General features: G+C 41.2%; 45 protein-coding genes, 1 tRNA gene and 1 pseudogene (1 of these 47 running past the window's edge). 18 read left to right on the top strand and 29 right to left on the bottom strand.

Annotated elements, in window-relative coordinates; translation table 11 throughout:
- A protein-coding gene (locus tag RMY31_RS26630; RefSeq protein ID WP_322659814.1) for an amidase crosses the window boundary here: on the bottom strand, positions 1 to 1125 show its 5' portion. It extends 273 nt beyond the left edge of the window; 1125 of the gene's 1398 nt are visible here — the first part of the coding sequence; its start codon is at positions 1123 to 1125; its stop codon lies off the left edge, out of view.
- Positions 1126 to 1352: 227 nt separating this feature from the next.
- Here RMY31_RS26630 and RMY31_RS26625 point away from each other — a divergent pair, with 227 nt between their 5' ends.
- Positions 1353 to 2873, top strand: coding sequence for a hypothetical protein (locus RMY31_RS26625; protein WP_322659816.1), 1521 nt, complete (start codon positions 1353 to 1355; stop codon positions 2871 to 2873).
- 255 nt (positions 2874 to 3128) lie between these two features.
- On the top strand, positions 3129 to 4121 hold the full coding sequence (locus RMY31_RS26620; RefSeq protein ID WP_322659818.1) for a hypothetical protein: 993 nt from the start codon (positions 3129 to 3131) through the stop codon (positions 4119 to 4121).
- Between the two features lie 94 nt (positions 4122 to 4215).
- Here RMY31_RS26620 and map read toward each other — a convergent pair whose 3' ends face one another.
- The 6 genes from map to RMY31_RS26590 form a co-directional block, all read right to left on the bottom strand.
- Positions 4216 to 5043 (bottom strand): type I methionyl aminopeptidase, encoded by an 828-nt coding sequence (gene map / locus RMY31_RS26615; protein ID WP_322659820.1) that lies wholly within the window; start codon positions 5041 to 5043, stop codon positions 4216 to 4218.
- A 201-nt stretch (positions 5044 to 5244) separates the two neighbouring features.
- A complete protein-coding gene (locus RMY31_RS26610) occupies positions 5245 to 5760 on the bottom strand; it encodes a cupredoxin domain-containing protein (RefSeq protein ID WP_322659822.1) in 516 nt (171 codons plus the stop codon).
- A 930-nt stretch (positions 5761 to 6690) separates the two neighbouring features.
- Positions 6691 to 7590: a heterocyst differentiation master regulator HetR gene (gene hetR, locus RMY31_RS26605; RefSeq protein WP_322659824.1), complete on the bottom strand. Its 900-nt coding sequence runs from the start codon at positions 7588 to 7590 to the stop codon at positions 6691 to 6693.
- A gap of 1351 nt (positions 7591 to 8941) precedes the next feature.
- Entirely contained in the window at positions 8942 to 11269 is a 2328-nt protein-coding gene (locus tag RMY31_RS26600; RefSeq protein WP_322659826.1) for an EamA family transporter, read from the bottom strand.
- Between the two features lie 724 nt (positions 11270 to 11993).
- Complete coding sequence (locus RMY31_RS26595) at positions 11994 to 13298, bottom strand: inorganic phosphate transporter (protein ID WP_322659828.1); 1305 nt, start codon at positions 13296 to 13298, stop codon at positions 11994 to 11996.
- A 110-nt stretch (positions 13299 to 13408) separates the two neighbouring features.
- Positions 13409 to 14458 carry a zinc-dependent dehydrogenase gene (locus RMY31_RS26590; RefSeq protein WP_322659830.1) on the bottom strand — a complete coding sequence of 350 codons (1050 nt, stop codon included), beginning with the start codon at positions 14456 to 14458 and terminating at the stop codon, positions 13409 to 13411.
- A 207-nt stretch (positions 14459 to 14665) separates the two neighbouring features.
- Between RMY31_RS26590 and RMY31_RS26585 the strand changes: the two genes are divergently transcribed.
- The 4 genes from RMY31_RS26585 to patX all read left to right on the top strand — a co-directional run bounded on the left by RMY31_RS26585 (position 14666) and on the right by patX (position 19083).
- On the top strand, positions 14666 to 16129 hold the full coding sequence (locus RMY31_RS26585) for a protein kinase domain-containing protein (protein ID WP_322659897.1): 1464 nt from the start codon (positions 14666 to 14668) through the stop codon (positions 16127 to 16129).
- A 124-nt stretch (positions 16130 to 16253) separates the two neighbouring features.
- Positions 16254 to 16883 (top strand): iron reductase, encoded by a 630-nt coding sequence (locus RMY31_RS26580; RefSeq protein WP_409878523.1) that lies wholly within the window; start codon positions 16254 to 16256, stop codon positions 16881 to 16883.
- A 119-nt stretch (positions 16884 to 17002) separates the two neighbouring features.
- Positions 17003 to 18760, top strand: coding sequence for an FAD-dependent oxidoreductase (locus RMY31_RS26575; RefSeq protein WP_322659832.1), 1758 nt, complete (start codon positions 17003 to 17005; stop codon positions 18758 to 18760).
- Positions 18761 to 18861: 101 nt separating this feature from the next.
- Complete coding sequence (gene patX / locus RMY31_RS26570; RefSeq protein WP_322659835.1) at positions 18862 to 19083, top strand: heterocyst-inhibiting protein PatX; 222 nt, start codon at positions 18862 to 18864, stop codon at positions 19081 to 19083.
- 513 nt (positions 19084 to 19596) lie between these two features.
- Here patX and RMY31_RS26565 read toward each other — a convergent pair.
- Positions 19597 to 20496 (bottom strand): ferritin-like domain-containing protein, encoded by a 900-nt coding sequence (locus tag RMY31_RS26565; protein WP_322659836.1) that lies wholly within the window; start codon positions 20494 to 20496, stop codon positions 19597 to 19599.
- A gap of 560 nt (positions 20497 to 21056) precedes the next feature.
- On the opposite strand from RMY31_RS26565, the gene RMY31_RS26560 reads away from it, so the two are divergent.
- Positions 21057 to 21257, top strand: a complete 201-nt coding sequence (locus RMY31_RS26560; RefSeq protein WP_322659839.1) for a hypothetical protein — start codon at positions 21057 to 21059, stop codon at positions 21255 to 21257.
- A 103-nt stretch (positions 21258 to 21360) separates the two neighbouring features.
- Here the strand turns inward: RMY31_RS26560 and glnA are convergent, their stop codons facing one another.
- Positions 21361 to 22776 (bottom strand): type I glutamate--ammonia ligase, encoded by a 1416-nt coding sequence (gene glnA, locus RMY31_RS26555; RefSeq protein ID WP_322659841.1) that lies wholly within the window; start codon positions 22774 to 22776, stop codon positions 21361 to 21363.
- A gap of 359 nt (positions 22777 to 23135) precedes the next feature.
- On the opposite strand from glnA, the gene apcB reads away from it, so the two are divergent.
- Positions 23136 to 23645 carry an allophycocyanin subunit beta gene (apcB, locus tag RMY31_RS26550; protein ID WP_322659843.1) on the top strand — a complete coding sequence of 170 codons (510 nt, stop codon included), beginning with the start codon at positions 23136 to 23138 and terminating at the stop codon, positions 23643 to 23645.
- Positions 23646 to 23935: 290 nt separating this feature from the next.
- Here apcB and RMY31_RS26545 read toward each other — a convergent pair whose 3' ends face one another.
- On the bottom strand, positions 23936 to 25876 hold the full coding sequence (locus RMY31_RS26545; RefSeq protein ID WP_322659845.1) for an FAD-dependent oxidoreductase: 1941 nt from the start codon (positions 25874 to 25876) through the stop codon (positions 23936 to 23938).
- Between the two features lie 748 nt (positions 25877 to 26624).
- On the opposite strand from RMY31_RS26545, the gene RMY31_RS26540 reads away from it, so the two are divergent.
- Together RMY31_RS26540 and RMY31_RS26535 are read left to right on the top strand one after the other, a co-directional pair.
- The gene (locus RMY31_RS26540) at positions 26625 to 28130 is read left to right on the top strand and encodes a BamA/TamA family outer membrane protein (protein WP_322659847.1); all 1506 of its coding nucleotides are present in this window, start codon (positions 26625 to 26627) and stop codon (positions 28128 to 28130) included.
- A 69-nt stretch (positions 28131 to 28199) separates the two neighbouring features.
- Complete coding sequence (locus RMY31_RS26535; protein ID WP_322659849.1) at positions 28200 to 28973, top strand: ABC transporter permease; 774 nt, start codon at positions 28200 to 28202, stop codon at positions 28971 to 28973.
- Between the two features lie 49 nt (positions 28974 to 29022).
- On the opposite strand, the gene RMY31_RS26530 is transcribed toward RMY31_RS26535, so the two are convergent.
- From RMY31_RS26530 to RMY31_RS26510, 5 genes are all read right to left on the bottom strand, one after another.
- Positions 29023 to 29163: a hypothetical protein gene (locus RMY31_RS26530; RefSeq protein WP_409878518.1), complete on the bottom strand. Its 141-nt coding sequence runs from the start codon at positions 29161 to 29163 to the stop codon at positions 29023 to 29025.
- Positions 29164 to 29194: 31 nt separating this feature from the next.
- Positions 29195 to 31591, bottom strand: a complete 2397-nt coding sequence (locus tag RMY31_RS26525; RefSeq protein ID WP_322659851.1) for a single-stranded-DNA-specific exonuclease RecJ — start codon at positions 31589 to 31591, stop codon at positions 29195 to 29197.
- Between the two features lie 78 nt (positions 31592 to 31669).
- Positions 31670 to 32311 carry a GNAT family N-acetyltransferase gene (locus RMY31_RS26520; protein WP_322659853.1) on the bottom strand — a complete coding sequence of 214 codons (642 nt, stop codon included), beginning with the start codon at positions 32309 to 32311 and terminating at the stop codon, positions 31670 to 31672.
- A gap of 271 nt (positions 32312 to 32582) precedes the next feature.
- A complete protein-coding gene (locus tag RMY31_RS26515) occupies positions 32583 to 35372 on the bottom strand; it encodes an NACHT domain-containing protein (RefSeq protein WP_322659855.1) in 2790 nt (929 codons plus the stop codon).
- Positions 35373 to 35605: 233 nt separating this feature from the next.
- Positions 35606 to 36403, bottom strand: coding sequence for a PD-(D/E)XK nuclease family protein (locus RMY31_RS26510; RefSeq protein WP_322659857.1), 798 nt, complete (start codon positions 36401 to 36403; stop codon positions 35606 to 35608).
- Between the two features lie 216 nt (positions 36404 to 36619).
- Here RMY31_RS26510 and RMY31_RS26505 point away from each other — a divergent pair, with 216 nt between their 5' ends.
- Both RMY31_RS26505 and RMY31_RS26500 read left to right on the top strand, forming a co-directional pair.
- Positions 36620 to 38134: an AAA family ATPase gene (locus tag RMY31_RS26505; RefSeq protein WP_322659859.1), complete on the top strand. Its 1515-nt coding sequence runs from the start codon at positions 36620 to 36622 to the stop codon at positions 38132 to 38134.
- 181 nt (positions 38135 to 38315) lie between these two features.
- A complete protein-coding gene (locus RMY31_RS26500) occupies positions 38316 to 38801 on the top strand; it encodes an SH3 domain-containing protein (RefSeq protein ID WP_322659861.1) in 486 nt (161 codons plus the stop codon).
- Between the two features lie 272 nt (positions 38802 to 39073).
- On the opposite strand, the gene RMY31_RS26495 is transcribed toward RMY31_RS26500, so the two are convergent.
- Complete coding sequence (locus tag RMY31_RS26495; RefSeq protein ID WP_409878515.1) at positions 39074 to 39205, bottom strand: hypothetical protein; 132 nt, start codon at positions 39203 to 39205, stop codon at positions 39074 to 39076.
- Between the two features lie 497 nt (positions 39206 to 39702).
- Here RMY31_RS26495 and RMY31_RS26490 point away from each other — a divergent pair, with 497 nt between their 5' ends.
- Positions 39703 to 41214 (top strand): peptidoglycan-binding protein, encoded by a 1512-nt coding sequence (locus RMY31_RS26490; protein WP_322659864.1) that lies wholly within the window; start codon positions 39703 to 39705, stop codon positions 41212 to 41214.
- Positions 41215 to 41495: 281 nt separating this feature from the next.
- Here RMY31_RS26490 and RMY31_RS26485 read toward each other — a convergent pair whose 3' ends face one another.
- Positions 41496 to 43148, bottom strand: coding sequence for a glycosyltransferase family 39 protein (locus RMY31_RS26485; protein ID WP_322659866.1), 1653 nt, complete (start codon positions 43146 to 43148; stop codon positions 41496 to 41498).
- A 525-nt stretch (positions 43149 to 43673) separates the two neighbouring features.
- On the opposite strand from RMY31_RS26485, the gene RMY31_RS26480 reads away from it, so the two are divergent.
- Positions 43674 to 44198, top strand: a complete 525-nt coding sequence (locus RMY31_RS26480; protein ID WP_322659868.1) for a DUF1772 domain-containing protein — start codon at positions 43674 to 43676, stop codon at positions 44196 to 44198.
- Between the two features lie 65 nt (positions 44199 to 44263).
- On the opposite strand, the gene RMY31_RS26475 is transcribed toward RMY31_RS26480, so the two are convergent.
- The 12 genes from RMY31_RS26475 to RMY31_RS26420 all read right to left on the bottom strand — a co-directional run bounded on the left by RMY31_RS26475 (position 44264) and on the right by RMY31_RS26420 (position 54925).
- Entirely contained in the window at positions 44264 to 45040 is a 777-nt protein-coding gene (locus RMY31_RS26475; protein ID WP_322659870.1) for a GNAT family N-acetyltransferase, read from the bottom strand.
- A gap of 491 nt (positions 45041 to 45531) precedes the next feature.
- On the bottom strand, positions 45532 to 46452 hold the full coding sequence (locus RMY31_RS26470; protein WP_322659872.1) for an NAD(+) kinase: 921 nt from the start codon (positions 46450 to 46452) through the stop codon (positions 45532 to 45534).
- Between the two features lie 6 nt (positions 46453 to 46458).
- Entirely contained in the window at positions 46459 to 46764 is a 306-nt protein-coding gene (gene nuoK, locus RMY31_RS26465; RefSeq protein ID WP_006199065.1) for an NADH-quinone oxidoreductase subunit NuoK, read from the bottom strand.
- A 138-nt stretch (positions 46765 to 46902) separates the two neighbouring features.
- Complete coding sequence (locus RMY31_RS26460) at positions 46903 to 47553, bottom strand: NADH-quinone oxidoreductase subunit J (protein WP_322659874.1); 651 nt, start codon at positions 47551 to 47553, stop codon at positions 46903 to 46905.
- A 90-nt stretch (positions 47554 to 47643) separates the two neighbouring features.
- Positions 47644 to 48228: an NAD(P)H-quinone oxidoreductase subunit I gene (ndhI, locus tag RMY31_RS26455; RefSeq protein WP_322659877.1), complete on the bottom strand. Its 585-nt coding sequence runs from the start codon at positions 48226 to 48228 to the stop codon at positions 47644 to 47646.
- A 91-nt stretch (positions 48229 to 48319) separates the two neighbouring features.
- A complete protein-coding gene (gene nuoH, locus RMY31_RS26450) occupies positions 48320 to 49438 on the bottom strand; it encodes an NADH-quinone oxidoreductase subunit NuoH (RefSeq protein ID WP_322659879.1) in 1119 nt (372 codons plus the stop codon).
- Positions 49439 to 49918: 480 nt separating this feature from the next.
- On the bottom strand, positions 49919 to 51055 hold the full coding sequence (locus RMY31_RS26445) for a citrate synthase (protein WP_322659881.1): 1137 nt from the start codon (positions 51053 to 51055) through the stop codon (positions 49919 to 49921).
- 112 nt (positions 51056 to 51167) lie between these two features.
- The gene (gene sixA, locus RMY31_RS26440) at positions 51168 to 51662 is read right to left on the bottom strand and encodes a phosphohistidine phosphatase SixA (protein ID WP_322659899.1); all 495 of its coding nucleotides are present in this window, start codon (positions 51660 to 51662) and stop codon (positions 51168 to 51170) included.
- A 52-nt stretch (positions 51663 to 51714) separates the two neighbouring features.
- Positions 51715 to 51975 carry a hypothetical protein gene (locus tag RMY31_RS26435; RefSeq protein WP_322659883.1) on the bottom strand — a complete coding sequence of 87 codons (261 nt, stop codon included), beginning with the start codon at positions 51973 to 51975 and terminating at the stop codon, positions 51715 to 51717.
- Positions 51972 to 52172 (bottom strand): hypothetical protein, encoded by a 201-nt coding sequence (locus RMY31_RS26430; RefSeq protein ID WP_322659885.1) that lies wholly within the window; start codon positions 52170 to 52172, stop codon positions 51972 to 51974. Before RMY31_RS26430 ends, RMY31_RS26435 begins: the two co-directional genes overlap by 4 nt.
- A 277-nt stretch (positions 52173 to 52449) precedes the next feature.
- Positions 52450 to 53736, bottom strand: a complete 1287-nt coding sequence (locus RMY31_RS26425; RefSeq protein ID WP_322659887.1) for a bifunctional oligoribonuclease/PAP phosphatase NrnA — start codon at positions 53734 to 53736, stop codon at positions 52450 to 52452.
- A gap of 691 nt (positions 53737 to 54427) precedes the next feature.
- Positions 54428 to 54925, bottom strand: a complete 498-nt coding sequence (locus tag RMY31_RS26420) for an HNH endonuclease (protein WP_214436433.1) — start codon at positions 54923 to 54925, stop codon at positions 54428 to 54430.
- Between the two features lie 262 nt (positions 54926 to 55187).
- Here RMY31_RS26420 and RMY31_RS26415 point away from each other — a divergent pair, with 262 nt between their 5' ends.
- From RMY31_RS26415 to RMY31_RS26400, 4 genes and pseudogenes are all read left to right on the top strand, one after another.
- Entirely contained in the window at positions 55188 to 55409 is a 222-nt protein-coding gene (locus tag RMY31_RS26415; protein ID WP_322659891.1) for a hypothetical protein, read from the top strand.
- Positions 55410 to 55552: 143 nt separating this feature from the next.
- Positions 55553 to 56740: an alanine racemase gene (gene alr, locus RMY31_RS26410; RefSeq protein WP_322659892.1), complete on the top strand. Its 1188-nt coding sequence runs from the start codon at positions 55553 to 55555 to the stop codon at positions 56738 to 56740.
- A 77-nt stretch (positions 56741 to 56817) separates the two neighbouring features.
- Positions 56818 to 56899: transfer RNA gene (locus RMY31_RS26405), tRNA-Leu, on the top strand.
- A 345-nt stretch (positions 56900 to 57244) separates the two neighbouring features.
- Positions 57245 to 57301 (top strand): annotated as a pseudogene (locus RMY31_RS26400) (hypothetical protein); the annotation flags it as partial.
- Between the last annotated feature and the right edge of the window lie 370 nt (positions 57302 to 57671).

Raw genomic sequence — 57671 nt, 5'->3', positions numbered from 1 at the left:
AACTGGCAAAATCAGCACATCCACGGTATCGAAAAATGCCACAATTTGCCGTGCAATTATCTGCATTTGGTAAACTGCCTGGATGTACTCAGCAATCGTACCCGTTTTTGCCAACAACCAGCGATTCAACGGCTGCAATGCTTGTGGGGGAAGTCCTGATGCAGCCACCCCAGATTGCCACACGATTTGGAACGGTTCGACTAAGCCGCTAAAATCTGGACATTTTTGTTCAACTATGTGACCGAGTTGTTCTAATAACTGGACTGTTTGCAGGACACCTTGCTGACAGTTGGCATCAGCTTCTCCTAAGGGAGGCATACTGGTGGCAAAGGCAATTCGCAAAGCACCGGGTTTTGTTTGCGTAGCGGCTAGAAATGATGGTTCGGGATCTGGCAACCAGTAAGGATCGCCTGTGACATAGCCAGATATAGCATCTAACAAAGCAGCAGCATCAGCGACGGTACGGGCAATTGGCCCATTGGTAGAAATCCCCGCGAGGCGATCGCCTACTGGTGCTTTACTTACCCTTCCCCGCGATGGTTTGATACCCACTAAACCACAACAAGCCGCAGGCCCGCGAATCGAACCACCACCATCAGAACCTTGGGCGATCGCACACAATCCGGCTGCTACTGATGCTGCTGCACCACCACTGGAACCGCCGGGAGTGTATTCTAAATTCCAGGGATTTCTAGCTGGGGGTAATCCCGTAGGTTCACTGTAAGGACATGAACCCAATTCGGAAGTTGCGGTTTTACCGAGAATAATAAACCCAGCTTGCTTAATCCGCGTTACGACCCCATCATCATAGTCAGGAATATTATTCAGCAATACTAGATTTCCGTAGGTACAACGTACACCTGCCATGGCATTGAGGTCTTTAATAGAAATTGGCACACCAAAAAACGGTGGTAGTTCTGAGGTGATTGTCAGTAATTCTGTTTTAGCTTTGGCATCTGCGATCGCCAAATCTGCCGTCACCGTAAAATAACTTCCCAATTGGCAATTTAACAGATGAATCCGTTCTAAATATATTTCTACCAACTCAAGTGGTGATACTTCACGGCGACGTATTAACTGCGCTAACTCTAATGCTGGGGTAAAAGCTAAATCAATTTCATTCATAAGGTTAGTGATTGGGCAATTTTGTCTTTCTCTACAACTTTCAAACTGGACTTGTTACTTTAGCAAAATTTCCGGGAACCATAAATCTATCGTTCCTGAGATTTGTCAATTAACCAGGATGATTAGCCTCAACAGGAGTGGTTAGGCTTGTACTCCAGCTATAACCTCACTGCTTAGACATTTTAGTTGCTTCGCATTAACTTTCGACAAATCCCCAAGGGATATTTATGGCTGACTTAGAAACGCTTATTAATGAATTGCCAAAACTTTTTCATCGCCTTAACTTAACTATTGGCAATTCTCATGAAATCATGCAACAAATTATTGTCATAAATAATGTTCAAGAGCAGCTACGGAACATTCAAAAATTAATTACTCAAGAACTTAGATTTGCCCAAGTTAAGCATAAGTCAGTTAGTACGCTTCTTCGTCTTGGTACAGTAGCAAGTCTATTAAAATCTAGTGCTTATTTATTAGATACAGCTATTAATAACAGAGTAATATTTATTGCAGAAAAATTTGGTAATCCAGAAACAGAAATAACATTAACAGATTTACAAATAAAGATTGAGTGCTGGATGGAATGGGGTGATTTGCTTCAGGCTATGGCCGCAGATATTTTAAGTGACTCTCAGTTGGTAAAACAACTTAATTCTGATATTAACTATCCTAGCTTGCCAGCTAATTTTCAAGAAATTGAGGAAATTTTAGGAATGAAGTTAGCATTTGGCAATTCTAAAGTTTTACAAAAGCAAGTACCACGAATCAGTAATATTCCAGAAGAAATACTACAAGCACAGCAAAGATTAAATTATATTATTAATACTATTAAGAATAGTCAGAACCTATTAACAATCTTACTAGGAGTCTCATCATTTTGTGGACAATCTGGCTTTACTTTAGAATGGTTAGAGGACGATCACGAGTTAATTATATCTTGTGATGGTAAATTTCAAGAGCTAACAGATATTCTGACTGATTGTGAATTATTTCAAGAAAAAGTTGACTCTTTATTATTACAGGCTAATACTTTAAAAGAAAAAGCAGAACAATGCATAATCAATCTTGAACAGGAACGTAATAAAAAACAAGATAATAAAAATAAAACAGGAGTAGTACCACATGTTTTAGGGGAGAAACCACCCAAATTATTCAAGTTAGGACGTTTAACTTTAGTTATAGTTTCCAGTTTAGCGGTATTAGGTTTTGGTGGTTGGATTGGTAAGGATAAAATTACACATATTCAGCAAAATAGCCTAAGTTTAAATCAAGAAGAAAATGCAGTTGCTAATTTTAAATCTGCTCTCAAGCTTGGTATGGAAGCTTCTGATTTAGTACAAAAACCACCCCATCCTTTAATAGTCTGGCAACAGGCAGAGACTAAATGGCAACAAGCAATAAAGTTATTAGCAACTATTCCTAAAGGGACATCTGTTTTTGAACAGGCACAGAAGAAATTAGCTCGTTATCGTCTTAATTATACTGCTATCAGCGAAAAAGCCTTAAATGAAAAGCAAGCAGTGGCAAACTGGCAGTTAGCCCAAAAACTAGCAACAGAAGCTACTTTTTTTGTACAGAATTCACCTCGTTCAGTACTGGTTTGGCAACAAGCAAGAGACAAATGGCAGCAGGCAATCGATTTGTTAGAAACTATTCCAGAAAATACGTTTATCTCTAAGCAGGCTAAAGAGACGCTTCCTAGTTATAAAACTAACTATGCAGCTATGAGTGCAATAATAAAAGATTAAAAATCGCAAGATATTGTACTGATGATATTCGTTAAAAAAACAGAGAAATAGAAATAGTCAATTTAATTTTTTTATCTTCGCACTACCTATGCAAAAGGTCTAATTTCTTTGATTAAAACCGATAGTTTTTATCCTCAAAAGTGGAAGGATATTAATTGTATAGCGACAAAATATACTTGTTGTTCTTGTTCAAAGCTTAAAAGAATACCGTTTTAATAACCTTGTCCAGTAATATTTAAATATATATGTGCAGTTATGGTAAATAATTTACTTGAAATGGCTAAGCAAGGCAATGCAGATGCGATCGCAAGCCTAATGAATCGTCAACTACAGTCCAAAGGTATAACTGCTAAGGTTACTTTACAAGATAGTTGCATATATGTGTTATTGGAATCAGCAACAATCCCTGACCAAAGAGCAATAGCTCCGTTTGTTGTACAAGGAATGACAAAGCTAGCAATAGAAGTAGCAGATTCGCTTCAAGTTTATGGTAAGCAAATAGGTGAAAAACGCCCTAGTTGGAGTCAAGCTTACTCGTTAAGTAAAGGAGAAAATTTATTAGCAGATAATTTGGCAAATAATACTCAAGACATAAGGACTGAGGACAATTTACCAGGGCAAGCAAATGGTCTTGAAGAAGTTGATCTTACTAGCGGTTTAGATGCCATTGCAAGTCATCTTAATCGTGTTCTAGCAAATGAAAAAGTGAATTTCAAAGTAATTTCAGAAGATAAATTGCTTAAAATCATTGCAAAAACAGATCAATTTTTAGATGGAGCTGTTTTTGCAGAAAATATTTATAAAGAGTTGAAAAACTTAGATTTAAGTGAGTTTGAAACTGTAGGAATTTATAAGGAAAAACTGAAGAGTGGACAATGTTTTCAACTTAAATCGTTCTTATTAACTAGTTCAGAATTGGAAACTTCGGAACCAAAAAGTTCAAAACTAGCAATGAATAGTACACAAGGAGTAATTAGCAAATCGCCGAAAACCAATCAACTTAAACCGCAGATCCAAAAAAGTAATAAACCAAAAATTAAAATTGGTCGTGTTTTTGGTGTCGTAGTAATTCTGATAATGGCAGGATTTATAATTATCGGCCTCGTGAGGCGACTATTGATACTTGTGTTCTTATCTCCTGCCTTAGGTAGCTTTAGTGTAATACTAGGTATGTTTTTCCTATGGCGAAGTTACTCCTTTTTGATGCCTCTTTTTCAAAAGTTACTTAGTTTACTCACAGAAGAATAACCCTCTTGCAAGACAAAAAATATTCATGCAAAAGAGGCAAATCGTCCTCTTTGACGCTTTGCCTCCTTTAATAACAGATAATCACAACTAGTAATTACACTTTAGAGCGATCGGTCAAAATTTCATATCCAGTTTCTGTTACTAAAACTGTATGCTCAAACTGCGCCGATAGAGAATTATCTACAGTAACCGCTGTCCAACGGTCAGATAATGTCCGTGTGTGTCTCGAACCTGCATTCAAAATTGGTTCGATTGCTAATGTCATCCCCGCACGGAGTTTAACATTAGGCATTTCCCTAGTCCGGAAGTTAAATACTGAGGGTTCTTCATGCAGGTTACGACCAACACCATGTCCGGTGAATTCTTCCACTACACTGAAACCATTGGCTTTGACATGGTCTTCTATTGCCCCAGCCAAATCAAGTAAGTATACTCCTGCTTTGACTTGTTCGATGCCTTTGTAGAGAGCTTCTTCTGCTACGCGGATTAGTTTAGCAGCATCTGGAGTGACTTCACCCACTGCGATCGTAATGCAAGAATCACCATGAAAGCCTTGGTAATAAGCACCTGTATCTACTTTTAATACATCTCCAGTACGAATCACTTTCTTAGGACTTGGGATGCCATGGACAACTTCATTGTTAATACTGGAGCATATAGAACCAGTAAAACCATGATATCCCTTAAAGCTAGGCGTTGCACCCATTTCTCGAATGCGTTTTTCTGCGTAAGCATCCAAGTCAGCCGTGGTCATTCCTGGCTTTACCAACTCAGAAATTTCTTTGAGTACGGTTGCCACAATTTTTGCTGATTGCCGCATAATTTCAATTTCTCGCGGCGATTTGATTTCAATACCTCGGCGTTGTTTTTGTGGAGGTGTGGGCTTAGCTGTTTGAGAAAGCAAGTTACTGAAAATGTTCATGGGAAATTAATAATTACTGGCTCTTTGCTGCTATCGTGACAGTGTTTTTTCTAGGTTAGTTGAAAAAAATATCTATATTTAAAGTTAACTTATTTTTCGCTCCGCGCTCTGCTACCTAGCTCAAGTGTATTGAAATGTCATGCTAGAAGCGATGGCTGCGCCAACGTCTGCGACGAATGCAGTATCATTGCAATTGAATTTTTAATTGCTGACTACAATCTCTCCAGTCATACCAGCTTCTGTATGTCCTGGTATCGGACAACGTAAGCTATATTTTCCTGATTTCAGGGGTACAAATACCCATTCTGCCTCAGCACCAGGCTTAAGTTCCAGTTCGTGGATAGCTCCTTTAATTTCTACTTTGCCTGCTTCGACTTTTTGTGTCCAGATGCCATCTGCAAAATCTTTGGCAGTAAAGTAGTGTTTCAGTTGGCTAGGATTGGTCAGCCGGAGTTGATAGCGTTTGCCAGCCACCAATTCCAAGTGATTTGGTTCAAACTTGAGTTCGTTCGCTGAATTACTTAGACTAACTGTTATTTCTGTTGCAGGTTGCTTAAGCAACCCCCCAGATAAGTTTGCTGCCATGGCAGGAGTAGTACTGATAAAAGCCATATACAGCAACAAATACAATATCAAATAGATATGCCTTAGTGGTTGCAACCAATCAAGAAAAAATTGGTATAAATAGTTATTAATTGTTTTAACTAACCAGGTCATTACTATCACTAGTCCTACAAGAGTAAGAGTAAGGGTATGAGGGAAAATTTCTACCTACCCTATACACCCCTAATTATCCATTATCCAGTTCCATTCACTATGGGAAAGTAAAAAGTAAGAAAGCCTGGGTGTAAACAGTTGTATAACTTCCTACACACGGGCTTTTCGGCAGCTAATGTTGTTTAATTTCCTAGCGCGGTCGTACTTAAGTAGGTTGAGGCAAATAAAATAAACCTAACTATGTAACAAAATATAAAGTCGTTATAACCCTTGTGATTGCTACCCTGCGGGAAGCCATGATTTAGCAACGCCTATTTTTGGGTTAGGTGCTTTACCCACCCCAATGCAAACTAGTGAATTAAATTTTATCTTAACGTAGAAAAATACTTAGTAGTTCTACAGAAATTATCTAAAATTACAGCTACAAATTATTCTCTTCTCTTGCTTGCCTCAACTCGGCACTTTTGGGTTGTTCGAGTACTATAGATAGAGCGAATACGGGCTTTGACCAACCCATGACAACGGACACAGACTGCTATTTGATACCAATTTGAAAATAAAATACGACAGATGGATTTTTCAAAGCAAAGTTACAGTAAGTTTTTCAAAATCCAAGTTGCGCTGGAATAGTACCAAAGGTACGACCCAAAATCACTTCACTTGCTACCCTGCGAGGAAGCAAGCTACGCGTACCTGCGACCTCAGGAGAAGGCTAGCCGCCCAACGGACTGCCTCACCACGGTGCTGGCTCCGCAACGCGGTGACTCCAAAATCCAAAATGATATGAGGTAATCATACAAGCTGAATTTCTTGTTTGTGCAATAAGAAACTGCCCGTCACTACTTTTAAATAATCGGTGTTGAATTCACCAACAGCTGGACTATAGTTGTGTTCTACCTGGGATGAGGTTGTCAGAGAGAATCTGACCTATTAATCTTCTTTCCTACCAAAAACCATTTGTAAAATCATTGGAATACCGCCGCTTTGGTGATATCTATCTGCCCAAGCGCGGATAATTTCATCCAATTCTTCCATAGCTCGATCCCATTTCTCTGGTGGGATATCTAATTCTTCTAAGGCTCGCATGGCATTTGGTCGCCGTTCTGCCCAATCTTTCATCATCCGGAAATACCGAGCAGTATCTTCCACCATAATGTAGGTACGCTCTTGGTCGTCTGCTGGCGCATAAAAAGGACGAGTCAGAGCATAGAAAGGCATTCCCCAAGGAGAATCAATTCGAGTGACTGTGCCTGAGTAGAGGAGACGGCGCTTGATGTGTTCTGCTAAGGCTTCGCTCAGAATCATTTGATGCTCAATTGGTAAGGCCTCTTGCGAGCGCTTGTGCAGAAACTCAATCAACTCCATAAAATCAAAGGAGGTGACTAACTGAGCATCAGGCAAATTACTGGGTAATTTTTGCTCAATTTGTCTTTTTTCTTCACTGGTGAGACTTGTGCCAGGAACGCGCGATCGCCCTGGTTGCCAAGGAAATTTTTCCATCCAGACATAAGGCAACTGAATCAAATACCGAGGTTCTTGAGAACCTAGCATCTTCAAAAGCTTTCCCTCTGTTAGTGCTTGTCTGACTTCCTCAACGATGATTTTTACCCGTTTTGGTTCTAGGTGGTGCAAATGCCCCGTCATCCTGAGGTTTTGTCCCTGCTCTAGATAGGTCATGTAAATTGCACACTTAGCTGCCGTTGCTGCTGCATCTAAAAATGCCCCATGCCTGTGCCCACTTGTTCGCATGGCACTAAAAGCCAGATAAAGCATAATCTGATCCATCGCACTGGGGCCGAGTTGTTTGATCAGATCTACGTCATTACTCATATTACAAATAGTTGAATAGCAAGTTTACACGATTATTAGTCAAAGGAAAGTAAGTAGTATACACCCGAACGGACGTGATTTTTTAACTCCAGACTGTCTATTACGGGTTATTCTGAAAATGGTTATTAGCTTGAACCGCTCACCTCCGTGTTTTATGGCATGCAGCCATAAGTAGTGTTGTTGTAAATGCCTTGTATCTCGGAAAATCACGAAAGAACATTCAACTTCCCTCAATGGTGGCTTCGTAAATCACAAGCAAACTTTGTGCTTCTTACTAGTACTCTACAAAGACTTCTTGTGATATCCGGGTTTTCCCCACCCTTAATAAGCAACAACTAGAAAACTATTGTAGCTACGTACCCATATCGCGGAGATATCATTGCAACTGTAAACAGATTCCCACAGATTGGAAACTATTTAAGAGGAAGTCTCCTCCTGACTTTCGTAATACCGATGAGATTCGATGGTTCATTTTCAACCGCTATACTGCTGACAACTAACGGTAATTTCTCGGCAGTATAGGTAATTTGCTGTAGTGGCAACCAATCATAGACCCAAACAAGGCAAATAATTTCAATTTCAGAATACCTTTTATCTTTTTATAGTATGATATTCCATTTTGACTGCATTTTTATCAATTTTGGATGAAGTAATGTATTTTTAATTTTGCTGTAACTATTATTTAAATACTTAATATACAATCAAGTATTATGGTTTGCTGATATTTCCACAGATATTGAACAACAAAATTCCCGACTTCTCTATTAAGTCAGGAATTTGAGCTTTTCGATTTGTACTATGAACTTTGTTCGTGGTGACTGTCATGTAGCTGAAATTAACTATTAATACCAAATTTTGATTAAGTAGTATTGTTTGAGATTGCTATAACAAGCTTTTGGTAAAGATTTTAAGTCCAAAATCTTAAATTCAAAATTGGTATTAGTCCTCCTACTTCATTGCTTATACAGAGACGTACAATTGCTCAATCGCTGCAATTATACGACCAGCCAGACAGTCATATCATGTCCGCTTAAAGACTTATCATTTGGGCTGACGCGGGAACGCGAGGATGCGGGAAGATTTAAATGATAAGGATTATTCAAACTCCTAATGAACCTTGGTTAATTACTGCCTTAATGGAGCGATCGCCACGTACTAGGCTTGATATTAACATGTGCTGTTGCTAGCAATAAATTCAAAAATTCTTTCTTCTGTAACGCAGTACACAGAAATATTTTCAAGATAGTCATCTATGTGTACCAAATGCACAAATAAATTATGAAAATACAGCTTTACTTACACCCCCTTTTCAAGACAAATCTCCACGAACAAAGAATGAAAATCCCTTTTCCTATTCTCCATCACCTGTCACCTGTTCTCTACTAGATGATTTCACCTGACTTCGCATTTTTTCAAAGCTAAAAGCTGCTGCCCCAAAAGTGACAAACAACACTCCCAAAATCTGGACAATTTCCAGAGTCTCTTGAATCATCAGACCAGCAAAAATCACGGTTAAAATTGGTACGCCTGCACCGATTATCGCTGCTCGTGGTGCGCCTAGTCTGTGAATTCCCACATGATTAAATACATAGCCTGAAAGGGTCAGTACACCCAAAATAGAAGCACTTAAAACAATTTCTAGCAACTTAGATTGATCGACTACAAGGCTCCAACTTTCTGGCAAAGGCAACATTAAACCGATAAAGCTCAACACAAGCATGGTAGAGAAGTTAATAAGAGTAAAAGACACGGGATGCACTTTCGTGGCACATATCCGCGTCAGAATCACGTAGCAGGCGAAAGCCACTCCACCAAATATGGCTGTACTGCCTGCTAGGGGAATATTATCTATACCTGTGTTTAAAGAACCTCCTAAAACCAGCAACTCACCACAGAAAATAGAGCCGATCGCAGCAGCGCGCAATGAACTGGGGCGATCGCGGAACAGTAGCCACGACAGCAGTCCACTAAAGAGCGGATAGACAAAGAACAAAGCGATCGCCATCCCAGTGGCGATTTGACCAATGGCAAGGTAAATCAACACTTGCGATAAAAACAAAAAGCAGCCACTGGCGATTGATAACTGCAACACTCTTTGCGGTATTTTGGGACTACCAGGGATAGAATTGCTACGCAACGATCCCATCAAGTTTTGCAAGTCTTGCCACACCTGGGGATACATAATGGGAGCCAGCAATATCATTAGTGGTACAACCACCATTAAACGTAGTGTCAAAATTAGGAAAATATTACCCAAAGTCGGCGATATTAAGCCTTCAACCTCTAAAACACCGAGACTGTCGATGGCTTTAAAGAACATCTGCTTGATAGCTACGTTATAAAGCGATGACACCACTGCCGATAACACAACCAGCAAGAAACCGATCTGGATTGGTGACAAACCAGAGGAACGGCGCGATCGCGGTGGTGGAGATGTCGATCCCTGCCTTTGTGCTGGTGCAGCAGGTGGGGATTTAGTCCTGCTTTTGGGCAAGTTCCTACTGATTACAGAAATCGGTTCTCTAGAGTTTCTCCTGGTCGGTGGGGATTTCGTTTCCTCCTTGGGAGTAACAGAAATTGACCCGATAACTTTTTCCTGAACTGGCTCTGATGTAATTTCGATCTCAGACAAGTCTTTGGAAATAACAGAAATCTGCTCTGAGGTATTTTCCTTGGCTGGCGGTAGTTCAGTTGCAGGCGATACTAATGGAGGAGCTGAGAATTCGGTGACATTTTCGGACAAATCCTGGGAAATTTCAGAAATCGGTTTGTCAGCATTCCTCGTTACCTCTCCTAATAACGGAAATGTATTTGGGTAACTGTCCGGCTGTTGCTCAGGTGGTTGTAATACTGTCGGCGGTGGTGTTTGAGCGTTCTGTATAACTGCCGATAAGGATTCTGAGGAACTATCCGGCTGTTGCTCAGGTGGTTGCAACACTGTCGCCGGTGCTGATGCTTTTGGACTTTTAGTTACTTCTGCTAACAGTGGATATGTGTTTGGGGGACTTTCTGGCTGTGGCTCAGGAGGTTGCAGTACTGTTGGCGGTGATACTTGTACTGCTGCTTGCGAAGTTTCTTTGATTGTTTTTGCTAGTGAGCTTTGCAGGTGATTAGTTAACTCTTCTAAAATCGCTTCTCCCTGCTGCTGTTGGCTGTACATCCGAGATAACTGTTGAGAAATATCGCTTTGATAATTCTTCAGTTCTTGTTGCAAGGAGTTAAAAGCGATCGTCAGGGTATCATCCAGAGTGCCGAGTAGTCGTTCGGTATTTTCATTGTTCTTTTCTGTGAAATCGCTGCCACTTTCAGCAGACTTCAGCCCAGCTCGTTCGCGGAACTCGCTCTCAATTACTTGGTTAGCTATGGTTCTCAGTGATGATTGCAGTTGCGAAGATATGTGTTTCGCCAAAGCTTCTGCCAACTGACGGATTAACACTTGCTGCTCAGTAATTTGCCGCACGTGTTGCAGGTGTTCTTTTTCTTCTACTAGCTGTTGAATTTCATTCGATAAACGGTCTTTTTCCGTCTGAAGCCGTTTAATTTCTTCCTGCAACGATTTGAGTACATTTTGCTGGAGATGTTCCAAATCCTCCACAATAGCCCACAGAGCTGTCTCTGCCGATCTGGATAGCTCACCTCTGACTCGCGGGTTGTCTGGTCGCTTCTCGAATCGCCCCATTAGCTTTTAACCTCTAACATATTGACGATAAAGCTGCTTCCCGTACACTTGCTTGGCACTCATACTAAGTTTCCTGTATTTTGTCAGATAAACTAATAGTTTTCACAGAATCTACGCATATCAACGTAATTCTGTCATGCTAAACCAAGGTTGGCAAAGTATATAATTTATGATTTTCACAGCCTACTATACTGTGTTCCGTTCAACATCACAGACCAGTATGCCATCGGTCTTATTTTAATCTTCTGTCCTCAAGTGAGATTTTCCTGGAATAAAATGTCTCACCTAATATAAATACTTATTATTTTGGTAGCAATACTAATTTCCCAAGACTTGTAAATGCAGGCATTGCCCCAACAGAATTGTCAAAGTTGTTAAGTATATATATATTTATGCAAAATGTGACTTGTGAGACAGTTTATATCTCTAGTAGGGATTTATAGCAACCGATTGCCGAAATGAGAACTATTACTATTCCCTGCACAACATTTTAGTGAATTAACAGCCATTCTATCCTGGAAATGAGTGTAGGGGTGTAAGGGTGTGGGGTGTAAGGGAAAGACATTTCATCTTTTCGTTTTGTGATGGCGTTGCATGGAGGGCTAACTTAAAAATACTTAGTGACAGGCAGCTTACTTAAGTTGGGGAATCCCCGTTAAGCAAGGTGTCCGTCACACCAAGACAAAAAGGGTGTGCGTACTTCATGTCAGCTACTCAAGTTAATTTAAAGGAAGAAAATGCGGGCAATGCTAAAGATGGCAGCGCTGAGAACTGCACTCAAAGGAACTGTGATTAGCCATGCGGCAGCAATATTTTGTAAAGTTTGAAATTTAATTGAATTGATATTTTGCACCAATCCGATACCAACTACACCACCAACGAGAGCGTGGGAAGTAGAAACAGGTAAGCCTAACCGGGAGGCGAGGAGGATAGTAGTAGCAGTTGCAAGTTCGGCACAAAAGCCACTACTAGGTTGCAAAGCAATGATGTTTTCGCCAATGGTAGCAATGACTTTTTTCCCCCAGATGGCTAAACCAGCAACAATGCCAGCACCTCCAAGCATTAAAATCCACAAGGGGGTATTGATGCCATCTATGGGGACGCTGCCAGTGCGATTGATATAAGCGATCGCAGCTAGGGGAGCGATCGCATTCCCAACATCATTAGAACCATGAGCAAAGGCCACAAAGCAAGCACTCAAAACTTGAAAGCGACCAAATAAGCGTTCAACCGGGGACTGGGGACTGGGGATTGAAGTATTAATATTTTCTCCCCCTACTCCCCTGCTCCCCTGCTCCTCTGTCCCCTCATCGTCCAGTTGTCGCCAACTAATAATGGTGAGTCCAACAGCTGCTGCTACACCTGTTAACAAGGAGATGTCGTGAGGAGGTATATTTAAACGAATTTGCTCTCGTAAAAAATTGGTGAGTGGTTGAGTGAGCGAGGGTAATACAATCACGCCAAATACCCCTAGCAGAACTGCGCTTAACCAGGGAATCCACTCCCGTAACTGTACTATTTGATTGGGTTGATTCAAAATCCAGTGTTTGATTTGACTATAGAACAATGCGGCAATCGCACCACTGATAATCGGTGTTAAAATCCAGCCGATGGTAATTGAGCCAATTGATGACCAATCAATTGCACCTACTCCCAAAGCTACCCAACTAAATCCTGCGATCGCACCTACAACGGCATGGGAAGAAGATACAGGTAAACCTCGTGATGTAGCAATTTGCAGCCATATGCCACACGACAGCAATACTGTCACCATCCCAATCACTAATAATTGGGGCGTGGCGGCGAATAAGGCAGGATTAGCAACTTTAGTCGCTAAGGTTTCCGTTACCTCTTGCCCAAACAATACAGCACCCGTAAACTCTAATATCCCGGCAATGATTATTGCCTGTCTCAGAGTAATAGCTTTGGAACCTACAGAGGTTCCCATCGCATTAGCAACGTCGTTAGCTCCGAGATTCCAAGCGACGTAAAAGGCCAGTAAAGCCACTATAAGTAATGTAATGGTCATTTCAATATTTGGGGAGAGGGGGGAGACCCGGATGAGGGGAGGGGGAGTAGAAGAAGCAGAGGGAGCAGGGGGAGCAGGGGGAGAAATTAATACTTCAATCCCCAGTCCCCTCATTGGGGATAAATCAAAATCTTGTAGGTTTCCGGAGTGGGATCGATCGCCTGTTCTACGGCTTTTGATAAATTTTGCAATGGATAGCGATCGCTAATCAATGCTTGGACATCTATGCGCCGATTAAATACGATATCAGCCGATAAACTCTGAAGGCGGTAGGATGAACTGTAACTGCCCATCAAGTCGATTTCGCGGCGATAGAGAATATTGGGATTGATGGAAATTTCTAATTCATCGGGGAATTCCGCGAAAAACAAGATTTTGCCGCCCTTGCGAGTACAGTCAAGGGCTTGAGCGAAAGCTTTCTCGCTAGGGACAGCCAGCAGGGTGACATCAACACCCATGCCGTTGGTGAGAGCATGAATTTTTGCAGGCAAATCGCGATCGCGAGCGTCGAAAGCTGTCTGTGCACCGACATTTAAAGCTTTTTCAATTCTAGAGGGCAGTAAGTCGGTGGCGATCGCTTTCGCTCCGAAATACTTCACTAACATCACAAACATTAATCCAATTGGCCCGGCTCCCGTTACTAAAACAGTTTGTCCAGGGGCAATTTGAGCTTTTTTCACCGCTTTGAGACAGCAGTTAGTCGGTTCTACAAAACTCGCCTCTTCAAAACTAATATTATCGGGTATGGGAATTAACCCACCATTCTGCACGATATGTCCTGGAACCTTGACATATTCTGCAAAACCGCCACCGCTGGCGTTAAATCCAGCTGTCGTGGAAATGTTTTTGTAGACATCGCACATCGAAAAATTGTCATTTAGGCAGTAAGCACAACGCATACAAGGAATGTGGTGCATCACCGCTACTCGTTGTCCTACTTGCCAAGCTTTGACCTCAGAACCTACTGCTGCGATCGTTCCAGCAGTTTCATGTCCAAATATACGCGGTGGTTCATACAGTGGATAACGAATTTTTTTTATATCTGACTGACACAATCCTACTACCCGCACCTGTACCAGCACTTCATCCGGTTCCAGAGTCGGTACTGGGATCTCTTCGTAGGAAAGTTGATTTACGCCTCTAAATACCTGTGCTTTCACGTTGATTTTTTACCGCTCAACGATATTAGATGTAACATTAGCGGTCAACGTTCAGCTATAAACTTTGAGATTTTTGTGTCTTAGCTTTTGCTAGTTCTTGCTCTATGTTCTATATTCATGCGATAAAACCTTTCTGGTAAATCCAGACTTGGCATTTCTTAGAGTGAGGTTAGAATACTAGGCATTCTTCAGGTAAGTGTGTCTTTTATGCTAGGTCAGGTACTAGACGGACGTTATAAAGTCATTCGAGTTTTGGGTGCTGGTGGTTTTGGTCAAACTTATATTGGGGAAGACACAAAACTTTACAACAGTCTTTGTGTAGTTAAGCAACTCAAACCGATGGCAACTGACCCCATGACTTTGCAGATTGCCAGACGATTATTTGAATCAGAAGCACAATTGCTGCATAAATTAGGAACTCACGACCAAATTCCCCAATTACTGGCTCACTTTGAAGAAAATCACGAATTCTTTTTAGTCCAACAATTTATTGATGGTCATCCTATCAGCGATGAACTCATACCTGGCAAGCCATTGAGTGAGGCTTATACTATTTCACTGTTGCAGGATATTCTGCAACCATTAGCTTTTGTTCATCAAAATAATGTCATTCACCGAGATATTAAACCTCCTAATTTAATTCGTCGCAACAGCGATCGCAAAGTTGTGCTGATAGATTTTGGAGCGGTGAAGGAGATTAGTACTCAGATGGTGAATGGTGAAGGTGTAACTAAAATGACTGTGGGTATTGGTACTGCTGGCTATATGCCTAGCGAACAGAGTCGCGGTAGCCCCAGATTAAGTAGTGATGTTTATGCTGTGGGTATGATTGGCATTCAAGCCTTGACAGGGTTAATGCCTCATCAGTTGCAAGAAGATGTGCAGACAGCTGAAATTATTTGGCGTAACTCGGTACAGGTGAGTCAGATGTTAGCAGATATCTTAGATCGGATGATACGCTACGACTTCCGTCAACGCTATCAATCAGCAACAGAAGCTTTAGCTGGGTTGCAGCAGTTGGGTGCTTACATGCCAACACAAACATCCACTTCCCCAGGATACGCAGCAACACTACCATATACACATCCTGGCGATACATCACAACCGCAGCCAATTAATTACGAACCCCCACTGTATTCCCCACCTCCAACAGTTCCAGCCCAGTATCGTCAAGAGATTCCACAGCAGCCTCAGCCTTTTCAGACATTAGCCAGCAAGGCACAAGTAGGAGTGGGCTTTTATATTCAATGGGTATTAGTGAATATTGTAGGTTTATTTGGGGGCGGTATTTTGGCAGCGATCGCCCACATGACTGTACAGCCACTTGGCAGTATTCCGCGTCGATTGGCAGTTGCTATTACAGTAGGTCTGACATTAGGGTTTATGCAATTGTTGGTGCTACGACGGCAAGTTTCCGTGTCTGACAAGTTGTGGATATCAGGAACTACCCTCGGTTTTTGCATTGCCATTCTGTTATGCGGTCCTAACCCTTATAATTCCATGTTTCTGATTGGCCCTGTAATTGGGATCTTTCAATGGTTGATTTTGCGGCAAGTGGTTGAGCAGTCTGGTTGGTGGATTTTTGTCAATGCTTTGGGCGGTTGGGTTGGCGGAATTCTTTCGGGTGCAGTGCTAGTTTTGCTATTAAGAAATCCAAAAAACATTGTGTAATTTGTAATTCATAATTAAAATTTACCAAGTTTTTATATATTCAGTAGATTCACATAACCAAGACTAACAAAATGATTGCTATTCTAAAATCAAAATTTGAATATTTACCAAAAAAATTGTAAATATGCGCTTAAAAATTTTATTAGGCAAGGGATACTTAGTTTTTTGCCAATTACTTATTTGGGGCTATATTACTAGTGCTTTGCTAACTTTTGTTTTGAAAATAGCACCATTAGCTAATGTTATAGGTTTTGTATCATTAATTTATTATAGTGCTACTATATATCCTTCAATATTCAAAATAGTTTTCCCTCATTTTCATAAACATACATTCATAAAAGCGTTATCTAAAAATCGTCGTTATTTTGGTATTGCCGCTTTTTGTTTTGCAGTTCATCATAGTATTATTGTAATTTTCAAGAAAAATTTAAACTTATTAAATATTAGTACTTGCATACATACATTTACAGGTCTGTCAATACTATTAATTTTTACCTTATTAGCAGTTACATCTAACGATCTCAGTATTAAATTACTGAAGAATAATTGGAAAAAACTACATAGTTTAACATATTTAGTAATTTTTATATTACCTTTGCATATATTATTAAAAATGTATGGCAGTTGGACTTACATCACTCCTATGGCTATGATAATTGTATTAGTTAGTTTTTTGATATTTTCCCAAAAACTTACAATACAATTCATTCAATCCCTTAATAAACAATTGATTAATCTGTATATCAAAAGATGAAAAATTTAACTATTAAAGAGTTGGCGATCGCTAAAATCTCCCACTTCTCTTTTTTGGATAAAACAGATATATATTTTCATTTAAGGGAATGACAGTCAAAAGTCAACTTTTCGGAATTTATGATTAATCCAACATATACAGCTGATGTCTTAATTGTTGGCGGGGGAACCGGAGGCTCTGCTGCTGCTATCCAAGCGGCACGACGGGGAGCTAAAACTATCCTAGTGAGTGAATTTCCTTGGTTGGGGGGAATGCTAACTTCGGCTGGAGTGTCTGCACCTGATGGTAATGAACTAGCTGCTTTTCAAACGGGGTTATGGGGTGCGTTTTTACAAGAATTACGACAGCGACAGCTAGGAGGCTTAGATAACAGTTGGGTGAGCTTTTTTAGTTACGATCCCCGTCTTGGGGCAGAGATTTTTGCAGATTGGGTACACAATTTGTCTAATCTGCATTGGATTTCAGGACGAGTACCTTTAGAAGTTTTTCAGCGCGAAAATTGTGTAACTGGCGTTCGGTTTGCTGATTTCGTTGCCGAAGCCAAAATTATTATTGATGGCACAGAATTAGGAGATTTATTGGCTCTGGGGGAGATACCTTACCGCTGGGGTTGGGAGTTGCAATCAGAATGGAGAGAACCCAGCGCACCAGTTGCTTTTAATTCCCTCAGCGAGAGATATCCAGTGCAAGCGCCCACATGGGTAGCGATTATACAAGATTTTGGTGAAGCGATCGCCCCAGAAATTTCCCCTGCTCCAAACTACAACCCATCGTTATTTGTCGGTGCTTGGGATGACTATGGTGCAGAGCAATTTTTGAATTATGGACGTTTACCAGAGGGGCTATTTATGATTAACTGGCCCATCTGTGGTAATGACTACGGCGAAGGAGTAGCGCGACTGATAGAGTCAGAAGCATCCAAAGGCGAGTTTATCCAAGAATGTCGCTGGCATAGCCAAAATTTTGTCCATTTTATTCAGAATCAGCTGGGTCGTCGCTATGGTTTGGCAGAAGGAGTTTTTCCCCATGCACCCACTGCTTTTGCACTGCATCCCTACTACCGCGAAAGTCGCCGTTTGGTAGGACTAACTACCGTCCGCGAACAGGATATTTTGCCGATGCCTGAGGGTAGGGTTGCATCAATTTACCCAGATACAATTGCTATTGGTAACTACGCCAACGACCACCATTATCCCGGCTTCACTTTGCCACTGCAACCCAAATCTATCCGCTGGGGTGGACGTTGGACTGGGACTCCCTTCACTATTCCCTATCGTTGCCTGATTCCAGCGGCTACAGATGGTTTATTAGTCTGTGAAAAGAATATTTCTGTCTCCCATATTGCCAACGGCGCGACCAGATTGCAACCTGTAGTGATGGGGATCGGTCAAGCAGCAGGAATGGCAGCGGCTATGTGCGTTGAGTTGGGCATACAGCCCAGGGATTTACCTGTAAGAGGGTTGCAAGAAGCTTTACTGCAAGATTTACAAGCACCTGCCGCAATTATACCTTTATTTAATTCGCTACCCAATCATACTGAATGGCTAAAATGTCAAATTTATTACTTAAATTGCCTGCAAGCCTATCCACCAAGTGGTAATTGTCCCAGTTCGTATTTGGATAAATCCGATCGCTCAAAATGGGAAAGTGAATCTTTCACAGGCATTTTTCACCGTCTGAATCAACAGGATTACAAATTCACGATCGCTACACCAACCGCCTACCAAGGACAAGTTTGGCAGCTTGTGACTTTGCGATCGCATATAGACGAGCAGCTACAAACTATTGTCCACGAACAAGTAATAACTGTTCGGGGTCGTCTAAATCATTCCGGTCATTGGTTATTAGTTGAAAATATAGGAATATCGCCAAAATAATTTATTTCAGTAAAACTGAATACTTTTTTAGAAAATTTTCCGGACACACATAGAGAAATTAAGTAGCAGTAGATAAGACAGTTCCAAAATAGACATCTGCTATGCGTACTTCCCTTTCTCTTTTAGTTTCGAGTCTAGTGTTCGGTTCCTTGACTATTAACTGCTCAATAGTAAATAGCTCATCTTTTATAGTACTTTCTTCTGGTTCCCAACAGTTGGTTTCAGGTAAACCCCAATATAGCGAACCAGAAAGTCCAACACCTTATCGTGGTGGGGGACGCAGAGATTTAATTCAATCCAAGAATATCCGTTCTAATGCTTAACAATCTCAGTATTATACTTTTTGTCTGGTCAGCAATTGTCTCATGATAAGAAAATCCCAAAAAGGTCAAATATTTGACATAACTTATCTAGTAGAGACTTAATATTGACACAAGAAAAACTTCAATTTTCACTGAGTATTTTATCCTTGCATTTGGATATTGAAATCAACTCACTGCCTATATCGACAGCATCACCAAATACTTGTAAAAAATATTACTCTTGCCTCTTTTCCCAGGATGTCGCTACTCAGGCTATCACTTCACATCAAGGGCATCTAATACCAATTCATAATCTAAAGTGCATTAAGAATGCATAAATACTCGTGGTGGCCTTTGACTGTAGACTGTTGACCGCTGATCCTCAACAGTCTACTCGAACCAATGTGCAATTTTTTTGGCGAACAGCTTACCAAATAGGGATTAGTAGTGTTGGCGGATTTCCTTGGAAAAGCCTTGTGTTCAAGACTTTATAATCCAAAATCCAAAATTGGTATAAGCTTTACCTCGCAAGTTTTACACACTTGTTTTCTTGTTGTTGTTCTTTGTACTCTGAATACCGTTGAGGAACATCGGCACAAACTTCTCTATAAAAGCCTGTGGGTCGCGCTGCCAAGCCCTTTGTGCAGCTTGAATTCTAGTAAACTGCAACTCAGGTGCTAGTAAAGTTTGCGGTAAGCGCTCCATTAAGTACTTGGGACGTTCCCAAATTGGCATGGTATTTGCTACTTCCACAAGGCTGGTAATTCGCCGCAGTTCTGCACCTAGAGTAATATCCATTCCCGATTCAAATGCTGCCTGTTCTATTGCGGCATATTTGCGTTTAGCTTGCTCCACCTTTTGCCGATGCTCTGGACTCTTATCTGCTAATTGCGCTAACCAACGGTTACCCCAGCGAACGTGTCCTGCTTCTTCTGGCAGAATTTTTTCGATTGTTTGGCGAATTTTTATATTTTCTTCTGTTTGCGGCGCTTGTTTGAGTGCGTAAATGTGAGCAGAAAAATATTCACAACCCCGTTTTTCGGTGATGTTAATTGCTGCCAAGGTTGCAATTACAGTGTCTTCTGGATTTTCTTTTGGATCGTAGCTATCTATATCTAGTAGCCGTTCAAATTCATCGATATAGGAGGAACCAAGTGGCTTACCGATATCTGCTCCTAATTCCAGCAATAAATCAGTCAGCCACATAGCATGACGAGCTTCATCCGAGATGTGGTGGGATAAATCCCGTATCAGTTCTCGTGGCTGTCCGTTCAATTGTTCAATTACCTCAGTCAGGTCTTTACAACTGCGCTGCTCGCTGTAGCGATAGCGGTTAAGGGTAATCAAATGCAGTTCGCGATCGCTCACCGTCCGCTGTAAAATATCCCTCGCGCTCAAAGCATTCTGAAATTTACGTGGATAAATAACCGCCATAGTTTTTGTTGAGTTTTGTAAATTATGTTATCTAACGCTAACTTTGTTGGCTTTAACTCCTGCACTAGTACAAGAACGCAGAAAGCAGGAGAGGTCAAGAGCGAAAATACTCATCAAATAAGCATTTGACGTATTTTAGGTAGTATCTTTGTTACTGCTGTTGTGTACTAGTGTTACATCCCCAAAAGAGTTCAAGGTAAAAGTTACAACAATCACTCAGATTAGCTACTTGCAAGCATTTAGATATAAGACTTGAATTTTATAATTATAAACAAATGTAACAAATAAATTATTGACCCTAGGGCAGGTGTCTTCCGAGAGTTGAACTTGACACAAAGAGGATGCGGGTAATTTATCACAAACACTCTCCCCATCTCCTTTGTCTTTAAAAGTTAAATCCCATACCTGACTTTCCCCTTCTGCCTTCTTTAACAACCTTGTAATATAAATTTTTATTGCAAACTAGTTATTTTGTAACTTTGGTTACAGAATTATTGCTATTATAGTTTTTGTAAGGATAGCGAAATATATATAAATAAAACCACAGGGAGGACTGTAGTATGTCTATTCAAGAAAAATCTCGCGCGTTAATGGTGCGTCAATATCATCAGGTTAAGAATCGTCAACAATCGATGATGATGCGTGCTGCACAAGAACTCGGTCTTCCTGAAGAAGCATCCCATTACTGGAATCCAATTCAAGGCAAGATAGAGCATACTACGCGGTTGATTTATGGAAGCAGCCATGCTGCTATGAGCTAGGTTGCGAGAGTTCTTAGCTATATTTTTTAAATGAGAGTTTCTACTCCGAAAAAAAGCCACCCTCTAGGGTGGCAAAATTTATGCTCTGAGATACAGCTATTAACTAAGCATCGTAATAGAGGTAAAACTCGTAGGGATGAGGACGTAGCTGTAAAGGCTTGACTTCGTTAGCTAGTTTATAGTCAATCCAATTTTCGATGAAGTCTTCAGTGAACACGCCTGATTCTGTTAAGAAAGCGTGATCGTTTTCTAGCGCTTCCAATGCCAATTCTAGAGAACCGGGAGTAGAAGGAACCTTCGCCAGTTCCTCTGGAGAGAGTTCATAGATATTTTTATCTAAGGGTTCACCAGGATGAATTTTATTTTTGATGCCATCGATACCAGCACAAAGCATGGCAGCAAATGCCAAGTAGGGGTTAGAAGTAGCATCTGGACAACGGAACTCTAATCGTTTGGCTTTTGGGTTATCGCCAGACAGAGGAATACGGATAGAAGCAGAACGGTTCCCTTGGGAGTAAGCCAAGTTCACTGGGGCTTCATAACCAGGCACTAGGCGTTTGTAGGAGTTGGTACTGGGATTGGTAATTCCCAATAACGCTGGTGCGTGTTTGAGAAGACCGCCAATATAATACAATGCTGTTTCACTCAAACCAGCATACTTATCACCTGCAAACAAAGGCTGGCCATCTTTCCAGATGGACTGGTGAGTGTGCATCCCGGAACCATTATCACCAAACAGCGGCTTGGGCATGAAGGTGACAGTTTTACCATGTTTCCAAGCTACGTTCTTGATAACGTATTTATAAATCAGCAACCAATCAGCGGCTTCGATTAATTTACCAAAGCGGAAACCTAATTCGCACTGACCGCCCGTGGCTACTTCGTGGTGGTGCTTTTCAATAGGTACACCTAATTTTGCCATCGTCAACAGCATCTCTGTACGGATATCTTGGAGAGAATCCGTTGGCGAAACTGGGAAGTAACCCTCTTTGAAGCGTGGTTTGTAACCCAGGTTCGGGCCTTCGTCTTTACCGGAGTTCCAACGACCTTCTATAGAGTCTACATGGTAGTAGCTTTCGTTGGCGGTTTGGTCAAAGCGGACATTATCAAAGATGAAGAATTCAGCTTCTGGTCCAAAGAAAGCTGTATCGCCGATGCCAGTAGAGACTAAATAGTCTACCGCTTTTTGAGCAATAACCCGTGGGCAACGGTTGTACCATTCACCTGTACGGGGTTCTTTGATGCTACAAACTATACTTAGTGTTGGCACTTCCATGAATGGATCGATCCAGGCAGTATTCGGATCGAGTACCATTGTCATGTCCGATTCGTTGATCGCCTTCCAACCCCGGATACTGGAACCATCGAATGGTACGCCATCAGTGAATGAACTCTCATCAATTTGGTTTTGGTACAGAGTTAGGTGCTGCCAAGTTCCTGGTATGTCGATGAATTTCAGATCGATCAGTTCAATCTTTTCATCTTGAATTCTCTTCAAGACTTCTTGTGGGGTTGTCATTGTTACTCCTTCTCTACCAATTTCCTAAAGTAAAACTAGAATCTTCCAAAGCATTCTAACCCTGCTGATCTGAACCCAGTTGATGACACACCTGCAATATCGTAAATACTGGGCATTAAAGAATTTTGTAGTATTTGTTACAGATTCTCTGGATTACAGGTTATATTAACCTTTCTCTGGTCATGTGTACAAAACAGTAAAGTTCGTCTCATAGGGGTCAACTTTGGCATAGAATCCTTAAGTAGCGGATGATTGTTTTTGTGCCGAATCTAATTTTAAATAGCACAAAAATTTGCTCTTGCGTAAGTGCAGCCAAATTAATATCAAACCATAGATAGCAACGATTGGGAGAAGAAGGAATGCGCGATGCAGTAACAAGCTTGATTAAGAATTATGACGTAGCAGGCCGGTATTTTGATCGGAATGCAATCGACAGCCTGAAATCATACTTTGAAAGTGGTACAGCACGTGTGCAAGCCGCAGCAGCGATAAATTCTAATGCAGCTGGACTTGTGAAGCAGGCTGGTTTGAAGTTATATGAAGAACTGCCGGAATTAATTCGCCCTGGTGGAAATTCCTATACGACTCGTCGTTATGCGGCTTGTCTGCGGGATATGGACTACTACCTACGCTATGCTACCTATGCTTTGGTTGCTGGCAATACGAATGTTTTGGATGAGCGAGTACTGCAAGGACTACGGGAAACTTACAATTCTTTAGGAGTACCTATTGGCCCAACAGTTCGCGGTGTCCAAATTCTCAAGGATCTGGTTAAGGAACAAGTGGCAGCTGCTGGTGTAGCTAATACTGCTTTTGTGGATGAACCTTTTGACCATATCACTCGTGAATTAAGCGAGAAGGATATTTAGAAAAAGGCAGAGGGTAGAGGGCAGAGGAGCCAGCGCTATGCGGGGGTTCCCACGCCACTTCCTTTAAGCCGGGGAACCCGTCCAACGGAGTGGCTCCCCGTTGAGGCGACTGGCGTTGGCAGAAGGGAAGAAAGCTTAAGGCATAAGTCTCTAGTGTATTTCTGACTGGATAGTTATTTTTGACCTGCTGCACCAGTAATTTGACAACAAGTATAAAATATAGCGATCGCACTTTGACTATCACAGCAAATAGCGATCGCTTTTTTACAAACTGTAACCGAGTTGATAGTTTAGATTTGTAACAACCCTTCTGGATTCACAGATAAAAGCGATCGCCTCTGCAAACCCTCACGATATAAAATCTCGTTAGCTGCTAACAAGCCACTACTAACAGCCCGTTCCATTAATCCACAAGGAAATGGCATTTTCACCCAATCTCCCGCAAATAATAAGTTAGAAACATCGGTGCTAGTTTCGGGACGTTCCGCATAACTATGAGGTGGATAACCAGAAAAGTTATTTTGATTGACTAATTCTCGGTGCAGTAGATTTGCTTGCTTTAACTCTGGAACAATTTCATAGAGTTCGCTTTCAAAAGTTGTTAACAAAGTTTGCTGAGTTGGAAATTCTCTTTCTTTGTAGCAGTAAGCATGTAACTCAACGACGCTACCACCTGTGCGTTGCGCCCAGTCAATGAATTGTTCTTGAATGCGGTGATAAAGGGTAATGCTGTCAGTTAATTGATAGCCAGATAAAGAAGTAAAATTACTCTGTTCCCACACAAAATCGCGGTCAAACCAGAAACGACAGACAGCAAACGGATCGGCGATACTTAATTTTTCAACCTGCGATCGCACTTTTTGGTCTACGTCACCAATCACCCGTTTAAATAGTTGTTGTACTCCTGGAACATCGGTAGCAAATATGTAATAATCTGCTTTGATAATTTCTGGTAATGATGGTTCATTATTTACCGCTACTAATTGCAATCGATCGTCTTGCCGTTGTACTATTTGCAACTTTGATAAATCCCGTTGGGCCGGCCCTTTTAAAACTTTACCATCCGCAGCAAAAACTGCTCCATGACAAGGGCAATGAAACTTACCATCTGCTGCTATTTGTACAGTACAGCCTTGGTGAGTACAGGTAAGTGAAATTGCTTCTTTACTATCAGATGGTACAGCAAATAATTCATCAGCTGACCCAAAATATTCTGTCTCTCCACTATTAACAACTGAATTCCGCTTTACCCAAAAAGAAACATTATTTTGATTGCTGCCAACATAATATTTCAATCCATTAATTCTAGCTTTTACAGCAGAAACCTCACTAACATTTGCACCAGTAATAACCTTGCCGCCATTGCTTTGGATTGTCCTGACAATAGGTTGCACTAAACTTGTGCCCATATCGTCTTTCGTACCATTAAAAGCTAGTCCTTCAGGATTGCCAAAAAAATAAAAATGGAAGAATTGCATGAGTTCTCCCACACTCATTACATCTGGTGCATTCAAGCTAGATTTAGCAAAAGGCAGAAAATACAAGTCGTATAAACCTTGAGGAAATTCTGTTTTTACCCAATCGGTAACTGAGATATTATCAAATCGCTGATAATTCTTTTGTCTTTGAAAACCAGTAATCGCTTGGAAGACTTGCAAATGTTTTAATTTACTGAGATTAATCCCCCATTTGAAGCGGTTGGGAGAAGCGATCGCTAAATCTATGATATTCCAGGGAAAAGCAGAATGACTAGGGCGAAATACTTCAGGTTTGTATTTGCGATCGCGGTAGATAACTGAATAAAAATTTAACGATTTAAAGTTATCATTTATCCCCAATTCTGCAACTATGCTGTTCAAGTTATAGTACTGCGGAAAAAAGCCATGAAAGCCATGTTCCATCATGAAGGTTTCGCCAGCAGCTTCTATTTGCCAGCTAGCAATTTTGCCACCTAGTTGAGGAGATTTTTCTAAAAGTGTAACTGCAAACCCCCGCTGACTCAATTCGTAAGCACAAGCTAAACCTGCTAAACCACCTCCAATCACTACAACACTTTTTTGTTGATTCAGTAGGCGTGGCAAATTAAGTGTATCTTTTTGAAATACTGTTGGTTTTGGCTTACTAAACCTAGAGTATCCTGTTACCCCTGCGATTGCACCAACACCAAACACTTTAAGTAGTGTGCGACGGGAGATAGTAGATGATTCCGGTAAATTAATTAGTTGACTCATTGGTTACAAAATTAACTGTTCGCGATGAATTACTGGCAGGAAATGATAACTGTTAGCTAGTAAATTGCTTGTAGTATTTTTTCATTCCCGTTTTAATCCTAAAGGATTTATTTTTGCAGAATGGGAAAAATTGTCAATGGCCAAATGTTACCAAGAAAAGATGACTGATGATATAAGATATAAAATTGGATACAATTCTCCAGATTGATGGCGGGATATTTGCTTTAAACTTAATATTTCACGCTTTATCTTTAGTTATTACCTGCTCTCTATTTTCAAGATAGATATATTAAATTTCTACTTTCGTAGTAGACGTTTTCATTTCAAGATAAATACATCTGCCAAATATGAGTTAATAAATTAGAAAATTATTTGACAATCCAATATATTATTTAATAATTAACTGCGAATAGAGACTTCTTTCGGCAACAAAGCAAGAGTGGAGAGTAGGGGGAGATGAGGGAGACTAATAACAACTGACCCTACCCTGCGGGTTCTGCTTTAGCAGTACGGGTGACGCTCCTAACATCGCTACCGCTACGCTAACGTCAGTTGTTCATAGGGGAAACCCCCATCGCTTTTAGCGTCTCCCCTTGGGAGAAGACCACACTGACTCACAACTGCCAAAGTCAGCGAACGACAAACTACAAAATATTTGTACAATTGAGCATTGCTGCGATCGCGGTTGGGGCTGGTTATGTTTGCACTGATACTTGTGTAAACTTGATAACACTAGCAGGTTTTCAATATGCGTGTTCAAATAGCTCTAGTTTTGACAATGGCGGTGTTGGTGTGTGGGGAAAATCAAGAAGCGCGTGCAGACTTCCAAGCTTCTACTCAAGATGAGGCTAGTGGTGTAGGATCGTGGGGGTATGCCAAATATGGTGATTACATCAGACCAACTGCGGTAGAAATACCCACAGTCGAAAATACCCAGACTGTTGATTTCTCCCAACGAATTATTAAAGATATCCAAATTCTTTTTATTAACGATAAAGGCAAGTCAGTTGATGACAAAGGTCAACCAATTGAGGCACGTACCCAAAAAAAGTTTATTATTGGTCTGCTAAAACTTCAATCGGGTCAGGTATTCCGTGAAGATGCACTTCAGAAAGACTTGCAACGACTGAGGAGATTAGAGTCATTTGATGAAGTCAAAGGTTTCTTTGAAGAAGATGCCTCCGGTGTTAATATCATCTATGAAATTAAAGAGCGTCGCTTCCCCTCCCTGAGCTTCGGAGGTGGTACTAGTGAAGACATTGGACTTTACGCTAAGGTGGGTTATGAAGATGCAAATATCAGCGGTCTTAACGACCGACTAAGTATAAATCTTCAGTTAGGCGGTAAAGGTATTGAATATAACACTCAGTTTACTAGCCCATATCGTCCTGGAGAACCAGACCGCTTAGGTTATAGCATCAAAGCTTTTCGCACGCGTGATTTATCCCAAACCTTCAACGAAGATATCAAACTAGCTAACGGCGATCGAGTGCGAGAGGGAAGATTTGGTGGTTCTGTGGCAGTTTTAGGCGCTTTAGATGATTGGGATACAGCTTTAGGTCTGAACTACACTAGGATTAGTCTGCGCGATCGCGATTACAATGTTGCACGAGTCGATAGATTAGGCAATCCCCTTTCTGTTAGCGGTACTGGCATTGATGACTTATTTACAGTATCCTTTGCTATATCTAAAGATGAGCGCGATCGTCGTCAAAATCCAACTCAAGGCTCAATCATAACCCTGAGTACTGAACAGACAATTCCCATCGGACTGGGCAATATTTTCAGCAATAGAGTACAGGGAAATTATATCCAGTATGTACCAGTCAGTTTGATAGGTAAAGAACAGTCTTCTGATAACCCAGAAATGTTAGCTATAAATTTGCAACTTGGCACAACTATTGGAGAGTTTCCACCGGCTGATGCCTTTGAAATCGGAGGATTAAATTCTGTCAGAGGTTACGGTTCTGGGAAAGTTGCCAGTGGTCGTAATTATGGTTTAGCTTCTGTAGAATATCGTTTTCCAATTCGTCAGTGGTTAGGAGGAGTTATCTTCACTGACTTCGCCTCAGATTTCGGGTCTGGAAAAACAGTACTAGGAGAACCGGGTGAACTGCGAGGCAAACCAGGGAGTGGCTTTGGCTACGGCGTAGGAGTGCGAGCAAAATCACCCTTGGGGCTAATTCGGGGTGACTTGGGAATTAGCGATCGAGGAGAAGTTAGATTTGAAGTTACCACTGGTCAGCGATTTTGATAAATAGGAGGCAGCAGGACGCGGGGACAAGGAGAATAAATACCGATCGCTGACTAATAACTATTAAAGATGAAATATTGGCGTGAAACTATAGCTGTAACTCAGCGCATTTTAATTGAACTGTTGCGTCGCAGGCGCAGCCTGATTTTTTGGTGTATTTTCCCAATCTCAGTGTTAATCCTCAGCGGATTTATTTTGGCAGAACGAGCAAAATTATCAACGTCTGTTGCTTTTGAATATGCAGCACCTTCAACATTAGTAGGTGCTGCATTATTTTTTAGCTGCTTGGGCGGTAGTGTGGCAACTGTAGTTGCAGAAAGAGAACAGCAAACCCTCAAACGCCTTTTTATTTCTCCCTTAAGTGGCACATCATATTTTTTAGGAATTTTTCTTGCTCATAGCTGCATTGGTATGGGACAGACACTGTTGGTTTATACCATTGCTGCATTTTGGGGAGCTAGTTTTCAAGGTTCTATCTTGTTAGGATTTACAATTATTTTAATGAGTATCGTTGCCTATGTAGGCTTAGGCTTTATTTTAGGTACACAATTGGCTCGTCGTATCGAAGATGTTAACGCGCTGGTAGCAGCTTTTGGAGTTCCCTTATTAATTCTAGGTGGGGCATTTTTACCTAGTTCATTATTTCCCCAAACACTACTTAATATTGCCAAATTTAACCCAATTTATCACATGAATATCGCTTTGGTAGGAGTTTCAGCCAAGGGAGAAAACATTAGTAATATCGAATCGCACTTTTGGTTTTTATTAGTTTTTGCTTTAGTAATGGTTGTAGGTGGCTGGTTATCTTATCGACGGATGTTGATAGTTGAAAGAAGACTATGATAAAAATAAAAAACTAAACGCAACTATTACTATTTCTTCCTTATTCCACCTACTTAAATGCCCGACGAGTTAATTTTACATAAGTTTTTACAGTGGAGTAAGGCATCTCTAAATCTTGGGCTATTGTCTGCAATGATTCTTCCATCTCCCGACTTGCCAAAATTAATGAATGGTTTTCTAGCTTCTGCAATTCGTTTCTCTGTTGCTAGTTAATCTTCTCTCTATTTTTCTGTCCCGAAGGTAACAAAAGAGTGATTAATTATCGCAACAATAGTAGATAAAGGTACTTCGGCAAAGTACTTTTGCTGAAATTGTTCTTCGCTGACGGCAGCTAAAAACTGTGCAACAGCTGTATCGGCCTTAATTTCGGAGACGCTGCTGGGATTCCAAGTGATTTGCAAAGAACTGTCTTGTCTTTTGACTGTGAATCCCCAATATTTTAAAGCTTTAATTCCTAAAAATAAGCTTTGCTCGCGTATGTGGAGTTTTTGTAAAAGTTGTAGGCGGGTAACTGGTTGATTTGTACGACTGAGAAATTTGGCAATGCCAACCAAAGTTTGCCAAATTTCTTTTGGTGGTTGATGATTGGGTTTAGACCAGGCGATCGCTAATTGTTGCTGATTGTAAAGCGATCGTCTTAACCATCCACGTAAATCATCCCAGCTAGTGGGACAATCTTCCAGAATGAGTGCTGATTGCTTTGTCAGTTCTGAGTGTTTTTCACAAGGAAAGTCTCGCCAGTCAAGGATGAGTGCTGAGTGGTGAGTTGTCAGTTCTGAGTTAGCGCTGGGACGGACGGCAATTAATCTGATTTCATAGCGTTTTTTGAAGGTGTTATAGTCGAGTTCTACTATGCAATCACATTTTCCTATGGGCAATTCATCTTTATAATGTCCCCACCAAATACCGGGAAAGGGACTTTTGGTGGAATCATCCCGAATATCAAACTCGGTTTTAATATACTGCACTTTTTTCCCCTGCCAATCTTGCTGATTGCGATGCCAAGAATTTTCAAACCAGCAGTTTTGAATTAGGAGTTTCGGGACGGGATTTCCCATACCACAAGGTTCTAAAAGTTTCAATTCCAAAAATAATTCTTTGCCTAAGTCTGCTACTGTCACCGTCAAGTCTGCTTTTACGGTTGGCATCAAATTTGTACTGCCTAAAGATTGCCGTAACTGTTGATTAATCGCTTGTGTAAATAAAGGAATATTCTCCACTGGCAAACTCAAACCTGCCGCAAAGGGATGTCCGCCAAAGCGATGCAACAGATGTGCTTGGTCTTTCACCAATTGGTATAAATCGACAGAATTGATTGAACGGGCGGAACCACGGGCGAGGGATTGGGGATTAGGGATTAGGGATTGGGAAGAGTCTTGCCCAGTCCCCAGTCCCCAGTCCTCAGTCCCTACTCCCTCGGTACTCAACAGGATGGTAGGGCGACCTGTTTCTTGTGCTACTTGTCCGGCGACTAAGCCTAACACGCCTGCGGGCCATTGGGGGTCTACTAAAACAATGACGCTGGTAGTTGATAAGTCTAATTGGGTTAGTTTTTGGGCTACTTGCGCTTGCACATCTTTTTGTAAAGATTTGCGGCGGGTATTGGCGAGTTCTGTAACTTCAGCTAATTCATTGCAACGTTTGGCATCCCGACTGGTCAACAGTTCTACACAAAAGCTAGCATCGCCTTGGATGCGGCTGACGGCGTTAATTCGCGGCCCCAAACCGAAGGAAATATCTGTAGGGCGATCGCCGCTTTTCTGACACAATTCCAATAATCGCCCAACCCCTGGTCGTCGTCGTGCTGTTGCTGGCTGTTTAAAATCTTCTTGTAGTCGTTGAATTCCCAACTGCGCTAAATAGCGGCAATCTCCACTTAGCTGTACTAAGTCGGCAATTAACCCGACTGCTACTAAATCTAATAAATTTTCTAAAGGGTCTTGGGGAACATCAGGCAAAGTTTGATAAAGGGCTTCCACTAACTTGTAAGCCACGGCCACCCCAGAAAGATGAAACAGCTGATGTTCCTTTGGTAGATAGCGAGGATTAATAATCGCTGTAACTGGCGGGCGTTCTTCAGGTAAGGTGTGGTGGTCTGTAACTATTACATCTATACCTAGCTGTTTGGCATAGATAATTTCATTAATATTGGTGCTACCTGTGTCGCAAGTGACTATTAACTTACAATCTTGTTTTGCTAAATTGTCAATCCCTGAATTATTAAGACCGTGGGATTGTGTGAGGCGATTAGGAATGTAATAAACTAAGAGCGTATTTTGTCCGAAAAACTGCCCCAAGCCATCCCACAATACAGCAGTAGATGTGATGCCATCAGCGTCAAAGTCTCCCCAAATAGCAATTTTTTCACCAGCATTACGTGCTGTTTGCAACCGTTCCACTGCCTGAAACATTTCTTGCCCAAACTCAAAGGGACTCGTCGGTTGATAAGCTTTATAGTTGATAAAAGCCGCTAATTCTGATTTATCTTTAATTCCTCGTTGCCACAACAATTGTGCTGCATACAATCCACTTGATGCAGGTGTATACTGTTTGACGGCTTGGATAAACCAAGTAGGCGGTTGTTCAGTTGCTGTTAGAATCCACTGTTGTTCTGGCATATTAAGTTAGAAGTTAAGAATTGGAGGTTAGGAGTTAAGAGTTTTAATTCCTAACTCCTAACTCCTAACTTTTAAGTATTAAATCGGGGATTGGTCTTCAGTTGTCTGAGAGTCTATCACCAGGGGATTGAGGATTACTTTATTTGCTACACTATCAGGTTTGCGGGCGCGAATTGCAGGACGCGATCGCCTATAACCTGCTCTTTCAGCTTTTTGGTGTTCGTAATCAATTAGTCTGCCATAATATTCGTGCTTACTTAAATTCATCGACAAGAAAATATGCTGGCGGATATTACCAAAACCTTTACGATTAAAAAACTTCACCGCTGGGATATTAGTGGGGTCAGTATCTACCAACATAAACCGCGCCCCATCTTCAATCATGCGGGCTACGACTTTATCAACTAGCTTATCTGCTACACCCTGGCGCTGAAACCTGGGACTCACTCCTAGCCACAAAATATATCCATAAGTCCAAGATGCTTTAGTGATAATCGTGCCTAAAATGAATCCTGCTAAGTCTCCATTTGTTTCGGCAACCAAACAATATTCTGGGTCTGTGTTGTAAAGTCCAATTACTTCCCATTCATCCCAGGTACGGTATAAATAAGGGTATAAATCGCTGGTAAATAAATCTTCTCCTAAGTGGTAAACAGGAGCAATGTCATCTATTCCTAATTCGCGGACGTAAATCGCGTCGCTTTCATCAAAGGTTTTCATAACTATGGAAGTTGTGATTCTTGTATATAGATGTTTCTTGAATTCTAGCGATACCGATATAGCAATTTTCAACTGGGTAGAATAGAGACCATCGTAAGGTAGCACAGCTGTGCTACCCCAACCGTGTATTTAATTCAGATGCAATCCACTATACAAGCTCAGTTTATAAAAATTTATTTTATCTATTAATTTTTTATGTATGACTGACTTTAGAAAGTGCAAAACTAAAAAATGAATAGTATTAATTTAAAGTAAAGCTTCACTCTTCTGTCTATTCTTCTTTATCAGTTTTTTGCTCGGAAGATTGCCTCAATCTTTCCATCTGTGATATACACCAACACAAGTTGGTACTTGCCTGTTTTGCGTGTTCTTTCAGGCTATGGTCATCGTGTTGTTCTAAATATTCAATTTTTTTAATCAGCATATTGAACGCTACATTACTTCTAGTACGCCAAAAGGGAAGATCGAAAAATAAACTGTTAACTTTTTCTTGTTGCACTAGTTTACTAAAAAAATTTTCTGAGGTTACTACAGCAATAAACTTACACAAATTGATATGAGTTTCTAGTGCGGATTCTTCATTGAAAAAATTTAAAATTCCAGGTAGTTGTGTTAATTCTACTGTAAAAAATCTCCAAAAGTTGCTATCCCAAAAACCAGATAAAACGCCTAAACTGCTATCTGAATAAGACTTTTGTACTGCTATATCTGCGAGTTTACCAAGAGCATCGGCTGCATCATAGTGTTTTATTTCTAATAAAATTAAAGATACAAAGTAATCCCATCTAGCAGGTTTTTGCTCTCCTGTTAGTATCCTTACTCCTACTTTTAATAACCTCTCTACACAGCTACTATTCTTATGTCCATATAAGAAAACTAGGGAGTGAACAACTTCCAAATTACTCAGTGCTGCTAATGCCTGTGTCATTACAATTTGTTTATTGAGAGTATTAAGAATACTATCTATTTTGGCAATTGTTGTTTCGGAATTTTCTATTATTTCAGATAAGGATAAAAGCTCATTGATCACTTCTTTTTGAATTACTAATCCAGGATTTTCAGCAGCAGCTAAACAATTTCCTGCTAAGATCACAGCTTTTGGATTCTTGGTTTGAATCAGTGTTTTTAAAATACTTTCTACTGAATCTTTTGAAGCAACTCCAGCATAAAGAGCTATAACCTCTGACCATTGAGGATTTGACCACTTAGAAAAGAGAAAAAAGCGATCGTAGTTTTTACCTTCCTCTTTATAGTCTCCTTCCTTAATGGAAAGTGCAGCTAGATATTCTTGAAATGTTAAGTGAGAAAAGCCATAAATATTTGGTCTGCGTTCTACTAACAATCCGCTTCTATCCCGAATATTTGCTAGTATTTGCTTCACATCTGCTTTTTCGCCAACTTCATCAAGGGAATTTATAAAAGATTGCTCAATCTTGCTTTCTTCAATCTCAGCTACACCTTCAACTTGCATTTCAATAGCTAACCGACGTAGCAGTAACATCTTGCGAGGAAGTGGCAATCCTAAGATAGCTTCTGGAAGACCTCGTTTTTGATCCCAATGAAATAGTAAGCCTTCAACGCACCTTTGGTACAAAACTACTCGACGATTAGGTAATTTGCCACCTTCATACTTTTGCACCAAGCAAAGTGTGGACAGCATTAGAGGGTTTGCAGCAATTCGTCGGACATAAGGGTTACTTTGAGCGCTTTCAACAAGTGCGTCAGCACTTTCAGTACTTGCTTGCTCAATTTCTTCTGGAGATTTACTTTCAGATAGTTCAATAGCTGTTGTCCAACGTTGAACATATTTACGAATTTGGTCTGAGGTGAAGTTACAGAGTGTGACTTCGGTGAAACCTAGCTTTTGAAATTCTTCTGATTGATAGCCAGCAGGTCTTGAAGAAATGACATATCTCGAATTCGGATACATTTCTACAAAAGCTGTTATCCATGCCATTACTGCTTGACGCTTTTCTGGTATGACTTCATCAAGTCCATCAATTAAAAGCAGAACTCTACCTGCTTCTAACTGACGTTCCAAAAAACCAGGACACTTATCAGATAATACTTGATTACCTTCAGCAGCTTGTAGCAACTTATCTGCTCCTGGTAAGTTGTTGAAATCTAACTCTCGTATTTTCACAAGAACAGGTACTACACCCTTGGTTTCACAAAATAAAATGTCACGATTCGCAGCAACCAAAAGAAGATGTTGTAATAGAGTCGTTTTTCCACTCCCTGGCAAACCTACAATTGCACATTTTTTGTGTTCTGGGATAAATGTTTCTGCTGGTACTCTCTTATCTTTACTTTCTTCAGGGGATATGAAATTCTGTCTTTCGTCTTCAAGCGAAATCAAACACTCAATTTGTTGAGCTTTAGTTTCTTGTCCTTGGAATAATTTACTTATACTAATAACATCAGGCTCTACAAAAACTGTCGTTAAATCTAGAGAAACACTAGAAGATGCTCGTAAGGTAGAAGCATCTATCCTTGCAAGTTTTCGTAATAGGTATGACCTGTAATATTGATTCTCAAATGTTTCGTCATAGCCTTCTCCACCACTTCCAATTTTATCAATAATTTCGTTCAATTTTTCTAAAATCTTGTCGATTCCGTCAAAGTTTCGTTTCCAACCTTCTTTTTCCCAATCAGCAAAACTCAATGCAACTTCACAGAGTCTTTCTGCCGATACCTGAAGAGCGTTTTCAAACGGAAACTCTAACCCTTCTTCTTTTATGGATTGAGGAACAGGATATTTTTCTAAAATTTGGTTAACTAGTTTTTCTGGTTTCAGCGATGCCGATGCAAGCAGTTCAGCATTTATTTGGGATACATTAATTGCTTGTTGGACTTCGTAAAGAACTAATTCTACTCGAATTTTAGTTAACTTTTCACTTTGAAAGTAATTATCTAGCAGTTGTCCTGCAACATCAGCACATTCGCCTATCTTACGTTCCACATTTCTCTGGTTGAGATAATTACCAATCTTATCTTTTACTGGTGCTAGAATTACTCCCCCTAGCAGCTTCTCGAAGAATCCAATAGAACTATCTAGCATACTTAGTATAAATAATATATTTGTTTGTAAATTTTTACAAATATATATTGGCTGTATTTATTATTTAATGGCAACTTTTCAGTTACACATATAAATTAACTGTATTATTTTAATATACAATATATTTGCAAGCTATGTGTATATATGTAATTTCACTTGCAAGACATAGCATTTATTACAAAATACAATTTCTACCTGAGTTGTTACTTACTATAATCGATATTCATCGAATATCAAAGTGATACCTCTTGAATATTGTCAATATTTGGCAACGAATTATTCGCAATTTCTTCAGTAGCTTGTGTGCGATCGCATCGTGGGGCGAATTGACAATAATCACAGACTTTGCTGCCATCTCTCACCTGGGGAAATGGCTGGTTTTTTTGATAGCCTTCTAGCCAAATAGTTAACTGATTTAGAAGTTTCTGAAGTTTTTTATCTATTTGCTGGTGCTGGGCAGTATTGTAATTAAATTTAATATTTTCTGGTTTGCCTTGAGACTGGACAAACCAATAAGTCATAGAAATATTTTCTGGCAAGTATTCACTAGTTTCAGCCAACAAAAACATATAAAGACGCGTTTGCCAGTTCTGTTCTAACTTGCGTTTGCTTGGGGGTTTAGGATAAGTTTTCCAGTCAATAATTTGCGCTTGCTGTTTATCTGCAATCAATAAATCATAGACAACCACGAGCAAATAGTCTTGAACTTGCAGGGTTCGGTAGTGTTCGCTTTCACGGAAAGTTTGATTATCCGCAGGTGTTAAAATTTCTGGGGCTGCATTGGCAAAACCTGCCATCCAGCTTTGTAGTTGAGCATCTGCTTCTAAAAAACTATCAATTGGCAAACCCATTTCTCGCTGCTGCATCAGCAAGTGAAAGCGACTACCCAAAGTTTGCCGTTCCTCATGTTCCGGATTTAACGGAGAACTGAGTTGCTCTAAGTAGGTGTGTTGGAATTTACGCGGACAAGCTTCAAGTAAGTTCAGCTGTCCTTGAGACAATCGTAATAGTTGAGTTTGATTTGAGAGCATTCTTCTATTTTAGAAGCGATCGCTCATCGGGAGAGGATGGGGGGACGCAGGGACGCAGAGAATGACTTCTGCTTTTTACTAACCGAATTAATGACTTTGGCAAGAGGTTTAATAGAGACAGTAGAGATTAGTACAGTAATTTAACTCGAAAAACTTTTTTGTTTGCTTTTTAATTTTTAAAATGCCTGAGTTCGTCAGATTGATAGGAGTAAATTCATGACCTTCCGCGACGAGTTTAAACTGCTGCTACGTGCCCGGTATCCTTTGATTTATATTCCTACCTATGAAGAAGAACGCTTAGAAGCAGCTATCCGGGAAGAAGCGGCAAATCAAGGTAATCGTCCAGTCTATACTTGGGATTTTGTCGATGGCTATCAAGGTAATCCCAATGATGCAGGATTTGGGCGACGTAATCCCCTGCAAGCTTTGGAATTCTTAGAAAAATTACCAGCCTCAGCGCCAGCAGTTTTGATTCTACGCGACTATCATCGCTTTTTAGAAGATGTGGCGATCGCTCGCAAACTCCGCAATCTCGCCCGACTCCTCAAGTCACAACCGAAAAATATTGTGTTGCTGTCGCCACGCATTGCCATTCCTGACGACTTAACTGAAGTTTTAACGGTTGTCGAGTTTCCCTTACCCGCCGCCCCAGAAATTAAAACGGAGGTGGAACGTTTACTACAAAGCACTGGTAACTCTCTTTCTGGCAAAGTTTTAGATGACTTGGTACGCTCTTGTCAAGGGCTTTCTATGGAGCGGATTCGTCGAGTTTTGGCTAGGGCGATCGCCAGTCACGGCGAAATCCAACCAGAAGATGTAGATTTAGTGCTAGAAGAAAAACGCCAAACAATCCGCCAAACTCAAATTCTCGATTTTTACCCTGCTACCGAGCAAATTTCTGACATTGGGGGATTAGATAACCTTAAAGACTGGCTGATCCGCCGGGGAGGCTCATTTACTGAGCGGGCGCGTCAGTATGGATTACCGCATCCCCGTGGCTTAATGTTGGTGGGTATTCAAGGGACTGGTAAATCATTAACAGCCAAAGCGATCGCCCATCACTGGCATTTACCCCTGCTAAGATTGGATGTAGGGCGGTTATTTGGTGGATTAGTGGGTGAATCTGAATCCCGCACTCGCCAAATGATCCAAGTAGCTGAAGCTCTTGCCCCCTGTGTTCTGTGGATAGACGAAATAGATAAAGCTTTTTCCGGACTTGGTAGCAAAGGTGACGCAGGCACTACTAGTCGCGTATTTGGTACATTTATTACTTGGTTAGCCGAAAAAACCTCACCCGTGTTTGTTGTTGCCACTGCTAATGACATCCAAGCGCTACCACCGGAAATGCTCCGCAAGGGACGCTTTGATGAAATTTTCTTTGTGGGTTTGCCGACTCAAGAAGAGAGAAAAGCAATTTTCAACGTTCATTTATCCCGATTGCGCCCTCATAACTTGAAGATTTATGACATCGACAGGCTAGCATACGAAACCCCCGATTTTTCTGGCGCAGAGATTGAGCAAACTTTAATTGAAGCGATGCATATTGGATTTAGCCAAAACCGAGATTTTACCACCGACGACATTTTAGAAGCTGCCAGTCAAATCATACCCCTAGCAAGAACTGCTGTAGAGCAAATTCAGCAACTACAAGAATGGGCTGCGGCTGGGAGAGCGCGTTTAGCCTCAAAACACAGTCCTTTAAGCGATCGCATTCAGCGGCAGTTGCAATAAATATAATTAGCAGGATAAGAGAGTAGAGAAAGCTAGGGGAGAAAAATTACAACTGACCTCTGACTCTTAACTTCTGTACAGACGCGATTAATCGCGTCTCTATTACTAACAACTAACCATTGACGATTCACAATTGACGATTGACTATTAACTATTGACTATTGGCGATCGGGTCTTAACTATGCTTTCAGGTTTACTAAAATTTATACTAGGCTTTTTCTTGGCGCTGGCTGTTTTAATCGGTAGCGGCGTTGCAGTTGCACTCTATTTCATGAATAGAACTGCTATTCCTCCTGCAAAACCAATTTTTGCTAACGATAGCCCCTCTTTGCAAACTAAATCACCCAAAGCGACTGATACAGAAAGTTCGCCTACTTCATCCAAAGAGCCTACACCTTCTCCTAGTGCAACTCCCTCTGCCTCCCCTACAGAATCTCCTACGGAATTGCCACCAGGAGCTTATCGAGGACGTGTTACTTGGTCTCAAGGCTTGAGTTTGCGATCGGAACCCAACCAAGATGCTGAACGTATCGGCGGCGTTGGTTTTAATCAAAAGATTATCGTCTTGGAAGAAAGCCAAGATAAAGCCTGGCAAAAAATTCGTGTAGAAGGTAGCAAACAAGAAGGTTGGGTAAAAGTAGGTAATACTCAACGAGATGACGAATAATCAGCAACACGAGCAAAATCTAGACTCTGCATTTTGAATTTTTATTCTCACAGTAATAAATCGTAAAATTCTTATTGCATTAACTATTCCTTCAAGTAATACTCTTTCTACCGTCAAGGAGGCAGAGCAAAATTTACTGTCAGTTTGTAGCAACACACCTTACTACTGGTCTGTCGCAAAAGTTTTGAGCGGTTAAAGCTGACACAAAGACGCGGGGACGCGGAGAATTTTAAAGCCTGCAAAATTAATCAAACGATTTTTGCGATCGGGGACTATTCTAAAATCTGTTTTGCAAAGCAAACACTCAGCAAATTGCCTACATACCGCCCATAAAGTGCAATCCGTTGATAACCTGCTGCTTCATACAGCTGAATTGCCGCAGGTTGTCGGATACCTGTTTCCAAATACAATTAGCGATAACCAAATATTTGTGCGGTTCCTGATACATTCGAGCGATGAGGCAGTTTACTTCAAAGCCTTCAGGATCGTCTGGAGTAATGACTAGGTCATTCAGAGATTTAGACATATTAAGTCTGTATTTATACAAATTTTACTAAGTATAAATTTCATTTTAAATATTACCTAATATTTATTGGAAAATTTCTCCAATCAAAGTAAATATTTTTACTTAAAAATACTAAATAATTACTTAAAATTAAAACAAATATCACAATAGAAACACAGAGAAAGTGGTATATTCTTTTGTGGTTACAGCTTGAAGCAATCAAGTGAAATCACGAGGAGATAGCTACTTAACCAGAGCAGGAAGAGTGGTTTAACTACCTCAAAACTTAAATAAAGGTTTTCAGCGATTCGCTGACATAAAAAAGTTAGCAAAGTTCTGTGTCTGGTAAATAGTGCAACAACAAATTTCGATCGCCCAAACATTGCTGCAAAAATTATGGAAGCCATTATTCATCTTCACCTCGCCTCAGTTTACGAAGCATCTGAAAATATCGAAATTGTTCCCATTAGAGTGAATTTCAAATTTTGGCAGTGGAAAAAGCTTTCTAGCGCCGCTATGATGAGGCTTTTGCCTGTGGCACTAACGATTGGAATCTTAAGTATCGCTGGACAAGCTTTAGCACTTCAAAAAGAAGGAAGTAATGGTTCGGAAGTTGCAAAGACTCAGAGATGTTTAAAAAAGTTAGGTTACTTTAACGGCCCTGTCACAGGCAAATTTGCTACCTTAACTCGGAGTTCTGTAATTAGGTTCCAGCAAGCCAAAAGACTAACTGCTGATGGAATTGTAGGTAGTGGTACTCAACAAGCTTTACAACAAGCCTGCCAGAGTCGCATCCCTAGTAGGAATACGAGTGGCGGATTGCGACTTGGTAGCAGAGGTTCGGCAGTCTCGAAGCTACAACAAGATTTGGGGCGGTTACGATATTTTAACGGCCCGAACACAGGCTATTTTGGTTCAGAAACTCAGCAAGCAGTAATCCGATTCCAGCGAGCTGCTGGAATTAGCGCTGATGGTATTGTCAGTACCAGAACTCAACAAGTAATATCGAGTCGCCTTGGTGTAGGTGGTGAGTATCCAGTTCTCAAAGAAGGTAGCACCGGGCCAGCAGTAACAAAGCTACAACAGCGTTTAAAGCAGTTAGGCTACTTTAGTCCTAATCCCACTGGTAATTTTAAACGCATTACCAAAGACTCTGTGATTGCATTCCAGCGAAATGCTGGCATACCTGCAACTGGAATTGCCAATCAAAAAACTTGGGATGCACTATTAGGTAACTCTCCATTTCCCAACAGAAGTAGTCTCTCGACGCAGCAAGTGAAAGATTTACAACAATATCTGCGAGATTTGGGCTACTTTAAGACTAATCCTACTGGTACTGTTGGGCCTTTGACAAGGGATGCGATCGCTCGATTCCAGCGAAGTAATGGCATATATGCTGATGGCAGTGCCAATGTACAAGTCTTAGAGACAGTACGCAGAGTCTGGGGAAGTAGATATGCTACTCAACCAACCAGAGATTTTCTCACAGTAGGCGACAAGGGAGAGAATGTCAGAGCAGTCCAAGAGCGATTATCGCAATATGGCTTCTTTAATGGCAGCCCTGATGGTTATTTCGACGAATACACAAGAACAAGTGTAATCGCATTCCAACAATCTAACAGTCTCAATGCCACAGGCACAGTAAATGGTCAGACTTGGCAAACATTAGGCTTAAACACTTCAAGTGCCAGTAATACTACGGGTAACAATCGCTATGTAGTTGTAGTGCCTGTTAATAATAACGATACTCTCAACAGAGTACGTGTGTATGTACCTTTTGCTTTTCCAGAAAATTCTCGGTTAGGGAATTATGTCAATGCTGGAGAATTTGGCGATCGCATAGCCGCTGAAAGAGTCTCTAACATGTTACGCTCAAACGGTTTAGATGCACGGGTGCAATACTTTTAAGGGGAATCCCAAAAATAAATCTTTCTCCATCGTTCCCTAGGTTAAATGTGTTTAAGGCAAGTGGCGTGGAAACCTGCAAGATCCCGCTAACTCACTACAAACCTATCAAAAGTTTTGCGATAGACCGCTACTCTTTTTGAGTTATTTGCTGTCAACTACTGGGTAATCGATTACGGCGTGGACTAACACCATTTCCCAAAAATAATGATACAGATCCAAACCCAGAAACCCAGACTAAATGGGACTTTCTTAATTACGAATTACGAATTACGAATTACGAATTACGAATTACGAATTGGTATAACACGTTGGCGCGAGGTACGAGGTTGTGCTAATTTCCAGAGTGAATAATAGCTATCCTTGTAAACAATATTTATTTGAGACTTATACTTTGTTGCTATTTGCTTGTGCCATCTCTTTGCAGGATTTAAGATAAAAACATCAGTGAAGCTATTAGGAATGTTAGGAATACTTTGATTTTGCACCAACTGAAATCGCACTTTTGGCTGCACAAGATAGCTTAAAGAAAAGACGTTACCATAATTAATACCCACAGAATTACTAATCAAAAGTGGGCGTTCAGCCTGATTGATAATTTTAGCAACTTGTAGATTACCATAACTCACTCCCTTACTCCACCAAGTCTCTGCTTGGTAACTAACCCTACAAGAAACCAGTCCACAAATAATTACTAGCGCCACAATCATGTACCACATGCTGCGGCATGATAAGTTTTTATTATATGATTGTGTAGCTAACAGGTAAGTAACAGCTAGTTGAATACCTAAATAAGATGGCATTAAATATGGCTCAGGATTTGAGCGTATACCCCCAGAAATTAAATCAGGAAGTATTAATGGTAGTGCTGGTACTATAATCAATGCCACAATAAATAACCAAACTTTGTAATTAGTGGTTCGACAAAGAAAATAAATTGCATATCCCACCAAAGTTAAAAAAATTGGTGAGATTAAATATCCTACAGGCTTTTTTAAGCTCAAATCTAAATCAAAAAAAATCCGGCTGATTTGCATTAACCAAAATGGAATTAAAGGCATCTGAGATAGCTGCGTTGTTGTTCCATCTGCTGAAATCAGAAATTGAAAAAAGTCAGCCACCAAAATCGCCATCCAAGGCATGAAGGCTACAAACCCCATAACAGACGCTAAAAGATAAGCTCTGACAGTTTCAGTCAGTTGAAATCTTGCAGTTGTAATGACATAAATTCCATGAGCGACTGCAACAAATCCACTCCACAAACATGTATAAAGACTGACTGCCAAAGTTACTGTATAAATTCCCCAGGTGGTAAAACGGTCTGGTGATTGCTGTCTTTTTTCTAACTCATTTTTATCTTTTGATTCTAGGCGGATTGCTTGCAGTAGTGAAGCACTAGATATAATTATCGTGACTAACCAAAGAATATATTCTCGTGCTTCTTGAGCATATATGAGTTGAATAGGAGAGACTGCCATCAGTGCGATCGCAACACCAGGTAGCGATAACGGCACATCAAATAATTCTCGGCATAGCCAATAAATACAAGGAAAAACCAACAAGCTAATGAAAGCAGATAAACTCCTAATGACCGTTACTGAGTTACCAAAAATTTCTACCCAAAATCTAACTATTAGATAATAAAGCGGTGGGTGCTGGGGGTCTTCTTTCACCATAGACATAATTGTCTCGCTAACACCTGTGTCCAAATTAGGACTTTGGAACTTGGTAAAACTTTCTTGACTAATTACACTGCCATCAAATATTTGCTGCTTAACTTCATCTACTGTGTAACCAGAAATCCGTAATGACGTATAAGTTTCATCACCTGAGTAAACTTTGCCATCTAAGTTACAAAAGCGAAACAATATGCCCATTACCAATAAAACAACAATCAAAAACCGCAACCAACTCGGAATGAGTGTGAGATGCCGCATAATAATTCATAATTCGTAATTCAGACATAGCGAAAAGTGCGGTCTTGGGTAAAGCGCAAAAGTAGCAACTTTTCAAGACACAGAACAATGCTTGATACAGGCAGTTTTTGAGTTAGCTTGTTCAAGAAAATATACATCCTTTACTAATTTGACATACCCAGTTTTCTCAAAAAGTGGTTCAAAATCACCCAGTCGAATTAAGCATCTGGATGAGGTGCGATCGCGCCATTGACAGCCCTACTTTAGAAGTTGGCGAAAAATACTTTACTATTATTAAGCCTGAAAAATAATTTGTCACAGTCTGGTTAGATACTGCAAGCTAGTAAAATCCCAAAATTCTGAAATTGACCTATGCAATAGGGAATTAAAACTTCAGGCTGATTTAATCGCGAACTAACTTTCTAACGTCAGACCGATACCATATGTTGCGACAACAAGTTACGAATATTAATTGTACCGTTTGCTATAGTCATCTACGCACTTCACACATACCATACCGCACTCAGCTTTACTTGGAGGACGGCAATGTTTCTCAGAATGTGGCGCTTCACAACGATTATTCTCACTGCACTTCTGATGGGAATGACCTTTTGCCATGTGTTGGAGTTGTCAGCGAAAATGAATTACGATGGGTCGCTCTATGTGACAGTTCAAAATTCCCTGTATCAGCAATTCGGAGGGCCAGGTATTGGTGCATTCATGACATTGGGCGCAATCCTCACGACGGCTGTGTTATCGTTTCTTGTACGTAAGCGTCGCCAGGTCTTTTATCTGACTTTGACAGCAACAGTCTGTCTATTGCTAGCTTTTCCTGTTGTTTTCTACCTATTTACTGAGCCTGCAAATATTGTGTTTCGCAACTCTACACTCGAATCCCTGCCTACGGATTGGATGCGGCTGCGAGAGCAATGGGAGTACTCCCACGCGGCTAGTTTTGTTCTGCACCTGCTGGCGTTCAGCGCACTTGTCTTCTCTATACTCATTGAAATTCCCGTAAATCGTTCCCGGATTGATAGCTTAAAAGACTGTCCGCGCGATCGCATAGCTTAAAGTCGTGCTACTCTGAGAAACCAATGAGAAAAAATGCGTTACTTTACAAGATAAATAGGAGAATATCATCTCGTAAAGTCTTCAATATTAGATATAGTTAAAAAATCAATAGTTTTGAACTGGCGATCGATAGCTGGCAAGCTGCATATTTTGGCTCCGATACTCAAATAAGCCTGGATAATATTAGGTATTTCAACATCACATACATCCGGATATTCTTGGGGAATTTCTAGATAATACTCTGAATTGGGATAAATCAAAATACTGGAATGCATCAACTTATACTGCTGAAAATATTGATAAGCACAAGCAGCTTGCCTAGAACATTGGGTAAGTAATGAAGCACAACCAAAAAAATATTTGTTACTACTCCAAATGAGATAATTAGCTAGCCCCTCCCAGAGTAATAAAAGTGCCTGAATATTGCGATATTCTTTAGCTATACATGCACGTCCAACTTCTACAGACGCTTGCAATACAGAATCCGGAATTTGATCTAGATTAAACATATCAGCAGCATCAAAGCCTAACCCTTGAACAGCCATTGTGTAGGTTTGCATCCGATAAGTACCAATCGTTTTACCCGTATGTTTAGAAATGAGCATCAAATGATGGCAAACGGCATCAAACTTATCCCAATCCTTCTGAGTAAGGCTAGAAGTAGATAATCCCAAGCCTAGTTCCAGATTAAAAACTTCAAATCGCAAGCGAAAAATTGATTCTAATTCTTCTACTGTTGAGGCAAGCCGTAGGATATATTTGTCCGTTTGAAGTACGGGAAAATCTGTAAAGGGCGAAGGAAGACTAAGTGGGTAATTGATGTTGCGATAAGAAATTTCCATCTGTCTCCAACTTTAGATGTGCAAAAATATCCTACTAGGATTTACATGCTGCACAAATAGAACATATTGTGCATCAACGTATCAAAGCGTGATTTGTGCAGTTTCAGAGAACAGATTTACACAGAGATATGGGGAAAACTATATTCCATATCCTTGTAGTAGAGGTTTGAAGCTGAGAAATTTAGGAGGTATGGTGCTTTTATTATGGGGTTGAATTTTAAAAAAATCTGGCAATAAGATACAGAATTTTCCTAATGCATACATAAATTTTTCTGTCAATTCCAGTCAGCGAAGAAACTCACAACATGGTTATAAAGCCCCCGGATGTATTCGGGGGCTAGCATAATTTTGGGGTGACGGCGTGCAGTACGATTGACTAGCAAACACCCCATATCAAGATGCAGCCTCAAGAGTAAATTTAGTAATTTGTGGATAAATATCACATATTACCAATTGATGAGCATTACCCTTAACACTGCCTTGAATATTAATCAATTGCGGTGATTGTTAGCGTAGCGAACCCTGGTACCTGCCCAGAGCAACTTTTCTCGCAACGTTTGATAATATGAATTGTTCTCCCGCAAAATAATAAACTTAACCCGACAATCAGCCATCCGCACATCAACGCGATGTCCCGGCCAAATCGAAGTAGCTAATACCCCATCCATCCACAGCTTGGTACTCAAATCGTAATCCCCTAAAGGCCAGACGCTGACAACTGCACCAGGAGGTAAAACGAGGGGGCGACTAGAAAGACTCATCGGACAGATGGGAGTGATGGTAATCGCCTCCATACCATCGTGCATAATTGGGCCGTTAGCAGAAACAGTGTAACCAGTAGAACCTGTGGGAGTAGAAACAATTAACCCATCTCCCACATATTGATCGACTACTTCACCGTCAATTTCCATTTCTAAAATTGAAGTGATCATCCGGTCAGCAGAAGCGGGTTTGACACAAAATTCATTCAAAGCGAGATAACGTTCAGTCACTGGTTCTAAATTTGTACGATGTCCTTCATACACCGCCGCTTGCACCATCATCCGCCGCTGGACAGCATAGCGATCCTCCAGTAGCCGATCCCAAACTTTCTCTGTATCTTGAAATTCCTCTACTGACTCGGTTAAGAAGCCCAGATGACCACCCACATTCACTCCCAGAATGGGGATACCAGCTGGGGCTAAATGTCTGGCACCAGTTAAAACAGTGCCATCACCACCGAGTACCAAAGCCAAATCAATTGGTTGACCTGCCGAAGCCAAAAACACCGGATAAGGGTTATCTTTTGGCCCGCTAGGCCCCATCAATACTTGGCAGTCGCGATTTTCCAGCTGCTTAGCACAGATTTCTGCCCAGCGTTTGCTTTGGGAATCTCGCGCTTTATAAGCAATGATTACCTGCTTGAGTTGCACGCGCAATTACCACTTCAGGAGATTAAACTGCTCCATATCGACGGTATCACGGTTGCGATAAATGGCAAGCACGATCGCTAAACCTACCGCCGCCTCAGCAGCTGCCACAGTAATCACAAACACAGTGAAAACTTGACCCTTAATTAATGTTGAATCGAGGAAGTTGGAAAATGCCATTAAATTCAGATTAACAGCATTGAGCAGTAATTCAATTGACATCAGCACCCGCACAGCGTTGCGGCTGGTAATTAAGCCATAAATGCCAATACAGAACAAAGCTGCTGCAAGTAATAAAAAGTACTGGAGTTGCATGAATTTTTTGTCAGTTGTCAGTTTTCAGTTGTCAAAAGGCAGGAGGCAGGAGGCAGAAGGCAGAAGGCAGGAGGTAATAATTATTCTCAGCGTATTTGCGTCCCCGCGTCCCCGCGTCTTCCTCATCTCCCCAATTCCCTATTCGCGACGAGAATCACCACGATAGGTATCAGAATCACTTGAGTCAGTCTTAGTGCTTGCTGATACTAATTCTCTGGGGCGTTCTGGCAAAGTCAAAAGGGTTTGTGGTAATCCAGAAGGTGGAACTCGATCTGGTAGATACTCACGACGTGCCAAAATGATTGCTCCTACCATCGCTATGAGCAATAAAATGGAAGCGAGTTCAAAAGGTAATAAGAAATCAGTGAAGAAATGCTCGCCAATCAAAACTATGGAACTTTCACCAGCCACTGGAGAAGTTGAGTAGGCCCAAGGTGTGGCTAAGACCATCGTACTCAAAAGCGCGAATAATCCAAGACTGACTACGGCTGTGAGTATCTGCCGCAACCTAGCACTGGGAAATGGGGCAAAATCCTGCCGCTTGTTCACCAACATAATGGCAAACAAAATCAGCACGTTAACTGCCCCAACATAAATCAGCACTTGTGCTGCTGCTACAAAGTCACCATTTAGCAACAGGTACATTCCTGCGATGCTGATGAATACGCCTCCCAGCATAAAGGCAGAATAGACAATGTTAGAGAATACCACTACACCTATGGCCGACCCAATCATCATCAAAGCCAGTATGCCAAACGAAACAATCTGTACTCCTTCGGCTAAATTCACTGTTTTTTGTCCTCAGTCAATGGTCAATGGTCAACAGTCAACAGTCAATAGTTAAAACACTATGAACTCTTGACACTGGACTAATCACACTTATTTTTCTGTTTGTTCTACAAGGTCTTCTGGACGCGCACCAGCACGGGGAGCGTCGGCAGGTAGGTCGTGGGGGTCTAATACACCCTTGGGTAAGTAAACTAGTTCGCGTAGTGGCGTGACCATGGGGTCATTTGTGACTTTGTAGGGCAAACGACCAAGAGCTACGCTGTCATAGTTTAATTCGTGGCGATCGTAAGTGGAAAGCTCATATTCTTCTGTCATAGATAAACAGTTAGTTGGGCAAAATTCCACACAGTTACCGCAGAAGATACAAACTCCAAAGTCAATGCTGTAGTGATTGAGCTTTTTCTTTTTGTTGGCTTTCTCAAATTCCCAATCCACTACAGGCAGATTGATTGGACATACCCGAACACAGACTTCACAGGCGATACATTTATCAAACTCAAAGTGAATTCTGCCGCGAAACCGTTCGCCAGGAATCAGTTTTTCGTAAGGGTATTGTACAGTAACGGGACGGCGACGCATATGGTCGAAAGTGACAGATAGCCCTTCACCAATATAACGACCGGCTTGCACTGCTTCTTTGGCGTAATCACCAACTTGTTTCAGGAACTTTAACATCGTGTTTTACTCTCTCTTCAGGTCATAAAAGTTAGAAGTGAGGAGTTAGGAGTTAATCAAAAACTCATAACTCATAACTCATAACTCTTCATTAGCCGCCAAAGGCAACTGGAAAGGCTAGTTTCAAGGCTGCGGTTAACAGAAGATTAACCAAACCAACTGGTAACAAAAACTTCCATCCTAAATCTAACAGTTGGTCAATCCGAACTCGGGGTACTGTCCAGCGCAATAGGATGGCGATAAATACCAGAAAGTAGGCTTTGAGTATGGTCATCGTGATACCCAAAGAAGCGTCAACTACTTGCAGGACGGGATTTGCTTCACTAATTCCTAGCCAACTGGCTACGATGCTGATGGGAATGGGAAAATCCCAACCGCCCAGGTACAAAACTGCTACCAGTAGGGCAGAAAGTACTAGATTGACATAGGAACTTAGGTAAAACAGAGCGAATTTCATCCCAGAGTACTCAGTTTGATAGCCTGCTACTATTTCTTCTTCGGCTTCGGGGAGGTCGAAGGGCAAGCGTTCGCATTCGGCAAGGGCGGCTATCCAAAAGATGACGAACCCGATCGGTTGTCGCCAAATGTTCCAACCAAGGATGCCATAGCCAGATTGCTGATTAACAATGTCAACGGTGCTAAGGCTATTAGACATCATTGCGATCGCCAGCACACTCAGCGCCAAAGGAATTTCATAACTAATTGACTGCGCCGCTGCTCGCAACCCTCCTAAGAGGGAGTATTTATTATTAGATGCGTAGCCAGCCATCAACAATCCAATTGGCTGAATGCTAGACAAAGCAATCCACAAGAAGATACCTGTCCCGACATTTGTAATTACAATGTTCTGTCCAAAAGGGACAATCAAATAGGACAGAAATACTGGCAGCACAACGATAATAGGACCAAGGGTAAACAGCCACGGGTCGGACTTAGCTGGTACAATGTCTTCTTTAAATACCAACTTCAGACCATCAGCTACCGGAGCCAGTAAGCCCAAAGGCCCGATATATTCAGGTCCGATCCGCTGCTGTGCTGCTGCCGAAATTTTCCGTTCTAGCCAAACACAGACTAGTACCCCCACCGTTGCACCAATGAGCATCAGGATCATCGGCAGAGGCATCCAAATGGCTTTGGCTGTTCCTGCTGGTAGTCCTAAATCTGTCAGGGATTTAATAAAAGTTCCTTGGAGGTCAATTCCTGAATTCATGTTTCCGCTCTTTAAGTCAACTGAAGTGTGAAGTATTGAAGTATGAAGTATAAAATTTTAGTCTTCAGCCTTCAGCCTCGATCTTTTGATGATGCCTGATTGAAGATTTGTTGCTAATTACCATGCCTAGTATATCGCTGGATGGTTTTTGGCCCCTGAAGCTATACAACAACTTCTACTTATGATTGGGATTGAGATTTACTGATAAAACCCCCAGTTGTGAGGAGATGGGGGCAGGGGGGCAGGGGTGCGGGGGAGGCAGGGGGAGCAGGGGTGCGGGGGAGGTAGGGGGAGCAGGGAGAGATAAGAACATAAATTCTCCCTTGTCTACCTTGTCCCCCTTGTCTCTTACTACCTCCTCATCTCCCTCATCCCCTTCAAAAGGGCAACACAAAACTTCCGCCTCCATGTTGGCAACGGTTGTCTGCTTTTTCCAAGTTTTCTGCTACCCCAGAACAGAGGGCTAATGTGACTAACAATTTAACGTTGCTCAATAGGGGTATAAGCAATGTCGTGCTTACCGTTATAAACCTGGGTAGGACGGAAAATCCGATTTTCTGCTAGTTGTTCTTTCCAGTGGGCTAGCCAACCAGCAACACGGGCGATCGCAAAAATTGGTGTAAACAAGTCTGTGGGAATTCCCATTTTTCTATACACCAAACCCGAATAAAAGTCAACATTGGGATAAATCCCTTTGCTACCAAGTTTTTCCCCGACTACCCTTTCCACCTCTTGGGCAATGTCGTAGTACTTATCTGCCCCAAATTTGGCAAACAACTGTTCCGCTAGATTTTGTAGGATGGTAGCTCGTGGGTCTTTGACTTTGTAGACGCGATGCCCAAACCCCATAATCTTCGCTTTGCGTTGTATCAGTTCCTCTACGTAAGGGCGGACGTTTTCCACTGAGCCAATTTCTTCCAACATCTGAATTACTTCTTCATTGGCTCCTCCATGCAGCGGTCCTCCCAAGGTTCCCACGGCACTAGCAACCACAGCATAAGGGTCAGTTAAAGTAGAAGCTGTCACCCTCGCGCTAAAGGTAGAGGCGTTCATTGTATGTTCGACATGAAGTATCAAGCAAATGTCGAAAATTCTCGCCGCTAAAGGATCGGGTTCTTGCTCGTTGAGCATGTACAGGAAGTTGGCGGAGTAGTCTAAGTCATCCCGAGGCCGCACGGGGTCATTGCCCTTTCGCATCAGTTGGAATGCTGCTACCATCGTCGGAATGGTTGCTATCAAGCGCACCACTGAATCCCGAATATAGGCAGGATTATGTAAATCCCGAAGCGAATAGAACAAACCCAAAGCCGCAGCAGAAGCTTGTAGAGCATCCATTGGATGGCCGCTTTCTGGGAAGCATTTCATCATATCCCGAATGCGGTACTTGATTCGCCTGTGGTGGCGAACTTCATGCTCAAACGCTTCTAATTCTTCCTTGCTTGGCAGTTCGCCCCAGATTAAGAGATAAGCAGTTTCTAGAAATGTACTTTTTTCTGCTAATTCCTCAATCCGGATGCCACGATATTCTAGTATTCCCTTTTGCCCATCTACATAACTGATACTTGATTGGGCGGCGGGAATGCCTTCTAATCCAGGCTTGTATTCGCACACCATCATGGCAACACCATTTGCTTTGTGAAATATCCGACTAGCTAATTTACCAGAAAATTATTTTCGCCATAACAGTAGCTGAGCTAACAACAATCCTTAGAGAAAGGTTGAAAAACTGTTACAGTAGGTACTTGGGTGGTGTCAACCAGAACATCTGACTACGACCCAAAACAGAGCCTGTTTCTGGTAGTTTTATCCCAATCATACCTGCTTTTTTCAAGACTAGGCTGGCTTTGACCTCGCCCCAAAGAAGAATTTCTGCCCAATTGCTCAAACAAGGTTCATGTCCCACCAAGGCAAGTTGAGTGTTTTGGGAATAATTTTTGGGTTCTAGCCACTCAGTCAGCCAACTAGAAATTTGTCCATCAGGGGCAAGGTGAGTCGATTCCTCCAACTGAGAACTGAGTCCAGTTGCTATGAGAATTTTAGCGGTTTGGCGGGCACGTACTAAGGGACTAGTGACAATCAAATCAAACTGCAAACCCAGCTTTTTTATGCGCTGGGCAACTTTCTCGGTTTTTTGTCGCCCTTCTTTGGTAAGACTTCGCCGATCATCTTTGATACCAGCTTGTCTGTCTTCGGCGATACCATGACGAATTAAGTACAGTTCCACAACTTGAGTCCTAAGTGCTAATTTTAGGCTGTTCCAACGCAATGTTAAAACGCTATCTACCACTTAGCAATTTGTCATACTCTGGATGTGAGCCAATCCAAAACCATGCAAAATTACCATCTTGTTCTACAGCAAGCGCCCGATAATATATACCAATACGCACTGACCAAAACTGACCGACTTTTTTGAAATGTAATGAAGGGTATTTGGGATCTTCCCGAAGAATTTCATAACATCGGTCAGCAAGCTCTTGGATATCACTTGGTAACTGGCGGTAGTAATACCAAAAATCTGGAGTTGCTCGATGTTTCACAGGTCAGTACAACGACCTTCTCGCAGATGTTTGAGTGCTTTTTCTGCCAATGCATCTAAACGACCAGCAGCTACATCTTTCTCGATCTGCCGATCCCAAGCTGCTGCATCGAATTCCGCAAACCAAGCCCGAAAAGCGGCGAGATCCTCTGGTGAAAGTTGACTAACAGCTAGTTCGACTTCGTTTAAGCTACTCATAATCTAGGTAAATCAAACTTGTCACTTTTTAATTTAAATATACAAGGACTTCCGAATAAAATAATCGGTTTATTTAGACGTAATAGGGTTGCTTTTGAAGCGATCGCGAAATTTTTAAAAGGTCGCTCGTCTCTAGCAAGTTGATGTTTGAGTAGTCAAAATCCACCGTGTAAACACTTAGAAAATTAACTTCATTCTCAATTAGTTCAGTTACCGTGAAAATAATCAGATTCCCGACTTTTTAGAAAAGTCGGGAAATATGTTCTTCCCCTTTCCCTTACTCTGATTGAATCGGGTTATCTTTGGGATTTACCAACCTCAGAAGCTTTTGTTTAATTTGAGTATCAAACACATCCCATTTCATTTTTGCATAGGCAGAATTTTCATTACTGCCAGATAAGAAACCCATCGGGATTTCAAAGCCGCCTGCGCTAGTGCGTCCACCACCAAAAAAGCGTCCTGTGCTATCTTGCCCAAAGGCTTCTTTAATGAACTCATCGGGGTCAAGGGTGAGTTTGGTGGTTCTCAAGGAACCGATGACTACTTCCAATTCGTCATCTTCATCGTGAACAATACCGTAAACTACAGCAGTGTGGACGTTTTCTTCAGTAACCAGAAAATCAGCTGCTTGAGGAATAGCGTCGCGGTCATCGTAGCGTAAATAACCAACGCCAGCAATGGAAAAGTTATTTTGGACGATGCGGTTTTTTAGCGATCGCTCGATTACATCCATCACCCGCTTAGAACGATTTGCCTGTAGAATCGCATTCAGCAGTTGAGCATCGTAAAATCGACTCAAATAAGCAGCTGCCATAAAGTCATCTTCTTGCGCTTGCATCAGCCGATTAGTATCCGAACGCAAGCCGTGCATCAAGGCTGTAGCACATTTGACATGTTGACCTATACTGCTATCTAAGGTCAGTAATCCCGCCTGTAAGTACTGTGTAAAAATCGTTGCAGTTGCTCGCACATAAGGACGGATATCAACAAACTCTGCTTCGAGTTCCGCTTGTAAACTGTGATGATCGATAACTGCTATCAGTGGAATATTTGCCTGCTGCACACATGATAATAGCTGACTCGTTGTTCCTTGATTATCAATTAAGACAAAGCCTTGATAGGATGACAAATCCTTGCTTTTCAAGGTTTGTAATGTCCAGCGCTGAGCAGGTAAATTGGTGAGTTTCACTAAGGCAATGTTCTCTTGATGACTTAAGGCACCAGCATAAATAATTTCACATTTGATATCGTATTGCTGGGCAATTAACTGGTAAGTCCAAGCAGAAGAGAGAGCATCAGGGTCAGGAAAATCTTGCAGAATTATGAGATGGCGTTCGTGTTGGTGCGCTAAAAAAGTCTTTTGCAGCTCCTCTGACTTCTGAAAAGCCAAAGAGTTGCTACGCTGACCTAGATAAATACCTACTCCGTCACCTGTGGATGCTGGCAAGGATGGCCTATTGAGTGGCATTTCAAGTGCTTCTTTATCTATCTCGCCATCTTCAGGGTACGGCTCTGTATTCAATGAAAATTTCTCAGACTGCTTAAAAGAAGAATTCAATTGCATAGCAAACGTTTTTGTTAAGTGTGAGGCTCCGTTATTTTGTTAAGAAATGTTACGGTCAGCACTTTACTGATTTAGCCACACATACCGATCTTCGCAAAAATATAGAAACATGTGGATACATATATGGGTCTATTTTTTTCTCAATTCAATCGGTCAGAAATCTACTAAATTTATGCAGAATGTATGTGAAGGCTGGAAACCAAGACTTTTGGGTTTTTAGACTCCATCTCAAGGTGACATAAATCTTGTGAGTAATCGACGATTGTTATTTATATTTTTCAATAAAAAGGCGCTTTTATAGCGACTATCAAGGGAATGGAGACAAGGAGAATAACTGCTGACTGCTAACTCTTATCTTCCTACGGTTCCGATTTTCAACACAGTCAACTATCAGAAGCCAAAAAAATCTTAGATAGCAGCAAATTTTTGCAGAATTTTAAGGTATGATAAAAAACTGTTGATTTATTTAGCTAGATATTTGCACACTACTTTCACAGCCTTTCGCAGAGAATATCCCTTAGAAGCTGTAAACACTCCATACAGCGCAAATCTACTCACTCACTCTAATTGTATTTACAGGCAGATATTATCTGCAATCAGATGCAGACAGACATTTCATACGAAAGACATAACAGCGGCATCTAAAACAGATGACGATCGCTCCGCAATGTTAGGCTATTTTGCTTTAGCGTCAAAGACCTATAACATATTTTTGCCACTCTTTGTGCAGTCCGCTTTTAAGATGCTTGCTGACCTCAAAATAGAGGCTGCTATAAGGTTGGCGAGGCGAATGACGTAAAGGCATGTGGGCTTCGTGAGGTGTACGGTTTCCCTTTTTAACATTGCAACGCACACAGGCCGTAACAATGTTCTCCCAGGTATCACCCCCGCCACGCGATCGCGGAATTACATGGTCTAACGTCAACTCATCACCTAAGTAGCCGCAATATTGACAAGTATGCCCGTCACGGTGCAATATATTACGGCGAGTGAGAGGCATTTCCTTATAGGGAACGCGCACGTAATGTCGTAATCGGATTACGGTTGGCAACGGGAAATCAGAGTAAAGAAATTTGCCGTTGTGTTCAACGCGTTCTGCTTTGCCTTTAATTAATAAAACCGCAGCCCGACGCCAGCTCGTGATATTGAGCGGTTCGTAAGAGGCGTTCAGGACTAAAACCTTCCCCATTGATTAGCGCTCAAGGTATTAGTTTTACATATATTAACACATATATACTCTCATTGGGAGATGAGAATAAATTATACTTCCGGAATAATTCAAAAACTAATGTTTAGTTATAGATAATGATGTCCTGCAAAGCCTGAGTAAAGGTCAACTTCAACCAATTTAGATTAGATAAAAAAAGATAGTATTTTCAGTTATCATCATCCATTGGTATTAAAAATAACTTATAACTGATGACTGATGACTGATAACTGACAACTGATGAATGCCAGTTGCTTCAATGGGGAACCCTACGCCAGTTCTCTTAAGTCGGCAGTTCTTCCTGGGGGAAACTACGCCAGTGCAGTCTTGGGGTCTCCCCAAGACTGCACTGGCTCCCCAAGAACGGACTGCCGACGCTCGTTCGCGTAGCGTCTCCCCTTGGGAGAAGACTCGCTACCGCTTCGCTAACACCAAAAAATTGGCTCCGCAACGCACTGCCTCATAACTGACAACTAACTTTAGGTATGTTGTATCAATTCCCCAATGAAGGGTAAACTTCCTGATTAATCTAATGTGGCTTCTAAGATTGGAAATAAAGATAATAGATAACCTAGAAGCTTAGCAGTGGTGTGATAGGAGGGAGTAAAAATGTTAAGCCGCAAGCCAACGCCTAGCGTTACTTTTAATCAACAGTGTGATACCTACGCTTGGTTCTCACAACGTGCTTGGGTGGAAATCAATCTAGGAGCTTTATCGCACAACATACAACAACTGGTGCAGTTTTTATCACCACGTACTCAGTTGATGGCAGTGGTCAAAGCTGATGCTTATGGACATGGAGCAGTAACAGTTGCTCAGACAGCATTACAATCGGGAGCTAGTTGGTTGGGAGTAGCCACAGTTCCGGAGGGTATTCAATTACGAGAAGCTGGGATTAATGCACCAATTTTGATTTTAGGGGCGACCCACACCCCAGAGCAAATTCACGCGATCGCTCAATGGAAACTACAGCCAACTCTGTGCAACCCCAAACAAGCCCTGATATTTTCCAACGTTTTAGAAACCATTCAGCAGGATTCCCCCATACCCGTACATATTAAATTAGATACGGGAATGTCTAGGTTAGGAACAAACTGGCAGCAAGCAGCTGAATTTGTCCAATTAGTGCAGCGCTTACCTCATCTTTCCATGAAGAGCATTTATTCTCACTTAGCAACAGCAGATAGTCCTGATGCTACGATAATGCAAGAACAGCATAAAAGATTTGAGGAAGCGATCGCTCAAATTAAAGCAACAGGAATTAAAATACCCTGCTTGCATTTGGCAAACTCAGCCGCAACTCTTACAGATTCAGCATTGCACTATGATATTGTGCGAGTCGGTTTAGCAGTTTATGGACTATATCCAGCTACTCATTTACAAAATGCAATCAAACTCAAGCCAGTTTTACAGTTGAAAGCACGAGTCACCCAGGTTAAAACAATTGCCCCTGGAACAGGTGTTAGCTATGGTCATCAATTCATTGCCCAGAGAGAACTTCGCCTCGCAGTGGTAGGAATTGGTTACGCTGATGGTGTACCCCGCAATCTTTCTAACAACTTGCAAGTATTAATTCGCGGTCAGCGAGTGCCACAAATCGGCACAATTACAATGGATCAGTTAATGCTGGATGTGAGTGCTTTTCCAGATTTACAAGAAGGGGAAGTAGTCACCTTACTTGGGAAACAGGAAAATGAACAAATCTCTGCTGACGATTGGGCAGATAAATTAAACACCATTTCTTGGGAAATTCTCTGCGGCTTCAAACATCGTCTACCTCGCATTGCAGTAATGTGATCTGGTAGGGAGCATAGGCAATTAAGTCTCTTCCCCATTCCCATAAAAAATTTGTTATGCTAGTATAGTTGACTGATGCGGATGTGGCGGAATTGGCAGACGCGCTAGATTTAGGTTCTAGTTCCGAGAGGAGTGAAGGTTCAAGTCCTTTCATCCGCACTAGCTAAAAACTTAAGATTAATCAAAGGTTTCAGAGTTACCTAGATCTGAAACCTTATTTTTTGACTATATTAATATGCCTGATGAAATCATCCTCTAATTCAACGTTAGTTCGACAGATTGAAAAAGTTGCAAAAAATGCTGAAACTGGAGAAATCAAAGAAACTCATGGTATCTCAACGCTAATTTTGCGGCTGTTATAAAGATGGGTAGGAGAGTTATCACTAGAAGTGCATAGACGCACGCAAAGTAGCTTGTCGTTCGCGCAGCGTCTGGCAGAGAAGACATCGCGTATTCAAGTTCTTCTCATAACTTAAATTAGAGGCACTTGGCGAAGTTTTATTAGATTTTACAAAGATTGAAGATTTGCTCAATTGGTTGCAAGCAAATCAACCAGAGTAGAAAGTTTTCTTTGTTAGCGTTGAAGTAAAAAACTTGACAAGTGGCTGAGTGCAATTAAATATAAAGTACGCTCTTGGCTCATAGTTAGGGCTTTAGCGCTCAGCACAAGGGTCAAAACCATTACTACAAATTTTCATTTATTTACAGTTACCTACTTAAAACTTCATATGCAATAAGGACAACCAAAATATATTAACTCAGTATTAATACTGCGAACTATCTCGACACATATAGGACTCATATTTGATTTTTGAAATACACGTAGGTGCGTTATGCCTCTGGCACCATCCTATGGTTTTGGTGCGTTACGCTACGCGATAACACAACGCCAGTTTGCTCAAGTCGGGAGACCATCATTTCCCAATTTATT

The sequence above is a fragment of the Dendronalium sp. ChiSLP03b genome, assembly GCF_034531165.2.
In the GTDB taxonomy this organism is placed as follows: domain Bacteria; phylum Cyanobacteriota; class Cyanobacteriia; order Cyanobacteriales; family Nostocaceae; genus Dendronalium; species Dendronalium minutum.
This window is presented reverse-complemented; position numbering and strand designations above follow the sequence as displayed.

Bases quoted from the DNA above. Each gene is read 5' to 3' on its own strand.
- map (WP_322659820.1), bottom strand. From the start codon at position 5,043: ATGAACATTTTCAGTAACTTGCTTTCTCAAACAGCTAAGCCCACACCT.
- RMY31_RS26445 (WP_322659881.1), bottom strand. From the start codon at position 51,055: ATGATGGTGTGCGAATACAAGCCTGGATTAGAAGGCATTCCCGCCGCC.
- patX (WP_322659835.1), top strand. From the start codon at position 18,862: ATGCGTACTTCCCTTTCTCTTTTAGTTTCGAGTCTAGTGTTCGGTTCC.
- glnA (WP_322659841.1), bottom strand. From the start codon at position 22,776: ATGACAACCCCACAAGAAGTCTTGAAGAGAATTCAAGATGAAAAGATT.
- RMY31_RS26475 (WP_322659870.1), bottom strand. From the start codon at position 45,040: ATGGAAATTTCTTATCGCAACATCAATTACCCACTTAGTCTTCCTTCG.
- hetR (WP_322659824.1), bottom strand. From the start codon at position 7,590: ATGAGTAATGACGTAGATCTGATCAAACAACTCGGCCCCAGTGCGATG.
- RMY31_RS26600 (WP_322659826.1), bottom strand. From the start codon at position 11,269: ATGGGGCGATTCGAGAAGCGACCAGACAACCCGCGAGTCAGAGGTGAG.
- nuoK (WP_006199065.1), bottom strand. From the start codon at position 46,764: ATGCAACTCCAGTACTTTTTATTACTTGCAGCAGCTTTGTTCTGTATT.
- RMY31_RS26500 (WP_322659861.1), top strand. From the start codon at position 38,316: ATGCTTTCAGGTTTACTAAAATTTATACTAGGCTTTTTCTTGGCGCTG.
- RMY31_RS26525 (WP_322659851.1), bottom strand. From the start codon at position 31,591: ATGCCAGAACAACAGTGGATTCTAACAGCAACTGAACAACCGCCTACT.
- nuoH (WP_322659879.1), bottom strand. From the start codon at position 49,438: ATGAATTCAGGAATTGACCTCCAAGGAACTTTTATTAAATCCCTGACA.
- RMY31_RS26430 (WP_322659885.1), bottom strand. From the start codon at position 52,172: ATGAGTAGCTTAAACGAAGTCGAACTAGCTGTTAGTCAACTTTCACCA.
- RMY31_RS26485 (WP_322659866.1), bottom strand. From the start codon at position 43,148: ATGCGGCATCTCACACTCATTCCGAGTTGGTTGCGGTTTTTGATTGTT.
- alr (WP_322659892.1), top strand. From the start codon at position 55,553: ATGTTAAGCCGCAAGCCAACGCCTAGCGTTACTTTTAATCAACAGTGT.
- RMY31_RS26575 (WP_322659832.1), top strand. From the start codon at position 17,003: ATGATTAATCCAACATATACAGCTGATGTCTTAATTGTTGGCGGGGGA.
- RMY31_RS26490 (WP_322659864.1), top strand. From the start codon at position 39,703: ATGGAAGCCATTATTCATCTTCACCTCGCCTCAGTTTACGAAGCATCT.
- RMY31_RS26565 (WP_322659836.1), bottom strand. From the start codon at position 20,496: ATGGCGGTTATTTATCCACGTAAATTTCAGAATGCTTTGAGCGCGAGG.
- RMY31_RS26620 (WP_322659818.1), top strand. From the start codon at position 3,129: ATGGTAAATAATTTACTTGAAATGGCTAAGCAAGGCAATGCAGATGCG.
- RMY31_RS26505 (WP_322659859.1), top strand. From the start codon at position 36,620: ATGACCTTCCGCGACGAGTTTAAACTGCTGCTACGTGCCCGGTATCCT.
- RMY31_RS26535 (WP_322659849.1), top strand. From the start codon at position 28,200: ATGAAATATTGGCGTGAAACTATAGCTGTAACTCAGCGCATTTTAATT.
- RMY31_RS26560 (WP_322659839.1), top strand. From the start codon at position 21,057: ATGTCTATTCAAGAAAAATCTCGCGCGTTAATGGTGCGTCAATATCAT.
- RMY31_RS26545 (WP_322659845.1), bottom strand. From the start codon at position 25,876: ATGAGTCAACTAATTAATTTACCGGAATCATCTACTATCTCCCGTCGC.
- RMY31_RS26610 (WP_322659822.1), bottom strand. From the start codon at position 5,760: ATGACCTGGTTAGTTAAAACAATTAATAACTATTTATACCAATTTTTT.
- RMY31_RS26425 (WP_322659887.1), bottom strand. From the start codon at position 53,736: ATGCAATTGAATTCTTCTTTTAAGCAGTCTGAGAAATTTTCATTGAAT.
- RMY31_RS26520 (WP_322659853.1), bottom strand. From the start codon at position 32,311: ATGAAAACCTTTGATGAAAGCGACGCGATTTACGTCCGCGAATTAGGA.
- RMY31_RS26585 (WP_322659897.1), top strand. From the start codon at position 14,666: ATGCTAGGTCAGGTACTAGACGGACGTTATAAAGTCATTCGAGTTTTG.
- RMY31_RS26415 (WP_322659891.1), top strand. From the start codon at position 55,188: ATGCCAGTTGCTTCAATGGGGAACCCTACGCCAGTTCTCTTAAGTCGG.
- apcB (WP_322659843.1), top strand. From the start codon at position 23,136: ATGCGCGATGCAGTAACAAGCTTGATTAAGAATTATGACGTAGCAGGC.
- RMY31_RS26540 (WP_322659847.1), top strand. From the start codon at position 26,625: ATGCGTGTTCAAATAGCTCTAGTTTTGACAATGGCGGTGTTGGTGTGT.
- RMY31_RS26625 (WP_322659816.1), top strand. From the start codon at position 1,353: ATGGCTGACTTAGAAACGCTTATTAATGAATTGCCAAAACTTTTTCAT.
- ndhI (WP_322659877.1), bottom strand. From the start codon at position 48,228: ATGTTAAAGTTCCTGAAACAAGTTGGTGATTACGCCAAAGAAGCAGTG.
- RMY31_RS26480 (WP_322659868.1), top strand. From the start codon at position 43,674: ATGTTTCTCAGAATGTGGCGCTTCACAACGATTATTCTCACTGCACTT.
- RMY31_RS26510 (WP_322659857.1), bottom strand. From the start codon at position 36,403: ATGCTCTCAAATCAAACTCAACTATTACGATTGTCTCAAGGACAGCTG.
- RMY31_RS26595 (WP_322659828.1), bottom strand. From the start codon at position 13,298: ATGACCATTACATTACTTATAGTGGCTTTACTGGCCTTTTACGTCGCT.
- RMY31_RS26515 (WP_322659855.1), bottom strand. From the start codon at position 35,372: ATGCTAGATAGTTCTATTGGATTCTTCGAGAAGCTGCTAGGGGGAGTA.
- RMY31_RS26580 (WP_409878523.1), top strand. From the start codon at position 16,254: ATGCGCTTAAAAATTTTATTAGGCAAGGGATACTTAGTTTTTTGCCAA.
- RMY31_RS26420 (WP_214436433.1), bottom strand. From the start codon at position 54,925: ATGGGGAAGGTTTTAGTCCTGAACGCCTCTTACGAACCGCTCAATATC.